Source organism: Amycolatopsis sp. NPDC114478 (assembly GCF_055633805.1).
In genome coordinates, this window is the sequence record NZ_JBVKDO010000028.1 from 1 (window position 1) to 57,671 (window position 57,671).

At 70.9% G+C, this 57,671-nt stretch carries 42 protein-coding genes; 22 read left to right on the forward strand and 20 right to left on the reverse strand.

Going from position 1 to position 57,671, the window contains the following annotated elements; genetic code table 11:
- Positions 1-1,247: 1,247 nt before the first annotated feature.
- On the reverse strand, positions 1,248-1,976 hold the full coding sequence (locus ACZ7OH_RS44825) for a TetR/AcrR family transcriptional regulator (protein WP_470286494.1): 729 nt from the start codon (positions 1,974-1,976) through the stop codon (positions 1,248-1,250).
- 96 nt (positions 1,977-2,072) lie between these two features.
- On the opposite strand from ACZ7OH_RS44825, the gene ACZ7OH_RS44830 reads away from it, so the two are divergent.
- Entirely contained in the window at positions 2,073-2,657 is a 585-nt protein-coding gene (locus ACZ7OH_RS44830) for a flavodoxin family protein (protein WP_470286495.1), read from the forward strand.
- Between the two features lie 71 nt (positions 2,658-2,728).
- Here the strand turns inward: ACZ7OH_RS44830 and ACZ7OH_RS44835 are convergent, their stop codons facing one another.
- The 5 genes from ACZ7OH_RS44835 to ACZ7OH_RS44855 are packed head-to-tail and all read right to left on the reverse strand — an operon-like array spanning position 2,729 to position 7,567.
- Positions 2,729-3,469, reverse strand: coding sequence for an aspartate/glutamate racemase family protein (locus tag ACZ7OH_RS44835; protein ID WP_470286496.1), 741 nt, complete (start codon positions 3,467-3,469; stop codon positions 2,729-2,731).
- A gap of 49 nt (positions 3,470-3,518) precedes the next feature.
- Positions 3,519-4,178, reverse strand: coding sequence for a GntR family transcriptional regulator (locus tag ACZ7OH_RS44840; protein WP_470286497.1), 660 nt, complete (start codon positions 4,176-4,178; stop codon positions 3,519-3,521).
- A 48-nt stretch (positions 4,179-4,226) separates the two neighbouring features.
- Positions 4,227-5,177, reverse strand: coding sequence for an ornithine cyclodeaminase family protein (locus ACZ7OH_RS44845; protein ID WP_470286498.1), 951 nt, complete (start codon positions 5,175-5,177; stop codon positions 4,227-4,229).
- Positions 5,178-5,204: 27 nt separating this feature from the next.
- A complete protein-coding gene (locus tag ACZ7OH_RS44850) occupies positions 5,205-6,113 on the reverse strand; it encodes an ABC transporter substrate-binding protein (RefSeq protein WP_470286499.1) in 909 nt (302 codons plus the stop codon).
- The gene (locus ACZ7OH_RS44855; RefSeq protein ID WP_470286500.1) at positions 6,113-7,567 is read right to left on the reverse strand and encodes an MFS transporter; all 1,455 of its coding nucleotides are present in this window, start codon (positions 7,565-7,567) and stop codon (positions 6,113-6,115) included. Before ACZ7OH_RS44855 ends, ACZ7OH_RS44850 begins: the two co-directional genes overlap by 1 nt.
- Before the next feature lie 281 nt (positions 7,568-7,848).
- Here ACZ7OH_RS44855 and ACZ7OH_RS44860 point away from each other — a divergent pair, with 281 nt between their 5' ends.
- A complete protein-coding gene (locus ACZ7OH_RS44860) occupies positions 7,849-8,763 on the forward strand; it encodes an ABC transporter substrate-binding protein (RefSeq protein ID WP_470286501.1) in 915 nt (304 codons plus the stop codon).
- Positions 8,764-9,298: 535 nt separating this feature from the next.
- Here ACZ7OH_RS44860 and ACZ7OH_RS44865 read toward each other — a convergent pair.
- Both ACZ7OH_RS44865 and ACZ7OH_RS44870 read right to left on the reverse strand, forming a co-directional pair.
- Complete coding sequence (locus ACZ7OH_RS44865) at positions 9,299-10,234, reverse strand: RluA family pseudouridine synthase (protein ID WP_470286502.1); 936 nt, start codon at positions 10,232-10,234, stop codon at positions 9,299-9,301.
- A gap of 16 nt (positions 10,235-10,250) precedes the next feature.
- Positions 10,251-10,628, reverse strand: a complete 378-nt coding sequence (locus ACZ7OH_RS44870) for a DUF5313 domain-containing protein (RefSeq protein ID WP_400875908.1) — start codon at positions 10,626-10,628, stop codon at positions 10,251-10,253.
- A gap of 79 nt (positions 10,629-10,707) precedes the next feature.
- Between ACZ7OH_RS44870 and ACZ7OH_RS44875 the strand changes: the two genes are divergently transcribed.
- The 3 genes from ACZ7OH_RS44875 (at position 10,708) to ACZ7OH_RS44885 (ending at position 14,085) form a co-directional block, all read left to right on the forward strand.
- Positions 10,708-11,145 carry a MarR family winged helix-turn-helix transcriptional regulator gene (locus tag ACZ7OH_RS44875; protein WP_400892828.1) on the forward strand — a complete coding sequence of 146 codons (438 nt, stop codon included), beginning with the start codon at positions 10,708-10,710 and terminating at the stop codon, positions 11,143-11,145.
- Between the two features lie 35 nt (positions 11,146-11,180).
- The gene (locus tag ACZ7OH_RS44880; protein ID WP_470286503.1) at positions 11,181-12,062 is read left to right on the forward strand and encodes a TIGR03854 family LLM class F420-dependent oxidoreductase; all 882 of its coding nucleotides are present in this window, start codon (positions 11,181-11,183) and stop codon (positions 12,060-12,062) included.
- A gap of 64 nt (positions 12,063-12,126) precedes the next feature.
- Positions 12,127-14,085: a HelD family protein gene (locus ACZ7OH_RS44885; RefSeq protein ID WP_470286504.1), complete on the forward strand. Its 1,959-nt coding sequence runs from the start codon at positions 12,127-12,129 to the stop codon at positions 14,083-14,085.
- On the opposite strand, the gene ACZ7OH_RS44890 is transcribed toward ACZ7OH_RS44885, so the two are convergent.
- A complete protein-coding gene (locus tag ACZ7OH_RS44890) occupies positions 14,082-15,596 on the reverse strand; it encodes an MDR family MFS transporter (RefSeq protein ID WP_400892838.1) in 1,515 nt (504 codons plus the stop codon). The genes ACZ7OH_RS44885 and ACZ7OH_RS44890 overlap by 4 nt on opposite strands.
- A 125-nt stretch (positions 15,597-15,721) precedes the next feature.
- Here ACZ7OH_RS44890 and ACZ7OH_RS44895 point away from each other — a divergent pair, with 125 nt between their 5' ends.
- Complete coding sequence (locus tag ACZ7OH_RS44895; RefSeq protein ID WP_470286505.1) at positions 15,722-16,882, forward strand: DUF1015 family protein; 1,161 nt, start codon at positions 15,722-15,724, stop codon at positions 16,880-16,882.
- On the opposite strand, the gene ACZ7OH_RS44900 is transcribed toward ACZ7OH_RS44895, so the two are convergent.
- The gene (locus tag ACZ7OH_RS44900; RefSeq protein WP_470286506.1) at positions 16,879-17,802 is read right to left on the reverse strand and encodes a squalene cyclase; all 924 of its coding nucleotides are present in this window, start codon (positions 17,800-17,802) and stop codon (positions 16,879-16,881) included. The two genes, ACZ7OH_RS44895 and ACZ7OH_RS44900, sit on opposite strands and share 4 nt — an antisense overlap.
- Positions 17,802-18,308, reverse strand: a complete 507-nt coding sequence (locus tag ACZ7OH_RS44905; protein WP_400892846.1) for a DinB family protein — start codon at positions 18,306-18,308, stop codon at positions 17,802-17,804. Before ACZ7OH_RS44905 ends, ACZ7OH_RS44900 begins: the two co-directional genes overlap by 1 nt.
- A gap of 54 nt (positions 18,309-18,362) precedes the next feature.
- Between ACZ7OH_RS44905 and ACZ7OH_RS44910 the strand changes: the two genes are divergently transcribed.
- The 3 genes from ACZ7OH_RS44910 to ACZ7OH_RS44920 are packed head-to-tail and all read left to right on the forward strand — an operon-like array spanning position 18,363 to position 20,891.
- A complete protein-coding gene (locus ACZ7OH_RS44910; protein WP_400892848.1) occupies positions 18,363-19,442 on the forward strand; it encodes an ATP-dependent DNA ligase in 1,080 nt (359 codons plus the stop codon).
- Positions 19,439-20,443 carry a non-homologous end-joining DNA ligase gene (gene ligD, locus ACZ7OH_RS44915; protein ID WP_470286507.1) on the forward strand — a complete coding sequence of 335 codons (1,005 nt, stop codon included), beginning with the start codon at positions 19,439-19,441 and terminating at the stop codon, positions 20,441-20,443. Before ACZ7OH_RS44910 ends, ligD begins: the two co-directional genes overlap by 4 nt.
- A gap of 1 nt (position 20,444) precedes the next feature.
- On the forward strand, positions 20,445-20,891 hold the full coding sequence (locus tag ACZ7OH_RS44920; protein WP_400892853.1) for a GNAT family N-acetyltransferase: 447 nt from the start codon (positions 20,445-20,447) through the stop codon (positions 20,889-20,891).
- Here the strand turns inward: ACZ7OH_RS44920 and ACZ7OH_RS44925 are convergent.
- Positions 20,888-22,048: an MFS transporter gene (locus ACZ7OH_RS44925; protein WP_470286508.1), complete on the reverse strand. Its 1,161-nt coding sequence runs from the start codon at positions 22,046-22,048 to the stop codon at positions 20,888-20,890. The two genes, ACZ7OH_RS44920 and ACZ7OH_RS44925, sit on opposite strands and share 4 nt — an antisense overlap.
- A 91-nt stretch (positions 22,049-22,139) precedes the next feature.
- On the opposite strand from ACZ7OH_RS44925, the gene ACZ7OH_RS44930 reads away from it, so the two are divergent.
- Complete coding sequence (locus tag ACZ7OH_RS44930; protein ID WP_470286509.1) at positions 22,140-22,700, forward strand: TetR/AcrR family transcriptional regulator; 561 nt, start codon at positions 22,140-22,142, stop codon at positions 22,698-22,700.
- On the opposite strand, the gene ACZ7OH_RS44935 is transcribed toward ACZ7OH_RS44930, so the two are convergent.
- Both ACZ7OH_RS44935 and ACZ7OH_RS44940 read right to left on the reverse strand, forming a co-directional pair.
- A complete protein-coding gene (locus tag ACZ7OH_RS44935) occupies positions 22,697-22,978 on the reverse strand; it encodes a hypothetical protein (protein ID WP_470286510.1) in 282 nt (93 codons plus the stop codon). The two genes, ACZ7OH_RS44930 and ACZ7OH_RS44935, sit on opposite strands and share 4 nt — an antisense overlap.
- Before the next feature lie 67 nt (positions 22,979-23,045).
- On the reverse strand, positions 23,046-24,050 hold the full coding sequence (locus ACZ7OH_RS44940) for a CobW family GTP-binding protein (RefSeq protein WP_470286511.1): 1,005 nt from the start codon (positions 24,048-24,050) through the stop codon (positions 23,046-23,048).
- 417 nt (positions 24,051-24,467) lie between these two features.
- Between ACZ7OH_RS44940 and ACZ7OH_RS44945 the strand changes: the two genes are divergently transcribed.
- From ACZ7OH_RS44945 to ACZ7OH_RS44955, 3 genes are all read left to right on the forward strand, one after another.
- The gene (locus tag ACZ7OH_RS44945; RefSeq protein ID WP_470286512.1) at positions 24,468-25,619 is read left to right on the forward strand and encodes a nitric oxide synthase oxygenase; all 1,152 of its coding nucleotides are present in this window, start codon (positions 24,468-24,470) and stop codon (positions 25,617-25,619) included.
- 109 nt (positions 25,620-25,728) lie between these two features.
- Positions 25,729-26,235 (forward strand): flavodoxin domain-containing protein, encoded by a 507-nt coding sequence (locus tag ACZ7OH_RS44950; RefSeq protein WP_470286513.1) that lies wholly within the window; start codon positions 25,729-25,731, stop codon positions 26,233-26,235.
- Between the two features lie 78 nt (positions 26,236-26,313).
- On the forward strand, positions 26,314-27,609 hold the full coding sequence (locus ACZ7OH_RS44955) for an MFS transporter (protein ID WP_470286514.1): 1,296 nt from the start codon (positions 26,314-26,316) through the stop codon (positions 27,607-27,609).
- Positions 27,610-27,691: 82 nt separating this feature from the next.
- On the opposite strand, the gene ACZ7OH_RS44960 is transcribed toward ACZ7OH_RS44955, so the two are convergent.
- Positions 27,692-28,213, reverse strand: coding sequence for an STAS domain-containing protein (locus tag ACZ7OH_RS44960; RefSeq protein ID WP_470286515.1), 522 nt, complete (start codon positions 28,211-28,213; stop codon positions 27,692-27,694).
- 494 nt (positions 28,214-28,707) lie between these two features.
- Between ACZ7OH_RS44960 and ACZ7OH_RS44965 the strand changes: the two genes are divergently transcribed.
- The 6 genes from ACZ7OH_RS44965 to ACZ7OH_RS44990 all read left to right on the forward strand — a co-directional run bounded on the left by ACZ7OH_RS44965 (position 28,708) and on the right by ACZ7OH_RS44990 (position 44,472).
- Complete coding sequence (locus ACZ7OH_RS44965) at positions 28,708-29,214, forward strand: hypothetical protein (RefSeq protein WP_470286516.1); 507 nt, start codon at positions 28,708-28,710, stop codon at positions 29,212-29,214.
- 195 nt (positions 29,215-29,409) lie between these two features.
- Positions 29,410-39,645, forward strand: coding sequence for a LamG-like jellyroll fold domain-containing protein (locus ACZ7OH_RS44970; RefSeq protein WP_470286517.1), 10,236 nt, complete (start codon positions 29,410-29,412; stop codon positions 39,643-39,645).
- On the forward strand, positions 39,642-40,106 hold the full coding sequence (locus tag ACZ7OH_RS44975; protein WP_470286518.1) for an SUKH-3 domain-containing protein: 465 nt from the start codon (positions 39,642-39,644) through the stop codon (positions 40,104-40,106). The genes ACZ7OH_RS44970 and ACZ7OH_RS44975 overlap by 4 nt, the downstream gene beginning before the upstream one ends.
- Before the next feature lie 1,159 nt (positions 40,107-41,265).
- Positions 41,266-41,778: a hypothetical protein gene (locus ACZ7OH_RS44980; RefSeq protein ID WP_470286519.1), complete on the forward strand. Its 513-nt coding sequence runs from the start codon at positions 41,266-41,268 to the stop codon at positions 41,776-41,778.
- Positions 41,779-43,295: 1,517 nt separating this feature from the next.
- Complete coding sequence (locus tag ACZ7OH_RS44985) at positions 43,296-44,027, forward strand: hypothetical protein (protein WP_470286520.1); 732 nt, start codon at positions 43,296-43,298, stop codon at positions 44,025-44,027.
- Positions 44,028-44,085: 58 nt separating this feature from the next.
- Positions 44,086-44,472, forward strand: coding sequence for a hypothetical protein (locus ACZ7OH_RS44990; RefSeq protein ID WP_470286521.1), 387 nt, complete (start codon positions 44,086-44,088; stop codon positions 44,470-44,472).
- A 264-nt stretch (positions 44,473-44,736) separates the two neighbouring features.
- Here ACZ7OH_RS44990 and ACZ7OH_RS44995 read toward each other — a convergent pair whose 3' ends face one another.
- Positions 44,737-46,233 (reverse strand): sialidase family protein, encoded by a 1,497-nt coding sequence (locus tag ACZ7OH_RS44995; RefSeq protein WP_470286522.1) that lies wholly within the window; start codon positions 46,231-46,233, stop codon positions 44,737-44,739.
- Positions 46,234-46,353: 120 nt separating this feature from the next.
- A complete protein-coding gene (locus tag ACZ7OH_RS45000; RefSeq protein WP_470286523.1) occupies positions 46,354-47,322 on the reverse strand; it encodes a YeiH family protein in 969 nt (322 codons plus the stop codon).
- A gap of 70 nt (positions 47,323-47,392) precedes the next feature.
- Between ACZ7OH_RS45000 and ACZ7OH_RS45005 the strand changes: the two genes are divergently transcribed.
- On the forward strand, positions 47,393-48,295 hold the full coding sequence (locus ACZ7OH_RS45005; RefSeq protein ID WP_470286524.1) for a LysR family transcriptional regulator: 903 nt from the start codon (positions 47,393-47,395) through the stop codon (positions 48,293-48,295).
- Positions 48,296-48,505: 210 nt separating this feature from the next.
- Complete coding sequence (locus tag ACZ7OH_RS45010) at positions 48,506-49,306, forward strand: PadR family transcriptional regulator (RefSeq protein WP_470286525.1); 801 nt, start codon at positions 48,506-48,508, stop codon at positions 49,304-49,306.
- Between the two features lie 77 nt (positions 49,307-49,383).
- Here the strand turns inward: ACZ7OH_RS45010 and ACZ7OH_RS45015 are convergent, their stop codons facing one another.
- The 3 genes from ACZ7OH_RS45015 to ACZ7OH_RS45025 form a co-directional block, all read right to left on the reverse strand.
- A complete protein-coding gene (locus ACZ7OH_RS45015; RefSeq protein ID WP_470286526.1) occupies positions 49,384-50,697 on the reverse strand; it encodes a M14 family zinc carboxypeptidase in 1,314 nt (437 codons plus the stop codon).
- A gap of 498 nt (positions 50,698-51,195) precedes the next feature.
- Entirely contained in the window at positions 51,196-56,664 is a 5,469-nt protein-coding gene (locus tag ACZ7OH_RS45020) for an ATP-binding protein (protein ID WP_470286527.1), read from the reverse strand.
- A 297-nt stretch (positions 56,665-56,961) separates the two neighbouring features.
- Complete coding sequence (locus ACZ7OH_RS45025; RefSeq protein ID WP_470286528.1) at positions 56,962-57,201, reverse strand: hypothetical protein; 240 nt, start codon at positions 57,199-57,201, stop codon at positions 56,962-56,964.
- Between the two features lie 113 nt (positions 57,202-57,314).
- Between ACZ7OH_RS45025 and ACZ7OH_RS45030 the strand changes: the two genes are divergently transcribed.
- Positions 57,315-57,632, forward strand: coding sequence for a hypothetical protein (locus ACZ7OH_RS45030; RefSeq protein ID WP_470286529.1), 318 nt, complete (start codon positions 57,315-57,317; stop codon positions 57,630-57,632).
- Positions 57,633-57,671: the final 39 nt, after the last annotated feature.

A 57,671-nucleotide genomic window follows, 5' to 3' on the forward strand; every position in this document is an offset into this window, starting at 1 on the left:
ATCATTTGCCACTGCTCATCAGTCAGCTCGTGCCTACGCACCACAACCCAAGATCAAAGCAGACCACCCGCACCAGCTTTGAGGACAGGCCCTAGCGCGGCCGGCCCGGTTCCACGGCGAAGAAGACCGACCGCCCTTACATCGGCTCGAACTCCGGCGGGGGAGCGGTGGTGCCAGGGTGCCACCCGCCCACACCGGCCCGGTGGACTGCACGCCGATTTCCTCACCGCACAAGTCGACTTCGCCGTCTTCGTCCAGCTTGTCGTGCCCCGGGGCGACGAACGCGTCGGCACCCAGGTCGAGGGCGAGCTCATGGTGGTGGGTGTGACCCGTGCCGTCACGGTCGCGCCTGCTCGCTTCGCCGGCTGCACCGCGATCGGGCCGGCCCCGCTGGCCGCGCCGCGAATCAGCACAGTCTGCTCCGCCGGGAGGCAGCGGATCGGCAGCCGCCCCCGGTGTCCGGCGACCGTCGTGGCCGACGGGAGCCGCCAGCTACGCCTAGACCCGCGCGCACGGCCCGTCCGCCTTCCAGCCGCCCAGACCGGACCCTGTCGTCGTATGCTCGTAGGAGCGGCAGGGAGCCAGGCCGTCACACGTCCGGCCCGGTTCGATCCCAATCGGCCTCAATCGGCCTAAAAATGCAGGTCAACCCCTATCTGGCCACTAGAGGCGCCAGTTCGGGAAACGATGTCCTAAGTTCTGGCACAAGTAGGGCAGAAGGTCCTGACCTGCTGTTTTGTAGTTGTTGATCTGGCCGGTTCGTGGCTGGGCCGTTTCGGGATCTTCAAGCCGTGCCGCCCCGGTGTGGCGCGGTTTGGAGATCCCGTCGGCTGCCTCCCGCGCCCGGCGATGGCTCTATGGGAACAGGTGGGTATAGATCCGGAGTGGGTAACCCGGATCGTGGTGACCGAGGTGCTCGGCCAGTTCCTTGACCGACACTCCGGATGCCAGGGCGATCGAGGCGTAGAAGTGGCGCATGCCATGCATGGGGCGAGCGCGCCCGAGCGCGGACCGCCGATGTGGGGTCTCGAGGCTCAGGACATGTCGATCTTGTGCGACCTGGGGTTCCTGGTTGTCTCACGGTGATGCCACCAAGATCAGTCTCATTTTCTTGGCGTTTCTTCAGCGCTCCGGCGATTTTGCCGCAGCGTGGCGCCGACGGCGTGTTCGAGTCGGCCGACCTGGTCGACGGGGCCGGCCAGGAGTCGCCGTGAGCTGGCCGCGGTTGTCGAGATGGCGTGTTGCTGTTACTGGCGGGATGGGTGGGCCTCGTTGAGGCGGGCGAGCCATTCGCGCAGCAGGCCGGCCTCGGAGACGCTGAAGCCTGCGTCGGTCACGGGGTCGGTGTTGCCGGCGGGAGTGATGATCCCGAGTAGCGACTGTGCGCGCTCGGCGATGGGGGAGTGGTCGGCGCGGGGGCTCGATTGCTCGGTCAGGGCGTCGAGCACGATGTCGCGCAGTGGCCGGATCAGCTGGGCGTGCCGTGCTTGTTCCGGCTGGGTCAGCAGGAGCAGGACCGCGCCCGTCGTGGATGCCTCGATGGCCACCACGGCCGCTTCGACGGGCACGCGGAGCAGGCCCTGCGCGTTGGCGCGTTCGAGCATGCCGCGCAGGATGGCCCGGTTTTCCGTTGCCGCCACGGGCTGGCGGCCCGGCCGCGCGGTTCCGTACATCAGCGTGTAGATGGCGGGGTTGGCCAACCCGAACTCGACGTGCACGTCCCAGCCTCGGCGCAGGTCGGCGACCGGGTCCTCGCTGGCCACGAACGCGCGTTTTTCGGCGAGGTAGCTCTCGAAGCCGAAGCTGGCCACAGCGTCGAGCAGCCCGTCCTTGTCCGTGAACAGCCGGTACAGCGTCGGTGTCTGAACTCCGGCCGCTGCCGCGACGGCTCGGGTGGACAGTCCGGATGGTCCGGCGTCGGCGAGCAGTTTCACGGCCGCGCTCAGGATGCGCTCGCGTTGGTCGTCGGAGGTCATGTGTCGATGATAACGGAAGCTTGTTGACGTTGACAATGACACTGGTACGGCTCTAGCGTTGCCGTTGTCAACAAGTGTGTGTCGAAGGGATCTTCCATGCCATCCGTTCACGTCGCTATCGCTTACTACTCCGGCTACGGGCACACCCTCGAGATCGCCAAGGCCGTCCGCGACGGCATCGAGTCGGTGCCCGAGGCCCGCGCCGACCTGGTCGACGTGGCCGACATGACCGACGCGAAGTGGGCGGTCCTCGATGCCGGCGACGCGATCATCTTCGGAACACCGACCTACATGGGATCGGCATCCGGGGCGTTCCACGCATTCGCCGAAGCGACCTCGAAGCGCTGGATGACCCAGCAATGGCTGGACAAACTCGCGTCCGGGTTCACCAACTCCGGATCGATGAGCGGCGACAAGCTGCACACGCTGCAGTACCTGGCCCTGCTGGCCGCACAACACGGCATGCACTGGGTCAGCCTGGGCCTGCTGCCCGGCTGGAACACCACCACCAGCAGCGAGCACGACGACAACCGGCTCGGGTTCTACCTCGGCGCGGGCGCCCAAACCTGGAACGACCAAGGCCCGGACGCCGTCCACAACGCCGACATCACCACAGCACGCCACCTCGGCGCCCGGGTCGCGACCCAAGCCCTGCGCTACCAGCATCCGGTTGCGTCATAGGTCGTCCAGGCGCCGTCCGAGAGCCCAGCTGCTCACAATTTGCCAGGGGGCGTTCCAGCTCCCGGCCGGCGTCAGGAAGTGGCGAGGACCCGTTCGAGTCCGGTGTCCCAGCCAGGCCGGATCTTGTCCCGAGGCGGTGCGTAGGTCCGGATCTTGCTGGTGCGCTGGACGAGCCGGACCAGGGCTTCGGCCAGCGCGACGCCGGCGGCCACCGGGTCGATCACCGGGACGCCGAGGTGAGCCGACAGCGCCGTGTCCATGCCGGCGAGGCCGGCGCAGCCGAGGACCAGCGTTTCGGCGCCCTGGTCCAGCAGTGCGCGGGCTTGGGTCACCAGGGGGCTGCCCGGGCCGATCTCGAGGGTGCCGACCTTGAGGACCGGGAGGTCGGCGGCCCGCACCCCGACGCAGTTGGCCGCGACTCCGGCGGCGTGCAGGCTGTCCTGGATCTGCACGATCGCGCGGGGGAGGCTGGTCACCACGCCGAACCGCGGTCCGAGCATCAGGGCCACGTGGGCGGCGGCGTCGGTGATGTCCACGACCGGGACGTCGAGCAGCTCCCGGAACGCTTCCCGGCCGGGCTCGCCGAAGCCGGCCAGGACGACCGCGTCGTACGGCTCTTCGTAGCGGCGGACGACGTCGAGCATCGCGACCGACGCGAGCTGCCCGTCGAGGTAGCCCTCGGCCGAGGCGACGCCCCAGGTCGGCGCGATGGTGACGACGTCGGCGGCCGGAGCGGCGGCGCGGGCCGCCGCGTCGATCACCGCGGTGATCGATTCGCTGACGTTGCAGTTGACGACGAGCAGCCTGGTCACGATTTCTCCTCCGCCGGGTTTCGCTTCGCTGAGCCCGGCGCGGCCGGGACTATTCGCCGGGATGATCGAGCTGCGACCGGTAGATCTGCTCGTCCTTGGCGATGTGTTCGTCCATGAGGTAGCCGGCCTGGATCGGCGAGCCGTTGAGGATCGCGGCGGCGATGGCCGCGTGGTCGGTCCAGGCCGAGTCGATCCGCTCCTCCAGATCGAGCTCGAAACCCCACGAAACCCGCTGCAGGACGCGATCGATCGCCAGCTGCAGCTGCTGGTTCCCCGACGCCTGGGCGACCAGCTCGTGGAACTCCATGATCAGCGGCGGCAGCGCGGCGACCTGGTGGGACCGCGCGGCTTCCCGGCCGCGGGCGACCACTGTCGCCAGCTCGTCGGCCGCGTCGCCGCCGCGCTGCTGGGCGGCCAGCCGCGCGGCCATCGTCTCGAGGGCTCGGCGCACCTGCATGAGTTCGAAGCTGTCGCGGAACGATCCGGCGGACACGGTCGCGCCGCGGTACGGGGTGAGCGTGACGAAGCCTTCGGTCTCCAGCCGGCGCAGCGCTTCCCGGACCGGGACCCGCGACACACCGTGTTCCTCGGCCAGCGCTTCTTCGAGCAGCCGCTCGCCGGACTTGTAGCGGCCGGCGATGATCGCCTGCCGCAGCTCGTTGGCGATCACGTCCCGGTGCGGATCGCGGACCTTCCTGCTCCCGGCCATGCGCCGAGCCTACCGTCGCCGCGCGGCCGGGCCCCGGTTCCGGGCCGGTCACCGCGTGGGGTGTTCGGTCGAGGCCAGCAGTGCCGTCACCGCGGCCAGGTCCTGGATCGGCAGGCCGACCGAGGTGAACATCGTGATCTGGCCGGGCGTCCGCTCGAAGGGGCGATCGAGCAGGACCTGCCCGAGCTCGAGCCGGAGGTCGTCGGCGGAGATCGCGCCGTCGGCGATGGCCCGGACGACGGCGCCGGATTCGGCGAGGGCGACGTCGAGCGCGTCGACGACGACGGTGGAGCGCCGCAGGACCTCCGAGTCGATCTCGCGGTGGTCGGGTCTGGGCGGCGACCCCACCACGTTGAAGTGCTGGCCGGGCCGCAGCCAGTCGCCGCGCACGATCGGCTCCCGGCTGGGCGTCAGGGTACACACGATGTCGCTCGCCTCGACGACGTCGCGGACCTCGGGGACGATCGTGCAGGGCAGGCCGACCGACGCGGCTTCGGCGACGAGCCGCTCGGCGTTCTCCGGCGTCCGGTTCCACACGACCACCTCACCCAGATCGCGCACCGCCGCGATGGCCCGCAGGTGGCTGCGGGCCTGCGCGCCCGCGCCGATCAGGCCGAGCACCCGCGCGTCGGGCCGGGCCAGCGCGCGGGTGGCGACTGCGGACGCCGCGGCCGTGCGCAGCTGGGTGACGACCGCGCCCTGCAGGGTCGCGACGCACTCGCCGGTGTCGATCTTCATCACGACGATGGTCGAGCGCTGGCGGCCCTGGTCGTTGTCCGGGTTGTCGATCAGCAGCTTGAAGCAGACGAGGTCGCTGACCGTCGACGCGGCGAGCATCGGGATGATCACCGCCCGGCTGTCGGGGACGGCCAGCGGCAGGCGGGGCGGCTGGACGGCGCGACCCGCGGCGAGCTCGATGTGCAGCTGCTCGACGACTTCGATGAGCTTGCCGAGATCGAGCGACTCCCGGACCGTCGCCGCGTCGAATGTGAACGTCACGGACGTCTCCTTTGACGAAGTGGTTGCTCAGACCGGCTTTTCCGCGGCGTCCAGCGCGCGGGTGTCGACAATGGACTCGAACCGGACGTGTGCCGTGGTCAGGCCGGCGGTGTGCAGGATCGAGGTCCACCGTTCGACGGGCCCGGGGTCGAGCCGCACGCCGGCCCAGGTGCCGTTCCCGGCGATCTGCCCGGCCACGTCGGCCAGCACCGCCGGGTCGGTCTCGGGCCATTCCTTTTCGAACAGCGGGGTGAGGTCGCCCGCGGCGCCGGACCGCAGCAGGCGCATCGCCTCGTCGATCGACCGCACGAACGGCACCAGCCGGGGCAGCAGCTCGTCGATCCGCTCGCGCAGGACGTAGTAGACGCTGTTGGGCATCCGCCCGCCGGACTCCGCGTGCCGGAACACGATGTGGCCGGTGCCGGACCGCACCAGCTCGGCCGCCGTGCCCAGGTCCGTGATGAAGGCGTCGCCGAGGCCGGCGACGAACAGCTCACGGAACATCTGCATCGACAGGTCGTGGACGAACCGGGCGTCGTATGGCTGCAGACCGGCTTCGCGCATCAGTCCGCGGGTGAACTCCCCGGGGGCGCCGCCGCCCTGGCCCGGGGCGAGCACGGTCTTGCCCGGCAACCAGTCCAGCGTGAAGTCCGGGACCGGCTCGCGGGTCACGACGGCCATGGGGAACCGGTCGTTCAGCTGGGCGACCGCGACGAAGTCGCGTCCGTTCCCGGCGTACATCGCCGGGACCCACAGCCCGCCCAGCGCGACGTCGGCTGACTCGTCGGCGAGGTCGTGCATGACGCCGTCCCACGGGTTGCGCGGCCGGTAGGGCACGTTCAGGCCGTTGCGGGAGAAGATGCCGTGTTCGCGGGCGACGTACTCCGGCAGGTAGTTCACGCCGTGCGCGGTCGCGCTGACCGCCAGGGTTTCCATCAGGGGCGCCTTTCCTTGGTGAGGGGAGCGGTTTCCGTGCTCTCGTTGATGTCCTCCAGGGACCGGCCGAGCGTCTCGGGCGCGAAGCGGGCGGAGACGGCCAGGATCGTGTACATGGCGGCGATCATCAGGAACACGCCCGCCACCCCGGCGCGGTCGAAGGCGAACACGGCCGCGAACGGCATGAGCGCACCGGCGACGTTGCCGACCCCGTTCACGGTCGAGCAGCCGAGCGCGCGGACCCGCGTCGGGTACAGCTCGGGTGACCAGAGGGCGAGCGTGGAATTGAGGAACAGCGAGAAGAACTGGAAGATCGAGCCGAAGATCAGGATGCCGGCGGCGCCGTTCGCCAGTTCCGCGAAGGCGACGGCGGACAGGCAGCCGAGGACGCCCGCGATGACGACTGTGGTGCGCCGGGGCAGTTTCGCCGCGACGAGCGCGGCGGCCAATGCGCCGAACATGCTGCCCGCGTACATGATCAGGGTGAAGATCAGGCTGCTGGACACCGAGTAGCCTTTGGACACCAGCAGGGTGGGCAGCAGGACCAGGAGCGTGACCTGCGCGCCGAACGCCATCCACGACGCGACCCCGATCGCGACGGTCCGCTTGAGCAGCGGGCGCTTGAAGATCTCGACCGGCGACACGTGCGGCTGGACCTCCACCGCGGAGCTAGTGTCGAGGAACGGGATGACCTCCGCGTCGGTGGGCCGTTTGCGGATGGTGTCCGACGCGAGGATCGTCAGCGCGCGGTTCGCCTCGTGGATGCGCCCGGAGTCGACCAGGAAACGCGGCGACTCGGGCAGGTACCGGCGGTAGACCACGACGAGCACGGCCGGGATCGCGAGGAAGCCGAGCAGCCACCGCCAGGAGAGCAGGTTGCCGCCGAGCACGTCGTTGAGCGGTCCGAGGACGACCACGAACAGCCCGTAGGCCGCGAAGTTGCCGATTCCGCCGGAGGCGAAGCCCATCGTGCCGACGGCGGTGCCCCGGCGTTTGGTCGCGACGATCTCCGATACGAGCGTGAGCCCGATGGTGAACTCGCCGCCAAGGCCGATGCCGACGATGAACCGGCTGATCAGCAGGACTTCGTAGTTGGGGGCGAAGGCGCTGAGCAGGCCGCCGATGGTGTAGATCAGCAGGTTGAAGCTGAGGGAGAAGCGCCGGCCTTTCCGGTCGGCGAGGTAGCCGCCGACCAGGCGGCCGACGATGCCACCGACCACGGTGAGCGTGTTGATCGTGACGAGCTCGTCGTTCCCGATGCCCAGGGTTTCCTTGAGCATGGGGCCGATGGCCCCGGGGGCGTCCTGCTGCAGGGTGTCGAAGAACATGCCTGCCATCACCAGGCCCATGACCCACAGCTGGGCGCGGGTCAGCGGGATGGCATCGAGAGCATCGGCGACGGAGTGGTACCGGGCGCGTTGCGCGACCGGCTGGCGGGGATCTGGATCTGACACGACCGTCCTCCTCGGATGGGCTGCGGCTCGCGCAGCGATGAGGTGTGTGACGCACCTCATCCCCCCGAAGTGTTTGTATACGAAATGCGAGGGCGGGTCAAGAGGTGCAGGCAGAGCGTAACTCGCGTTGACGGCGGAAAAGTCCCAGATCAGAGCTGTTACATCGTCTTAACGAAGGGGGTCTCAGAGGTGTAGTGACGGCTAAGCCCGGCGTTGCGCGTATACAATATGAACGTCGTGCGGGCGGTGATCGGCTGCCCGAAGCTGGTCGAGGAGGACCGATGGATCGCATGCACGTGTCGGCGACGTCCCACTGGCCCAACTACCTGCCCGAGTACATCGCCCACGAGCACGGCTACTTCGCCGACGAGGGCCTGGACTTCGGACGCAGCGCGCCGCCGGACTGGACGAAAGTGCTCTCCGATCTCCACGACGGCACTTGCGCGGTGGCGCTCGGCGGGATCTGGGTCCCGGCCATGTACTACGGCCGCGGGCAGCACTACGTACCCTTCGCGGCGCTCAACTCGCGCAACCCGAAGGTTCTCGTGATGCGGGAGCCCGTCGAGGGCTTCAGGTGGTCACTGCTGGAGAACAGGATCGTGCTGGCGCCGGGCGCGGGCGGGACCGCCCCCTACGTCCACACGGCCGGTCTCATGCGCAGGTCCGGAGTGGACATGGCGACGGTGCGCTGGGTCCGCGACCTGAGCGGGCCGATGATGCTCGACCTCTTCCTGGGCGGCCACGGCGACGCGCTGGTGACCGACGCGATCAACGGCGCGCTGCTGGAGCGCGCCGGCACCGGGGCGATCGTCGCCCGGCACGACGTCGACGGCGGCCCGATGCCGAACAGCGTCTACTACACGCTGCCGGAAACGCTCGAGAGCAGCGACGTGATCCGGCGGTTTTGCGTTGCGCTGCAACGGGCGTACGACTGGCTCCGCGGAAACTCGGCGGCGGGCGTCGCCGACGTGCTCGCCCGCGAGTGGCCGCACCTCGACACCGGCCACCTGATCGAGATCGTCGACGACCTGCGCGCACGGGGCATCTGGGAGGACATCCGCATCGATCGCGGCGGCTACGAGGAATGGCGGCGGATCATGGTCGAGGACGGCCTCGTCAGTGCCGACGTGCCTTACGACAAGCTGATCGACCCGCGCCCCGCTGACGCGGCGGTCGAGCAGGTCGCCGCCCGGTGAGAACTGACCGGATCCAAGCGCACGCCGCGCTGCCGAGGTGGGTGCGGTGGACCCGGCCTGGGCGGCGTGGGGTCCAGACAGGTCGGCCACCGCGCGATGCCATCGCGGCGGGGTTGACCGAGAGCGCGGGGCGCTGCCCACCGAACACGTCGACTTCGCCGCCTTCGTCCAGCTTGTGGTGCCCCAGGGCGACGAACGCGTCGGCACCCAGGTCGAGGGCGAGCTCCAGTGGTGGGCGTGACCCGTGCCGTCACGGTCGCGCCCGCTCGCTCGCTTCGCCGGCCGACCCCGCTGGCCGCGCCGCGAATCAGCACAGTCTGCTCCGCCGGGAGGTAGCGGATCGGCCAACCCCCGCCGGTGTATGGCGACCCGACGACCGCCGTGGCCGACGGAGCCGCCACCCACGCCTAGACCCGCGCACTCCAGCCGCCCAGACCGGACCCCGTCGTCGTATGCGCGTAGGAGAGGCAGGGAGCCAGGCCGTCTACAGGCCGTCACACGTCCGGCCACAAGTGACACGCGCAGCGTCCCCGGTTCACGCCGGGGGCGCCGCCCACGCGTCGAGGTCTTCCCACGCCGTCAGACGCAGCCCGCTGGTGAACCGGCGGGGCGTCCCGGTGACCGGGTCGTCGAACGCGACGACCCGCGCCAGCAGCTGTAGCGGCTTCGTGAAGTCCCCGAGGGACTTCTCGCGCAGCGTCGGGTAGAAGTCGTCGCCGAGGATTGGGATGCCCAGGCTGCTCAGGTGGACGCGCAGCTGGTGCGTGCGGCCGGTCGAGGGCGTCAGCCGGTAGCGTCCCAGCCCGGCGCGGTGCTCGGCCAGCTCGACGTGCGTCTCGGCGTTCGGCTCGCCCGGCACCTCCTGCGCCGCGAGCACCCCGCGTTCCTTGACGATCCGGCTGCGCACGGTCCGCGGCAGCTCCAAAGCGGCGTCGAACGGCGCGATCGCCTCGTACTCCTTGTGGACCTTCCGGTCGCGGAAGAGCGTCTGGTACTTCCCGCGCAGCTCCGGCGTGATCACGAACATCACCAGCCCCGCGGTGACGCGGTCGAGGCGGTGGGCGGGGGACAGGTGCGGCAGGTCGAGGTCCCGGCGCAGCCGCACGAGCGCCGTCTCGAGGATGTGCTGCCCGCGCGGGATGGTGGCCAGGAAGTGCGGCTTGTCGACGACCAGCAGGTGCTCGTCACGGTGCACGACGCGGATCTCGAACGGCACCGGCACCTCGTCCGGCAGGTCGCGGTGGAACCAGATGAACGAGCCGGGCGCGTACGGGGTGTCGACGCCGAGCGGGCCGTCGGAGCCGTGGATGCGTTCTTCGCGCAGCATCTGCTCGATGCGGTCCGGCGTCACCCGCGGCAGCCGGTCGACGAGGTGCGCCAGCAGCGTCGGCCACTCGCCGTCGGGCAGTCTCAGCCGGGCGGGCTCGAGCCCGTGGCGGGGCGGGATCGGGGGCCGGAGCTTGCGTCTCATCGTCCCCCGACTGTAGCTAACCCTCCGACGGCGTCCGGTAGCGCGCGACGTAGCGGGCGGTCGCCTCGGCGTTCTTCGCTTCGGCGGCCTCGGCGCGGATGCGGCGTCCGGTGTGGTGCGGGAAACCCTGCCGGCCCAGCCGGTGCTCGACGCTCTCCTCCATGTACGCGCAGGAGTAGAAGTACGCCACGAGCGCGGCCATGAGGACCAGCGAGAGCCGCAGCCAGATCGAGCCGGGCAGCAGCAGCCACACGGCGCACAGCGGCACGATGCCGACCGACCGCTGCAGCACGTACCGGGCCCGCCAGTGCTTCGACGTCGCGTCGTGCAGGGCCCAGTCGTTGTAGCGGGCCGGCAGCTTGACCCCGACCGCGTAGCCGAACCAGCGGAGCAAACCAGGTCGTTCCATGAGGACTACTGTACACTAATAGTTAGTGTACTAATTGTCTCGTGGGCCACGTTAGGATCGCGCCATGATCGACCTGGGTGAAGACCCGCTGAAGCTGGACCGGCAAGTGTGCTTCGCGCTGTCGGTGGCTTCGCGCAGCGTGATCGCGATCTACCGGCCGCTGCTGGAGCCGTACGGCCTGACCCATCCGCAGTACCTGGTGATGCTGGCGCTGTGGGAGCGGTCGCCGCGGTCGGTGAAGGACCTCGGGACGACGCTGCGCCACGAGCCGGCGACGCTGTCCCCGCTGCTCAAGCGGCTCGAAGCGCTCGGATACGTCACGCGCACCCGGAGCCGCGAGGACGAGCGCCAGCTGACGGTCGAGCTGACCGCCAAGGGGCGCGCGCTGCGTGCCGAGGCGGAGAAGATCCCGTATAAGGTGGTCGAGACGCTGGGGATGGACGTCGCCGAGCTGGAGGCGCTCCACGGCGTGCTGACCCGGGTCATCGACGCCACCGCCTGAGGAATGCCCCGCCGCCGTGCCGGGTTGAGCAGAGTGTGCTGAAGATCAGGCTGGGCGTCGCGCCGGGGGCGGGGACCGGGCCGGCGGAGTTCGCCGGGCTGGCCGAGCGGCTGGAGGACGCCGGCGTCGACTCGCTGTGGCTGTCCGAGCTGGTGTACTCGCCCGAGGTCGACCCGATGATCGGCATGGCGCACGCGCTCGCGCGGACGTCGAAGCTCAAGGTCGGCACCGGCGTCGCGATTCTGCCCGGACGGCACCCGGTGCTGGTGGCCAAGCAGCTGCTGACGCTGGCCGGCCTGGCGCCGAAGCGGGTGCTGCCGGTGTTCGGGCTGCGCCCGGCGCGCGCGGCGGAGCACGACCTCTTCCCGGTTCCGCCGGGTCGTCGCGCGGCGGTGTTCGACGAGTCCCTGACCTTATTGCGCCGCCTCCTCGAAGAAGACGAGGTTTCGTTCGACGGCGAGTTCTTCCAGGTTTCCGAAGTCCGTCTCGGGCCGCGTCCGGCCAAGCGCCTGGACGTCTGGCTGGGCGGTTCCGCCCCGGCGGCTCTGCGTCGCACGGGCCGCCTGGCGGACGGCTGGCTGGGCAGCTTCCTCACCCCGGCCCAGGCGCGTGACGCCCGGCTGGCGATCCAGGAGGCCGCGGCCGAGGCGGGGCGCGAGGTCGAGGAAGACCACTTCGGGCTGAGCCTGGCGGTGGCGGAGCACGGTCTGTCCGGCGAATTGTCGGCCGCGGCGGCCCGGCGGAACCCGGGCGTGCCGGTGACCGACCTGGTGGCGACGAGCTGGGCCGAGGCTCGAAGGCTGGTCGAGCAGCACATCGAGGCGGGGCTGTCGAAGTTCGTGATCCGGCCTGGACATGGGGATTTCGACGACTTCCTGGAGAAGTTCCAGACCGAGCTGGTGCCGCTCCAGAACTGACGGCTGAGGCTGTCAAGAAGAACAAGACTGCACTTCGCGGGAATTCGCGGGCACCCTCGTCGGCATGCGTGAACTCGCCGTCGAGCAGGACCACCTGAACACCCTCTACGCCCGCCTCGACGCCTTGCGCGAGGAAGCGGCCGCCGCGCTCGCTCGCGGGCACGCGGCGGACGTGTGGCGGGCGGAGCTGGCGCGGCTGACGGCGGTCGAAGACGGGCTCTGCTTCGGGCGGCTCGACCTGACCGGCGGCCGGCGGGTCCACATCGGACGCCTCGCGCTGTTCGAAGACGACGAGGCGCTGCTGGTCGACTGGCGCGCGCCCGCCGCCCGGCCCTTCTACACCGCCACCGCCGCCGAACCCGGCGACGTCGTGCGCCGGCGGCGGATCACCACGCGCGGGCGGACCGTCGTCGCGCTGGACGACGAGCTCCTCGACCTCGACGCACCGGGCGACGGGCTCGTCGGCGAGGCGGCGCTGCTCGCGGCGGTGACGGCCGAGCGGACCGGGCGCATGCGGGACGTCGTCACGACCCTGCGGGCCGAGCAGGACCGGATCGTCCGGGACGGCCCGCGGGGTGTGCTCGTCGTGCAGGGCGGACCGGGCACCGGCAAGACGGCCGTCGCCCTGCACCGCGTCGCCTACCTGCTCTACACCCACGAGCACCTGCGGACCCGCGGCGTGCTCGTCCTCGGCCCCAGCCGCGTGTTCCTCGACTACATCGGCCAGGTGCTGCCCGGGCTCGGCGAGGACCGGGTGGTCACAGCGACCGTGCCGGACCTCGTGCCCGGCGTCGTCGTGAGCGAAGTGGACTCGGCCGGTGAAGCCGTCCGCAAGGGCCGCGCGGACATGGCGGCCGAGCTGGCCGCGCTGGTGCGCGCGACGGTCCGGGTGCCCGACGAGCCGGTCGACGTCGAGTTCGAGCAGCAGGTGCTGCGTCTGGAGCCGGCGGTGGTCCGCCGGGCCGTCCGGAAGGCCCGGGAGGCCGGGCTGCCGCACAACCCGGCGCGGCTGGTGTTCCACCGGGAGGTCGTGGGCACGCTCGCCGGGGAACTGGCCGACCGCATGGAGGCGGTCGTGTTCACCGAGACCGGCGAGGCGCTCGACGGCGGCAGTGCCGACGGCCGGCTGAGCGAAGCCGATTTGCGGGCCCTGGCCGGCGCGGGCGTCGTCCTCGGCCCCGAGGACGACGACGGGCCACGCCTGCTGCTGGACGACGTGGACCGGGAAGCCGTGCGGACGGCGCTGCTCGGTGACGCCGGCGTCCGGGACGTGCTCGACGAGCTGTGGCCGCCGCTGACTCCGGCGGCCGTCGTCGCGGGGCCGTGGAGCGCCGCGGACGTCCCGTTGCTCGACGAAGCCGCCGCCCTGGTCGGCGCGAGCGTGCCGGTGTTCGGGCACGTGGTGGTCGACGAGGCGCAGGAACTGTCCGAAATGGACTGGCGGATGCTGGCGCGCCGCTGCCCGTCCCGCTCGATGACGGTCGTCGGGGACTTGGCGCAGACCGGGACGGCGGCGGGCGCGACGTCGTGGGACCGCGTGCCGCGGCCGCACCGGCTCGCCGAGCTGACCGTCAACTACCGCACCCCGGCCGAGATCATGGCGGTCGCGGCCGAGCTGCTCGCCGCGCACCACCCGGCGGTGCGGCCACCTCGGTCGGTGCGCGAGAGCGGGGAAGTGCCGTGGCGGGTGCGGGCCGCGGACCTGCCCGGCACGCTCGCCGCGCTGGCCGGCGCGCACACCGGGGGCAAGCTGGCGATCATCGCGCCGCGGACGGAGGAGCTGGCGGCCGCGCTGTCCCTGCCGGTGCCGCCGGACCTCACCGACGACGTCGTGCTGCTGACCCCGGCCGAGGCGAAGGGCCTGGAGTTCGACGAGGTCGTGATCGCCGATCCGGTGGCCATCCTCGCGGCCAATCCGGCCGACCTGTACGTCGCGATGACGCGGGCCACCCGCGGACTCGGCGTCGTGCACCCGGGTCCGGTGCCGCCGGAGCTGCGTTCGCTGGCCGTCCGGAGCGCCTAGAACTCCAGCTGTTCGGTCTTCCGCGGCATGAGCAGCAGCGCCACCACGGACACCGAGGCCACCACCAGCAGTCCGACGAACACGTAGTGCGTCGCCTCCGCCAAAGCACCTCGCACGAACGTCGCCACCGGCGAATCCGAATGACTGCCCAGCACCAGGCTCGTCGCGTCCACCGACGGCGGCAGTTTCCCCGCCACCTCCGCAGGCGGCGAGGCGAACCGCGAGGCCAGCGTCGCGTTGGCGATCGCGCCGAAGACCGCCGCTCCGACCGCGCTGCCCAGGGAGCGGCTGAACAGGTTCGTCGCCGTCACCACGCCGCGGCGGTCCCAGCCGACCACCGACTGGACCGCCACCAGCGTCGGGCTCGACGTCATGCCCAGGCCCAGCCCGAGGACGAACGCCGCCAGCGCCGCCGCCCACAGCGACGACGACGCGTCCAGCAGCGCCACCAGGACACCGCCGCCGACGACGAACACCGTGCCGATCAGGGCCGTGTCGCGGAAGCCGATGCGCAGGTAGATCTTGCCGGCCAGGGACGCCGAGATCGGCCAGCCGACCGTCAGCGCGGCCACCGCGAACCCGGCGACCAGCGCGCCCGCGCCGAGGACGCCCTGGGCGTACGTCGGCAGGTAGGACGTCAGCCCCATCAACACCGCGCCGACCACCACGGCCAGCAGGTTGCCGCCCACCAGGATCCGCCGGGTGAACACCCACAGCGGCAGCACCGGCTCGGCGGCGCGCTTCTCCACCAGCACGAACGCCACGAGCAGCACCGCCCCCACGACGAAGATCGCCACGCTCGGCAGCGACCCCCACGCCCACGCGACGCCGCCCTCGAGCAGGCCCAGGATCACCAGCGAGCAGCCGATCGTCAGCAGGGCCGCGCCCGGGTAGTCGACCTTGTGGGCCTTGCGCTCGACCTTCTCGGCGAAGTTGCGGTGCAGCATCAGTGCGGCGATCGCGCCCAGCGGGAGGTTGATGAAGAAGATCCAGCGCCAGTCGAGGTACTCCGCGAACAGGCCGCCCAGCGTCGGGCCGACCACCGACGCGATGCCCCAGACGCTCGCGACGTAGCCCTGCACCCGGGCGCGTTCCTCCACCGTGTAGAGGTCGCCGATGACCGTCATCGACATCGGCTGGATCGCGCCGGCGCCGATGCCCTGCACCGCGCGCGCCGCGATCAGCACCGGCATGCTCCACGCGGCGCCGCACAGCACCGAGCCGACCAGGAACGCCGCGATGCCGAAGAACATCACCGGGCGGCGGCCCAGGACGTCGGCGAACTTGCCGTAGAGCGGGACGGTGACCGCCTGGGTGAGCAGGTAGATCGAGAACAGCCACGGGAACTGCGAAAACCCGCCGAGGTCGCGCACCACCGACGGGACGGCGGTCGCGATGATCGTGCTGTCCAGCGCGACGAGCGCCGTGCTGAGCATGACCGCGATCAGCACCGGGCCGCGCTCCGACCGGAAACCGACCCCCTTCGCGCTGGTGGCGGCGTCGGTCGTCATCGGCGGGCTGCTCCTCGGGAGGGTCATGACCGGGGTCAACTACTTTGCTGACCTAAGCATTCCATCCGGGGGCGGCGGACCCCAGTGAATTTCCGTCACACAGCGCATCCCGGAAGATGGGTGGGATGAGCGACTGGATCCGCCCGATCGGGCAGGGGTGGGTGGTGCGCGACGCGGTACCCGGCCCCGACGTCGACGAGTTCGCCGAACCCGACCGCGTGGTCGCGGCGCTCGCCGCGCCGGGCGCCGCCGACAGCCTGCTGGCCGTGCAGCACCCGGCCCGGACGCCGGCGGCGCTCGCGCGCGGGCTCGGCCTGGCCGACGCCGTCCCGGTCGCGCGGGCCGTCCTCGAACGGCTCCGCAAGCGGTTCTACCGGCCGGTGCGCGACGTCGTCGCGCCCTACCGGATCGAAGGGCCGGACGGCGTGGCGCTCGGCCTGCTCTGCCTGGTCGACCCGGCGGCCGTGACCGACGAGGGCGCCGCGCGGGTCCGGCACACCGAGGACGTCTACGCCGACGTCGTCGCCGAACGCGCCGCGGTGCTGGCCGGGCTCGGCTGCGCGACGAGCGCGGCGATGCTCGTCCCCGCTTCCGGTGGCGACCTGCTGACCGAGCAGGTCGAACGCGCGTGCGCCGGCCTCGGCCTGCCCGATCTGTCCACTTCGGACGCGGCGGGCCGGCGCCACGACCTGTGGGTGGTGCCGCCGGGCCCGCTGCAGAACCGGCTGCTGGCCGCGGTCGCCGCGGCCGACCTGCTGGTGGCCGACGGCAACCACCGGGTCGCGGCGGCCGCGGCGGCCGGCCACGGCGCGCTGCTGGCGCTGGTCACGGCGGGTCCGCAGCTGCGGATCGGCGCGATCCACCGGGTGCTGACGGGCACCGGGCTCGGCCCGGAGGACCTGGTGACGCGCTGGTCCGCGGCCGGGCTCGACGTCCGGTACGACGAGCACGCGGTGCCGGTCCCGGGGGAAGTGGTGGTCCGCGCGGGCGCGGCGGTGCTGCGGATCCCGCTGCCGGTCCCGGACTGGCCGTGGCCGGTGATCGACCACGAGGTCGTCGAGCGGGTCCTGTTCGCCGACGCGCTGGGCGTGGACCCGGACGGGCCGTGCGTCCGGCCGCTGCCCGCGGGACGTCCGGTGCCGGCCGGCGCGGACGCGGTCGTGCTGCTGGCGCCGGTGCGGTACACGGACGTCCTCGCCGTGCACGCGGAGGGACGGCGGATGCCGCGGAAGGCCACCTACTTCACGCCCAAGCCGCGCAGCGGGCTGGTGCTGGCGGAGCTCTAGCGGGCGTCCCACCAGTTCAGGACGCGGGTCGCGAACAGCGTCAGCCACTTCGACGGCTCGCCCGGCGGGACGTCGACGTCGAACCACACGCGGCCGGTGTGGCGCTCGGTCTGCAGCCACGTCCCGTCCGGCTGCCGCGCCGCGCGGATCAGCTCGATCGCCTCCGCCAGGCGCGGGTCGGGGCGGTCCGCGTCGCGGAAGTAGGACGCCGCGTTGAGCACGTCGTAGTGCCAGCGGATCGGGTAGGAGAACTCGCCGAGCCACGGCGCGATCGGCTCGCCCGTCGACAACCGCCGGGTCAGCCGCCGCTCCAGCAGGTACTCCTCCCCGGAACGTCGAGCCTCGCGCACGGCGTCGGTGCCGCCGGTCGCCCGCTCGAACGCCAGCAGGCCCTTCAGCGCGTTCAGTGTCGAGTGGACGGACGAGCGCGTCGAGCCCTCGACCCACTCGCAGTTCCAGCCGCCGTCAGGCAGCCGGTGGTCCACGAACCACGCCGCGATCCCCGCGACGTCCGCGCCGAGCCAGACTCCGTTGGCGAGCGTCCAGGCGTTGATGCAGCAGTCGACCTCGCCGGCCCAGTAGGGGAGGTTTTCGTACTCCCACCGGCTGTTCTCGGCCAGCAGCGCGGCGGTGCCCCGCAACGCCGAAGCGTCCAAGCCCCATTCGCGCAGGGAGTTCAGCGTCCACGTCGTCGCCGTCCACGGCTGGGCCTCGCCGCCGCGGAAGCCCGCCGGGAAGAACGCGCCGCCCGCCCACTGGCCGTCCGCGTCCTGCAGGGCCAGCAGCCGGGCGCCGAAGCCTTCCGTGGCGATCCGGGCCCGCGTGGCTTCCCAGACCTCGGGTGGTTCGCCCGCCAGGTCGCGCTCGACCTGCCAGCGCAGGGCCGGATCGGAGTCGCGCAACCAGGCGAGCAGGTCCATCAGGCTCCCGTCACGCCGTCGATGGCTTCGCGCAGGAAGTCGGCGTGGCCGTTGTGCCGCGCGTACTCGTGGATCATGTGCAGCATCACCAGCCGCAGCGAGACGTCCTCGCCCCAGCGCGCCTGGTGCCCGGTGACGTCCAGGGACTCGGCGGCTTCTTCGATCTTGCGCGATTGTTCCACTTCGGCCTGCCACGCCTCGAAGGCTTCCGCGCGGGTCGACGAGCTCGCGTCGTAGGCGGCCTGGAAGTCCCCTTCGGGGGACCACCGCAACGGGATGTCCTCGGCGTTGATCACCCGCCGGAACCACGTGCGCTCCACTTCGGCCATGTGCCGGACCAGGCCCAGCAGGGACAACGTCGACGGCGGGCTCGACGCCCGGCGGAGGTCCTCGTCGGACAGCCCGTCGCACTTCATGGCGAGGGTGGCGCGGTGGAAGTCGAGGAACGTGCGCAGCATCTCGCGCTCGCCCCCGGTCAGCGGTGGTTCGGGTCGTTCGGTGGTCACGAAGGAGTGTGTATCACGCCCGGAAATGTCGTACCCGTGTTTTAAGCTCGCGCGGTGGACTTGCCCGTGATGCCGCCCGTGCGGCCGATGCTCGCGAAAGCCGTGCACGAGGTGCCTCGTGACCCGGGGTTGCTGTACGAGCCCAAGTGGGACGGCTTCCGCTGCGTCGTGTTCCGCGACGGCGACGAGATCGAGCTCGGCTCCCGCAACGACCGCCCGCTGACCCGCTACTTCCCGGAGCTGGTCGAGCTGCTGGCCGCCGCGCTGCCGCCGCGCTGCGTCGTGGACGGCGAGATCGTGCTGGTCACCCCGGCCGGGCTCGACTTCGAGACGCTGCAGCTGCGGCTGCACCCGGCGGCTTCGCGCGTGCGCAAGCTGGCCGAGGAGACGCCGGCCAGCTTCATCGCCTTCGACCTGCTCGCCCTCGGCGACACCGACCTCACCGAGGCGCCCTTCCGCGAGCGGCGCGAGCAGCTGGAAAGCATCCTCCGCACCGACGCCGAGGGCCTCCAGCGCGTCCACCTGACGCCGCTGAGCGAAGACCCCGCCCAGGCCGAGGACTGGTTCACCCGGTTCGAGGGCGCGGGCTTCGACGGCGTCATGGCCAAGCCCGGCGATCTGCCGTACGAGCAGGACAAACGCGTCATGCTGAAGGTGAAGCACGAGCGCACGGCCGACTGCGTCGTCGCCGGGTTCCGGTGGCACAAGGACGGCGTCGGCGTCGGCTCGCTGCTGCTCGGGCTGTTCGACGACGAGGGCGTGCTGCACCACGTAGGCGTGGCGAGCAGCTTCACGAAGGCGCGGCGCGCGGAGCTGGTCGAGGAGCTGGCGCCGCTGCGCGAGAACGCGCTGGAGAGCCATCCGTGGCGCACCTGGGCGGAGTACGAGCCGGATCCGGGGCGCAAACCGGGGGCGATGAGCCGGTGGGCGCCGCAGAAGGACCTGTCCTGGGAGCCGCTGCGGACCGAGTGGGTGGCGGAGGTCCGCTACGAGCACCTGCAGGGCGGCCGGTTCCGCCACGGCGGGCGGCTGGTCCGGTTCCGGCCCGACCGCACGCCGGAGTCGTGCACGTACGCCCAGCTCGACGAGGCACCGCCCGCCGAGCTCGCCAAGCTGTTCGGGGAGGCGCGATGAGCGAGGCGATGCTGCTCGACGTCGACGGCGTCGAGGTCAAGATCAGCAGCCCGGACAAGGTCTACTTCCCGGAGCAGGGGCAGACGAAGCTCGACCTCGTCGAGTACTACCGGGCGATCTCCGGGCCGCTGCTGGCCCGGCTCGGCGGCCGTCCGCTGTTGCTCGAGCGCTACCCGGACGGCGCGGGCGGCAAGAACTGGTTCCAGAAACGCGTTCCGAAGGGCGCACCGCCGTGGCTGAGCACCACGGTCGTCTCGACGCCGAACGGCACGACGAGCGACGCGCTCGTGGCCAAGGACCTGGCCCACATCCTGTGGGCGGTGAACCTCGGGTGCCTCGGCTTCCACGTCTGGCCGTACCTGGCCGACACGCCCGAGGTGACCGACGAGCTGCGCGTCGACCTCGACCCGTCGCCGGGGATCGGGTTCGACGAGCTGCGCGAGGCCGCGCTGCTGACCCGGGAGTTCCTGGCCGAGCACGGCATCGAAGGGCACCTGAAGACGTCCGGTTCGCGGGGGCTGCACCTGTACGTGATGCTCGAGCCGCGCTGGGACAGCTTCCAGGTGCGGGCCGCGGCCGTCGCGCTCGCGCGGGCCCTGGAGCGGCGGCACCCGGAGAAGATCACCGCGCAGTGGTGGAAAGAAGAACGCGGCTCGCGCGTGTTCGTCGACTTCAACCAGAACGCGCCGCACAAGACCGTGTTCGGCACCTGGTGCGTGCGGCCGCGGGTGGGCGGCCAGGTGTCCACGCCGATCGCGTGGGACGAACTGGACGGCGTCGAGCCGGACGCGTTCACCTTGAGCACGGTGCCGGCACGGGTGGCCGAGCGCGGCGACCCGTGGGCCGGGGCGGGGGAGCGGCCGCAGTCGATCGGGCCGCTGCTGGAAATGTCCGAAGTGGACATGGCGAACGGGCTGATGGACGCGCCGTGGCCGCCGGTGTACCCGAAGATGCCGAACGAGCCGCCGCGGGTGGCGCCGAGCCGGGCGAAGAAGGCGTGAGGTGGCCACGGTCGCGGAATGCCGGGCCGACGACGGGTTCCTGCTGGCGCTGCTGACGGCGATGACGGCCGAACTGGTGGTGGTCTACGACCTGCCTCCGGACGCGCGCCCGCGGCCGCTGGCCCCGGCGAGCCGGTTCCTGCTGGCCCGCGACGGTTCCCGCGCGATCGGCTGCTGCGCGGTGGAGCCGGTTTCGCCGGGCGTGTACGAGCTGAAGCGGATGTTCGTCGCCCCGGACGCGCGCGGCACGGGCGTCTCGACGGCGCTGGTGGCGGAGTCCGAGCGCCTGGCCCGCAGCGACGGCGGCGTGCGGCTGAGGCTGGAGACGGGAGTCCGCCAGCCGGCGGCGATGCGGCTGTACGAGCGGGCGGGGTACCGGCGGGTGCCGAACTTCCCACCGCACGAGGGCGATCCGGAGTCGGTCTGCTTCGAGAAGGAATTGGCCTAGCGGAGCCGCTCCTCCCGCGCCGACGGCGGCGCGAGCCGAGGCGAGAGCTGGCTCCAGGCGACCAGCGCGACCAACCCGGTCAACCCGAACACCGCGGCCTGCCCGATCCCGGAAGCCGCGGCGCCCGCCAACGGCGCCGCCGCGGTCTGACCGGCGCCCAGCCCCGCGAACGACCACGTCACCCCGCGCGCCGGCCGCTCGGGGAACAGCCGCGCGGCCCACAGGATGCACAAGCCCGTCAACGCCATGTACGTCAGGCCGAACAGCGCGCTCGACACCAACGCCCCCGGCAGTCCCGGCCGGGGCAAGGCCAGCAAGCCGATCCCGCACGCCGCCAGCGTCCACGTCGCCACGTTGGCCACGCGCAGGCCCGTGCGCTCGGCCAGTCGGCCGGCCAGGCCGCCGAACAATCCGGCCACACCGATCGCGCACCAGCAGCACGTGACCGCGACCGGACCCAGACCCGCCTCGATGAGCCGCGAACTCGAGAACGTCCAGTACGGCGCGCTCGTCACTCCGATCAGGACCGAGTTGACCACCAGCGCCGCCATCCCGCGGGTCGAGCCGGGCTCCTCCGAAGCGGCCGGTGCCCGGGGCAGCACCCGCCACACGATGAGCGTCACCGCCACGCCGAGGGCGGCGAACGCCGACCAGATCGCGGGCCAGCCGAACGCCAGCAGCGGCGTGAACGCCGACGCCGCGAGCCCCAGCCCGGTCCCGGTGTTGGCCCACGTCTGCGCCCGGTCCCGGACGCGCGGGGCGACCGTCCGGCCGATCAGCTGGGCGACGCCGGGCGACACGAGACCCGCGCCGGCGCCCGCGACGACGATCCCGGCCCCGAACACCACGACACCAGGGGCCGCCGCCATCAGCGCGAGGCCCAGCGTCGCCGACACGGCAGCCAGGACGACCGTGCCGTGCGCCGACCGGCGGGACGTCACCGGTGACACCAGCAGCCCGAGGCCGTACCCGGCGGTGGACAGGCCGCCGAGGACGCCGGCGCCGACCGTCGTGAGCCCGAACGTCTCGCTGAACCGCGGCACGAACAGCCCGTACGCGTAGCGCGCGAAGCCGTAGCAGAGGGCGATCGCGCTCGCCCCGGCCGCGGCGGTCGACCACCACGCGGCCGTCGTCTTCCGTTCCGTCCCGAGGGCCATGCCGTCCACCAAACAGACAGGTCTGTCTGTTGTCAACCGATGGTACGATCAGTGCAGGCTAGAGCCATACCGATCTGTCGGGAGGAACGCTGTGGGCCGCACCCGTCCCGGCGCCGCGCGAGCCAAGGTGCTCGAGGCCGCGTCGACGCTCTTCTACCGCGACGGGATCCACGCCGTGGGCGTCGACACGGTGGCGGCCGAGGCGGGCGTGACGAAAGCGGCGCTCTACGGCAACTTCGGCTCCAAGAGCCGGCTCGTCGTCGCCTACCTGCGGGAGCGCGACCGGCTCTGGCAGGAGGAGATCGACCGGATCACGGCCGGGCACGCCGACCCGCGGGAGCGGGTGCTGGCGGTGTTCGACGCCTACGAAGCCTGGCTGGCCCGCGACGACTACCGCGGCTGCGCCTTCCTCAACGCGACCTCGGAGTTCCCCGACCCCGGCGACCCGGTCCGGGAAGTCGTCCGCCACCACAAAACCGCGCTGCACGGCTTCCTGCGGGCCCAGCTCGAACGCGCCGGACGCGCGGACGCCGGAACACTCGCGGACGAGGTGATGCTGCTGCTCGAGGGCGCCGCGGTCACGGCCGTGGTCGCCCGGACCGCACAGCCGTTCCGCACGGCGAAACGGCTCGCGGAGACGTTGACCGCCTAGATCTCCAGGTCGAGCGACAGCTGGCCGAGGTCATCGCCGGCCGGGGCCACACGAAGGCCCACCGGCGGCGCGGGCAGCGTCGCCACGCACGCCCGGCAGGGCGCCACCTCCGACGTCGTCAGGTCCACCGGCTTCCAGCTGCGGGACTCCCGTTCGCCGCACGCCGACCGCCGGTAGCGCAGGTCGCCGGAGCGGGTCATCAAGTGCGCCAGCGGCACTTCTTCGGGCAGCACGCCGACCAGGGGCCAGCGTGGTGCGCTCACCGCGGTGGTCGTCATGGCCGCCAGTCTCCGTCGCCGCTCCCGCGGCTCCGGCGCATTTGCCGATCTTCGGCGTGGCGCGGCGTCAGGCCTGGTCGGGGAGGTACCGGAGGATGTGCAGCAGCCCGCGCTCGTCGACCACCGTCGGATCCGGCGCGACGCACGCGGTCAGTTCGGCGAGCACGGCGTCGGTGTCGATGCCCGCGCCGATCAGCACGAGCTCCGTGCGCGGGGGTTCGCCCGGCGGCCACGCCGACCGCTCCAGCTGGACGAACCCGCCCACCATGTGCAGCTGGAAGCGTGCGCCGGCGCCGAAGTCGGCCTGGCCCTTCATCCGGTAGAGCCCGGCCGGGCGCCGCTCGAGCCACTCGACGAACGCTTTCGGCGCGAGCGGCGTGCCGGCGGCGAAGGTCACCGTCTCGTACGCGGCGTGCAGGTGCTCGGCGTGGTCGTGCTCGCGCAGGTCGTCGAACGACAGCTGGCCGGCGCGCTCGCCGCGGGGCTCGGGGTCGAAGAACAGCCGCGGGTCGACGCGCCCGTGCGAGGTGACCAGCAGCGGGCGGCCCGGCGCGAGCTCCTCGACCGTCGCGGTGACCTTGGCGAGCGCCTCCGCGGGCACCCGGTCGGCCTTGTTCAGCACCACCAGGTCGGCCAGCCGCACGTGGTCGGCCAGCTCGGGGTGCCGCTCGCGCGCGGACTCGAATTCGGCCGCGTCGACCACCTCCGCGAGCCCGCCGTAGCGGATGTCCGGGTTCTCGCTGGCGATCATCAGCCGGATCAGGTCGCGCGGCTCGGCGATGCCGCTGGCCTCGACGACGATGACGTCGATTCCCGCCTCGGCCGAGGAGAGCCGCCCCAGCATCGCGTCCAGGCCACTCGCGTCGACCGCGCAGCACAGGCACCCGTTGCCGAGCGAGACCATCGTGTCGACCTGGCCGGCGACGGCGAGCGCGTCGACGTTCACCCGGCCGAAGTCGTTGACCACCACGCCGACCCGGGCGCCCTCGCGGTTGGCGAGCAGGTGGTTGAGCAGCGTCGTCTTGCCCGCGCCGAGGAACCCGGCGACGAGAACCACGGGGATCTTGCGCACAAAACGACTCTAGCGCCGCGCGCGGGCGCGCTGATACACGGGGGAGCGGCGCCGGTGAAGGCCATTCGGCGAATACCCTCGAACAGCGGAAACCGGTTCACCGGAAAAGGATCACCTCCGTTTCACCGTCCACTGTGATCGATTGACGGAAAATGCGCTGCGACATGTCCGGATAACGCTTGGTAGCAGCTATTTTCATCGCGTTTTCGCTGGCCGGGACGCAATTGCGGGACGCGGCGGGGCGCGGTTCACGTCCGGTGGATTGCGTCCGGAAGAACGTGGGGTACTCTCCCCGGCCTGGCCGGAGGTGCTGTGGTGGCAGCGACTTCCGGCCTGCCCCGTTGCGGCGACCATCGGAGGAACGGTGAACCTTTCCGTCGGGATGCAGAACACGATTCCGGAGAGTGGGGAAGCGCGATGACGGTTACACCCGAGCGGGTGACGCCCTCGCTGCCGATCTACCAGCGCGTCTCGGAGGAGCAGAGCGTCAATTCCGCGGAGGCGGAGGAATTCCTGGACCGGATGTTCGCCGAAGGCGCCGCCGAAGACGGCGAGCGCTTCGAGACCCGGCTGGCCGAGGTCCGCGCGGAAATCGCCGAAACGGGCACCTACCGGCACACCGCGGCCGAGCTCGCCTACGGCGCGCGCATCGCGTGGCGCAACTCCGCCCGCTGCATCGGCCGGCTGTACTGGAACAGCCTGCGGATCCGCGACCGGCGCCGGGTCACCGACGCCGCCGCGATCGCCGGCGAGTGCGTCGCCCACCTGCGCCAGGCCACCCGCGGCGGCCGGATCCGGCCCACGATCACCGTGTTCGCCCCGGACACGCCCGCCGCGCCCGGGCCGCGCATCCACAACGAGCAGCTGATCCGCTACGCCGGGTACCGCCTCGACGACGGTTCGGTCCTCGGCGACCCGCGCTACGCCGAGTTCACCGAGCGGGTGCGAAGACTCGGGTGGCGGCCGCCCGAGCGCAGAGGCTCCTTCGACGTCCTGCCCCTGCTGATCGAGGCCGGCCCGGGCGAGCCGCGGCTGTTCACGCTCCCCGCGGACGCGGTCCTGGAAGTGCCGCTGACCCACCCCGACCACCGCTGGTTCGCCGGCCTCGGCCTGCGCTGGCACGCGGTGCCCGCGATCAGCAACATGCCGCTGGAGATCGGCGGCGTCACCTACCCCGCCGCGCCGTTCAACGGCTGGTACCTGGGCAGCGAAATCGGCGCGCGGAACCTCGCCGACGAGCAGCGCTACGACCTGCTGCCGGTCGTCGCCGAGCTGATGGGCCTGGACACGGCGTCGGAGCGGACGTTGTGGCGCGACCGGGCGCTGGTCGAGCTGACGCTCGCCGTGCAGCACTCGTTCGACGCCGCCGGCGTGACGATGGCCGACCACCACACCGAATCGCGGCGGTTCCTGTCCCACCTCGACCGCGAAGAGCGGTCCGGCCGGCGGTGCCCGGCCGACTGGAGCTGGATCGTCCCGCCGCTGTCCGGCGGCCAGACGCCGGTCTTCCACCGCTACTACGACCCGCCCGATCCCGGGGAGCGACCCGCGTTCCTCTCACCGGACTGAGTTGCCGCGGCGGCCGGAGAGCCACGGAGAGCAACGTCGGAGCGCCCGTATGGCGGATCGTGCGCGGCCCGCGGCGCAAGACCGCGCGACAGGGCCGACAATGGGACGCATGACCGCAGTCCTCGTCGCCTACGCCGGGCGCCACGGCGGAACCCGGCAGATCGCCGAGGTCATCGCCGCCGAGCTCGGCGAAGCCGGCCTGAGCGTGGACGTGCGCGACGCCGCCGACGTCGCCACGGTCGGCCACTACGCCGCGGTCGTCGTCGGCAGCGCCCTGTACTACCACCGCTGGCGGCCCGAGGCCGTCCGGCTGCTGGAGCGCAACGCCCGGGAGCTGGCTGAGCGCCCGGTGTGGCTGTTCCACAGTGGGCCGTGCGGCCCGGGTGCCGCCACCCACCAGGTCAGCCTGCCGGCGAACGTGGCGCTGCTCGCCGCGCGCATCGACGCGGAGCGCACCGCGACGTTCGGCGGCCGGCTGGACCCGTCGACCGTGCGCGGGCTGATCCCGCGGCTGATGGCGTCGGGGCAGCGCGCGGGCGACTTCCGCGACTGGGACCGGATCAAGGCGTGGGCGCGTGACGTCGGCCGTCGCGTCCGGACGCGCGTGGCGCTGTAGACCCTTGCCCGCGCGGGCCGGTGAGTGCTAGACCAGCCCTGAGGTCTTCCGGTGGGGAACCGACGGGACGGGGCGAACGTGACGGAACGGGAAGCGGCACCGGCAGCAGGCAAGAAAGCGCTTACATCCGATCAGCGCAACGCGTTCCTCGCGGCGCTGCTCGGCTGGAGCATGGACTCGTTCGACTACTTCCTGGTCGTGTTCGTGCTCGCGGACATCGCGAAGGACAAGTCGTTCGGCGCGACGGCGACGCAGCTGGCGTTCATCACGACGGCGACCCTGGTGATGCGGCCGGTCGGCGCCCTCCTGTTCGGCCTGTGGGCCGACCGCGTCGGCCGGCGGATCCCGCTGATCGCCGACGTCCTGCTGTACTCGGTGGCCGGCCTGCTCTGCGCGTTCGCCCCGAACTTCACGGTGCTGCTCATCCTGCGGTTCGTCTACGGCATCGGCATGGGCGGCGAGTGGGGCCTCGGCGCGGCGCTGGCGATGGAGAAGATCCCGGTCGCCCGGCGCGGGTTCTTCTCCGGCCTGCTGCAGGTCGGCTATTCGATCGGCTACCTGCTGGCCGCGCTCGCGTACCTGCTGTTCCACTCCGCGCTCGGCCTCGAGTGGCGCTGGATCTTCGTGCTGAGCATCTTCCCGGCGCTGATCACGCTGCTGATCCGCGCGCGGGTGCGCGAGTCGGAGGTCTGGGAAGCGACGCGGGAGAAGCTGAAGGTGACGCGGACGTCGGTCAAGGACGTCCTGCTGAACGGGAAGGTGATCCGCCGCTTCGGGTACCTGATCCTGCTGATGACGGCGTTCAACTGGATGAGCCACGGCACCCAGGACGTCTACCCGACCTTCCTGAAGGCCCACGACAACGGCGGCGCCGGGCTGAGCGCGTCGACGAGCACGTGGATCGCGGTGCTGTACAACGTCGGCGCGATCATCGGCGGCCTGACGTTCGGCACGCTGTCGGAGCGGCTGGGCCGCCGCCGGACGATCGTGACGGCCGCGGTGCTGGGCCTGCCGGTGATCCCGATCTTCGCGTTCGACCACGGCGCCGGGATGCTGGCGCTCGGCTCGTTCCTGATGCAGATCATGGTGCAGGGCGCGTGGGGCGTGATCCCCGCGCACCTGACGGAGATGTCGCCGGACGCGATCCGCGGCTTCTACCCGGGGGTCACCTACCAGCTGGGCAACCTGCTGGCGGCGCTGAACCTGCCGATCCAGCAGGCGATCGCGGAGTCCCACGGGTACTCCTCGGCTCTCTTGTGGACGGTCGTGCCGGGCCTCGTGGCGGTCGCCGTCCTGACCGCGATCGGCAAGGAGGCCAAGGGAATCCGGTTCGGCGAGTCGGCGGTGACGACGGCCCCGGCCGGGGCTCAGTAGATCCGGGTGGCGACGGTTTTCGCGCAGGTCAGTGGCTCATACCGGATCCTCGGTGGATGGTTCGACGAGCCGCGGAGCGCGGTCACCGAAGCGCCTTCAGCCGTTCCAGGAGCTGGAGCCACTCGATCGCCTCGGCCGTCGTGAGGTGCAGCGCGAGCGTCTCGGCCAGGCCGAGGGCTTCGATCGCCCGGCGGACGACAGGAGCGCAGCCGGCGATCGCGAAGGGGACGCCGGCCTCCCGGGCGTCCGCGGTGGCTTCGAGGAGCGCGGCGACGCCCCGGGCGGAGCAGTGGGTGGCGCCGGAGAGGTTCAAGACCAGGACGGGCGGGGCCAGGCGGAGCTCTTCGGCGAGCCGTGCCCGCAGCCGCAGGCTGCCGTCGAGGTCGATGTCACCGCGCACGGCGAGCACGCAGGCGTCGGCGGTGGTGGTGACGACGATGCCCATTTCGGGCTCGGGGTCCCCGCGCAGGCTGTCGTAGTAGCGAGCCATCAGGGCATCGATGTCGAGGCCGGCGGGGTAGGGGACGGCGTCGATCTGCCGGGCCCAGGCACGCAGAGCCGCCAGCACCTCGCGGTGCCGGGCATCGTCCTCGGGCCAGACCATGTCGGTTACATCGCTGCGGGGTCGCGTTTCGCAACACGGGGGTCACCCACACGGCGCAGTGGCGGTGTTACGTGAGTCTGGCTGGTGAGGGTCTACAAAGGACTGTGGGTGGGCCGGAGCCCGGATCGGGGTGGAGGGGCGGGCCGGGCACTCGGCTGGGAAGCGCTGCGCGTTGGGGAGCGGGCCGCGCCGAGCACCGCCGCGCATCTCGGGCGAGTGGGTTGGAGTCCGGTTTGCGCTGGGCGGCCAGGCGGCCATGCCTCGCATTTCGCGCGGGCGGGTGCAAGGCGGCCTGCGCTGGGCGACCGGCTGGGCACCCGCCCATTCCGGGCGAGCGGGTTGCGCTGGGCGGCGGCGCGGAAACCAGGGCGGCCCCAAGCAGCCCGATCCCAGCCACCAGCCCACAGACCCGAGCCTCCTGCCCTCACAACCAGCGAGCCGGGGCACACTACCGAGGTGCGCCCGGCGACCGGGCGCGGGAATGAGGGGGACCTGTGCGGCGTGGGTGGGTGATCGCGGCGGCCGGGGTCGTCGTCGCGGGTGGGGTGGCCGTGGCGATCTGGTGGCCCTCCGGCCACGATGACGGCCTGCCTCCCGCCCGGGCGCGCGTCTACGCCGACTTCTCCGCCTGCCTGCTCACCGGGGCCCAGGGCCTCGCCGCCCCCGGGGCCGGGCCGGTCTGGGCCGGGCTGCAGGACGCCTCCGGCGACACCGGCGTCAAGGTCTCCTACCTCGCCGCCGCGGGGCCGGCCACCGAGGCGAACTACCTTCCCTACGTGAACTCGCTCGTCCAGCGCCGCTGCGATGTCGTCGTGACGGCGGGGGAGCCCGGCACCACCGTGGCCGCCGCGCAAGCGCCCGCGCACCCCGCGATCCGGTTCGTCACCGTCGGCCCGTCGACCGGTGCCGCGGCGAACGTCTCGCCCGTGCGGGTGAGCGAGCACGTCCGTGACGACGTCGCCGCGGTGGTCCGTCAGGCCGCGCACGCCGCCGGGCACTGAGGATTGATCCACGTTCGTCCGATTTGGCCGGCTTTCCTCCTCGTTACCGGTGTCGTTGATCTCAGAATTCGGTGATTTGCAGTCTTTTCCGCACGGTCGCCGGTGTGGTGAACTTCCTCGCCGTTCGTCGGGGATGGACATCGAGGGGGACCCGTGCGTCGTCGCGCCGCGAGAGTTTGTGCTGCCTCCATACTTTTGGGACTGGGGCTTTCGCTGGGCAGTGGCCAGGCCGACGCGGCGCAACTGGCGCCCGGGCACCTCCCGCTCGCGGAACTCGGTTCGTGGCTGGGTTCGCTGTTTTCTGGTTCCCCGCACTGGGGCGCGACTCCCGTGCAGACCGCGGGCACGGCCGACGGCAAGGGCCACGACGCGAGCACCGCGTCGACCCGCGCGCGCGGCGGGGCGGGGAACGCACCCGGCGCCGCACCCGGTGAGCTGCCGGAGGATCGCGGCCACGGCCGGAAGGTGACCCCGGGGCCGAGCGGCGTGGCGACGCACGGCTTCGACCCCGCGACGAGCCGGCGTGACGCGGCCAAGTCCACGGCCACGATGAACTACTTCGCCAACGCCGACGGCTCGGTCACCCGGGACTACACGCGCGGCCCCGTCAACTTCTCCGACGGCCCGTGGGGCTGGCGGGCGATCGACACCTCCGTGCACGGCGGCCCGGACGGCCGCTGGCACGAAACCGCCAACTCCCTCGGAGTCGACTTTGCCGGCAACGCGGCAGACCCCGCGCTCGCCACCCTGACCGTCGACAATGGACACACGATTTCCTATGGGCTGCAAGGCGCCCGCGCGGTCGCGCCCCGGGTCGACGGCCACGCCGCGACCTACGCCGGCGCGCTCGCGGGCACCGACGTCGCGCTCGAACCCACCACCACCGGCCTGAAGGAATCGCTCGTCCTGCACTCGGCGACGGCACCCACCTCCTGGGTGTTCCCGCTGGCCCTCACCGGCCTCACCCCGCGGATCGAGACCGACGGCTCGGTGAGCCTGCTCGACGGCGCGGGCGCGATCCGCCAGCGCGTTCCCCGCGGCTACGCCTTCGACGCGAAGGTCGACCCGGTCTCCGGCGTCCCCGCCACGACCTACGCGGTCGGCTACGAGCTGACCCAGGTCACCGGGAAGCCGGCGCTGAAGGTGACGCTGGACCCGAAGTGGCTCGCCGACCCGGCCCGCGTGTTCCCGGTGACCGTCGACCCGACCTTCACCGACACGCCGTCCTCGACCTACGCCGAGATTGGCGCGCCCGGTGACCACTCGATGGAGAAGACCGTCAAGATCGGGTCGTACAACTCCGGCCCGGACTCGGCGAACACGTTCCTCCAGTTCCCCAAGGACCTCGACGGCTCCCAGGTCACGGTCAGCTCCGCCACGCTGAAGCTGTACGACACGTGGGCTTCGACCTGCCTCGCCGAACGCCTCGACGTCGCCCCGGTGACGCAGGCGTGGACGCCGGCCGGCGTGACCGCCTACCCGGGGCCGTCCTTCGGCGCCAGCATCGGCAACGCCACCCCGTCGGTGCCGAACGCGTGCGCCAACCGCGGGGCCGACCGGACCGTCGGCGACTGGGTGAACGTCCCGCTGTCGACGGCGACGTTCGCCAACTGGGCCAACGGATCCGCGTCCGACTACGGCCTCGCCGTGTACGCGGCGACCAACGACAGCCTGCACTGGAAGCAGTTCGACTCCTGGCTGATGAACGCCGGCTACCAGCCGGTGCTGTCGCTGACCACGACTGGCAACGTGCCGCCGGTCGTCGACTCCGCCTTCCCGGGCGCCGGCGGGACGACGACCAGCCTTGTCCCGTTCCTGTTCGCCACGGCCCACGACATCGACGGCGGCCCGAGCGCGCTGAAGTACCGTTACCAGGTCGCCGATCAGGCGGGCACGACCATCGCCGACTCCGGCCTGGTCACCGAGGGCACCTGGCGGGTGCCCTCCGGGAAGCTCAAGTACAACCAGACCTACTACTGGGCCGTGCAGGCCTACGACGGCTCGTCCTATTCGGCCGACCCGCCGTGGAACCCGCTCACCGTGCAGGTCGACCAGCCGCTGGTGACGTCGTCGCTGTCGCAGAACACCGGCGTGCACGGTGTCGAGCCGAGTATCGGCAACTACACGACCTCGGCCACCGACGCGGAGGTGCGCGGCGTCGGGCCGGCCTTGTCCGTGGTGCGTGACTACAACTCCCGCGATCCCCGGACGACCGGGGCGTTCGGCGCCGGCTGGTCGAGCGTGTTCGACGCGCGCGCGGCCGAGCAGTACGACTTCGACAACTCCGGCACGGTCGTCAGCGTGCTGGTGACCTACCCGGACGGCTCCGAAGTGGGCTACGGGAAGAACGCCGACGGGACGTTCTCCCCGCCGTCCGGGCGGTTCGCCACGTTCAAGGCGATCACCGGCGGGTACAGCCTCACCGACAAGAACGACACCGTCTACACGTTCACCCAGGCGCTCGGCTCGGGCGTCTACCAGCTGTCGTCGATCACCGACGCCAACGGCCGCGCGGTGAACCTCACCGTGTCGGGCGGCCATCCCGCGACGTTGACGTCCGCGGTGTCCGGCCGGGCCCTGCACCTCGCCTGGACCACGCCGGCCGGCGCCACGAGCCCGCACGTTGCTTCCGTCTCGACCGACGAACTGACGCCGGGCGCGCCGCTGACCTGGACTTACGGCTACACCGGTGACCAGCTCACGAGCGTCTGCCCGCCGGGCACGATGACCGACTGCACCCGCTACGGGTACACGCCCGGTTCGCCGTATCGCACCAGCGTCCTCGACGTCGGGCCGCACTCGTTCTGGCCGCTGGCCGAGGCGAGCGGGACGACCGCCGCGAGCGCGGTGCTGACCAACGAAGGCACCGACACCGCGACCTACCACGACGTCGCGCTCGGCCAGCCGGGCCCGCTCGCCGGGTCCGCCGCGACCGCCGCCGGGTTCAACGGCACCTCGTCGTACCTGCAGCTGCCGCGCGCCGACGCGGCCGCGCCGAACACGATGTCGGTGTCGATGTGGTTCAAGACGGCCGCCACCAACGGCGTCCTGTTCTCCTACAGCACCATGCCGCTGACCGAGGCGACGAGCCCGGCGTCGCAGTACACGCCCGCGCTCTACGTCGGCAACGACGGCAAGCTGGTCGGCGAGTACTGGACGGGGGCCACGGACAAGACGATCACCACGGCCAACCCGGTCAACGACAACGCGTGGCACCACGTCGTCTTCACGCACTCCTCGACCAGCCAGGGCATGTACCTCGACGGCCAGTTCGTCGGCTCGCAGGTCGCCCCGATCGTCCCGATGGGCCCGCAGAACCGCTTCATCGGCGCGGGTTTCCTCGGCAACCAGTGGCCCGACGAGGTCAACCAGGGCAAGCCCGGCACGGCCACGTTCTTCAACGGCCAGATCGCCGACGTCGGCATCTGGGACAAGTCCGTGCCCGGCGTCCAGGAGGTGCCGCTCTACCAGGCGGGCAAGCAGCAGGCGAGCCTGCTCACCTCGATCACCCGCCCGTCCGGGGCGGTGCACACGACCGTGTCCTACGACCCGGTTTCCCAGGCGGTCACCCAGATCGGCGACGAGAACGGCGGCACGTGGAAGTACGCGCCGCTGACCGCCAGCGGCTCGAGCCAGGTCTACCGCGGTGCCGTGCTCGGCTCGCAACCCGAGCTGTACCAGCGCTTCGCCGACGCGCCGGGCACGGCGGTGCCCGCGGGCGAGGTCAACTACCGGCCCTCGGCCTACACGAACGCGACGCTCGGCGTGACCGGCCCGTTCACCGATTCGACCGCCGCGGAGTTCCCCGGCACGGTCGGCGGCGTCACCCTGCCCGACCACCTGGTGAGCGGGTCTAACACCGCTTCGGTCGAGTTGTGGTTCAACACCACGTCGACGGCGGCCGGCATGCTGTTCTCCACCGGGAACTCTCCGCTGGGCGCCGCGAACCCGTCGACCGGCGCGATGCCGGTGCTGTACGTCGGCACGGACGGCAAGCTGCACGGGCACTTCTGGGACAACTCCGTCGCGGGCATGGCCTCGCCGGGCAAGGTCAACGACGGCAAGTGGCACCACGTCGTGCTCAGCGGCGCGAACACCAGCCAGGTGCTCTACCTCGACGGCCTGCAGGTCGGCACGCTGTCCGCGCAGATCTTCAACGTCGACCCGTACGCCTTCGCCGGTGCGGGCGTCTTCAACACCGGCGGCTGGCCCGCCGCCCCGGCCGGGACGACCTGGAACTACTTCGCCGGTTCCCTCGGCGAGGTCGCCTACTACCGGTCGGCCCTGTCCGCCGCCCAGGTCGCCCAGCACTTCCTCGCCGCGGGCAACTCCCAGGGACTGGCGCCGCTCACGACGTCCACCATCACCGATCCGGCCGGCAAGACGTCCGTGCAGCAGTACGAACCGGGCGCCGGGAACCACAAGATCGCCGAGACCGACACCGCCGGGCACCGCACCACCTACGGCTACGACACGTCCGGCTTCCTGCACACCAGCACCGACCCCAACGGCAACGTGGTGACCGTCGGCCACGACGTGCGCGGCAACGTCGTCTCCCAGACCACCTGCCAGAACCAGGCCGCGGAGAAGTGCTCGACGTCGTACTCGACGTACTTCCCGGACGACACCACCCCGCAGCTGACGACGGCCGACGCGCGCAACGACCTGATGCTGACGTCGCGGGACGGCCGGTCGTCGAGCGCGACCGATCCGGCGTACCTGACCTCGTTCGGCTACGACACCGCGGGCAACCGCACCTCGGTGACCACGCCACCGGTCCCGGGATTCCCGAACGGGCGCACGACGACCATCACCTACAGCGACGGCTCCGCGGCGTTCCCCGCGGCCGACACCGGCACCGTGCCCGCCGGGCTGCCGGTGAAGACGACCTCACCCGGCGGCGCGGTCAACCGGATCTCCTACCGGCACAACGGCGACGTCGACAGCACCACCAACGCCGACGGGCTGGTCACCCGGTTCACCTACGACCCGCTCGGCCGCATGCTGACGAAAACCACGGTCTCCGACAGCTACCCGGCGGGCCTGGTCACCTCCTACGGCTACGACGGCAGCGACCAGGTCGTCTCGCAGACCGACCCGGCGGTGACCGACCGGGTGACCGGCGCGGTGCACACCGCCGTCACGACCAGCGTCTACAACGCCGACGGCAGCATCACCTCCCAGACCGTCGCGGACGGCACCGGCGGTGACGCCGCCCGCACCACCAGCTCCACCTACAACGACAAGGACCAGGTCGCGTCGACCACGGACGCGAACGGCAACGTCACCACGTACACCTACGACGTCTACGGCAACAAGAAGAGCGAGACCGACCCGAACGGCACCGAGACCGACTGGACCTACGACGGTGAAGGCCACCTGCTCACCCAGGGCGTCTGGTACACCGGCAACCCTGCGAATCCCCAGCCAGCGACGTTCCTGATCCAGAAGTCCAACGCCTTCGACCCGTCCGGGCGCCTGGCGTCCGAAACCGACTCGATGGGCAACACCACCGCCTACACCTACACCGACAACGGGCTCACCGCGACCGTCACCCGCAAGGATCCCACCGGGCAGCAGTCCTTCGTCGCCGAATCCAACACCTACGACGCGGCCGGCAACCTCATCGGCACGGTCACCGGCAACGGCGCGAACACCTCGACGTCCACAGTGGACGCCGCGGGCCGGGTCGCGCAGACCGTCGACGACCCGGGCGGCGCGGCGCGCTCGACGTCGGTGTCCTACACCCCCGACGACAAGGTCGCCACGAGCACGCAGTCGGACCCGTCTGGGCGCAGCCGCACGGTCAGCACGTCCTACGACCCGATGGGCGTGCTCACGTCCCGGTCGGTCGCCGCGGACGGCACCGGGCACCCGGTCGGCTGGTGGAAGCTGAACCAGACCTCGGGCAGCACGGTCGTCGACTTCTCCGGGACCGGCAACACCGCCGCGGCGTCGGCGGTGACGTGGTCCGGCGGCGCCGCCACGCTCGATGGCACCAGCTCGCAGATCGCGACCAGTGGCCCGGTGCTCAACACCGCGGCCGCCTACACCGTGTCCGCCTGGGTCAAACCGGCCACGCTCGGTTCGGCGTTCCAGACGTACGTGGTCCAGAAGGGTGCCGTGATGAGCGGCCTCTACCTCGAATACGACCCGAGCACCCACAAGTGGTCGTTCTCGAGGTTCGGCACCGACGCGGCGAACGCCACGGTGTACCGCGCGGAGTCTTCGGCCGACGCGCAGGCAGGGGTGTGGACCCACCTCGCCGGGGTGTACGACTCGGGCACCGGCTCGATGACGCTCTACGTCAACGGCGCGGCGGCCGGGAACACCACCGACCCGACGCCGATGGCGGCCGGCGGCCCGCTGGTGATCGGGCACGGCTGGTACACCGGCGCCGACGGCAACTACGCCACCGGCCAGGTCGACAGCGTCCAGGCTTACTCGCGCGCCCTGCCGGCCGCCGACATCGCGACCGTCTACAACGGAGGCCGCAACGGCGGGACCGCCGCCTCCTCCGCGGCGGAGACGACGACGTGGACGGTCGACCAGCGCGGCTTGCCGACGTCGATGACCGACGCCAACGGCAACTTCACCGCCTACGCCTACGACGAGGCCGGCAAGCCCGCGGTCACCACCGCGCCGACGGTGAACACGGAGACGAACGGGGGCCCGGCCACGGCCGTCCACCCCGTCACCACGACGGGCTACAACACCTTCGGCGAGCCGGTCGAAGCCGTCGACCCCGACGGCAACCAGGTCACGACGGTCTACGACGCGGCGGGCCAGCCGGTGTCGGTCACGAACCCGAACTACACCCCGCCGGGGGGCAGCCCGATCACGGCGACCACCGTGCGCACGTACGACAAGATCGGGCAGGTCGTGTCCGAAAAGGACCCGCTCGGCCACGTGACCGGGTTGTCCTACGACCAGCTCGGTGACGTGGTCCAGGTGACCAAGCCGTCCGGCGCCAAGGCGGTGTCCACTTTCGACACGAACGGCGACCGGCTCTCGGTCGTCGACGCGAACGGGGCCCGCACCGAGGCGACCTACGACTTCCTGTCCCGGCAGCTGACCTCGACGGTGTTCGAGCGCTATCCCTCGACGCTGACCGCGACGACGACCAACTCGTACGCGGCGTCGCCGGTCAACCCGGGCGGCGCGAACCTGGCGTCGACCAGGACGCCCACCGGTGCGACGACGTCCTACGGGTACAACGCCCTCGGCGAGACCACCTCGGTCACCGACGCGGCCGGGAACACCACGCGGTACGGCTACAGCTACCTCGGGGAGAAGGCGACGGTCACCGCCGCCGACAACACCTCGACGGCGACGGCCTACGACCAGTCGAGCCGGCCGGTGCAGGTGACCCGCAAGGACGCGGCCGGGGCGGTGCTGCAGCAGACGTCGGCGGTCTACGACGCCGGCGGCCGCCTGACGTCCAGTGTGGACGGACGCGGCACCGCGCGGACGTTCACCTACGACGCGGCGAACCGGCTGGCGAGCGAGATCCAGCCGGTGTCGGCGACCTCGTCGATCACCACGACTTTCGGCTACGACGCGGCGGGCAACCGGACCCGGTTCACCGACGGCCGCGGCAACCCGACGATCACGCGCTACAACTCCTGGAACCTGCCCGACGCGCTGGTCGAGCCGGCGACGGCCGCCTACACCGCCGACGCAGACCGGACCTTCACGTCCGTCTACGACGCGGCGGGGCGCCCGGTCACGCAGACGCAGCCGGGCGGGGTGACCGTGTCGGCGGGCTACGACGACGACGGGAACCTCGTCAGCCAGTCCGGCGGCGGCGCCGACGCGGCGACGGCGACCCGGACGTTCGGCTACGACCCGGGCGGCCGGATGACCTCGGCCGCCACGAGCGAGGCCGGCGTGGCCGGGCACTCCGACCACCAGGCCGCGTCCAGCGAGACCTTCACCTACAACGACCGCGGGTCGCTGCTCACGGCGACCGGCTCGGCGGGGTCGTCGTCGTTCGCCTACACCACCGACGGGCTGATGAGCTCGCGGACCGACGCGGCCGGCACGACGTCGTACGGCTACGACGGCGCCGACCGGCTCTCGACCGTCACCGACGCGGCCACCGGCGGCACGCAGACCCTGAGCTACAACGCGCTCAACCAGGTCAGCGGCATCCAGTACGGCACCGGGAACACGCGGACGTACGGCTACGACGGGCTGCACCGGCTGACGAGCGACGCGCTGAAGACGGCCGGGGGAGCGGCGATCGCGTCCGTCGGCTACGGCTACGACGCGAACGGCAACCTCACGTCGAAGACGACCGCGGGCTTCGCCGGGGCGGCGGCCAACACCTACACCTACGACCTGGCCGACCGGCTCGCGTCGTGGAACAACGGAACGTCCACAGTGGCCTACGGCTACGACGCCGCCGGCAACCGGACCCAGGTCGGCTCGTCGACCTACACCTACGACGAGCGCAACGAGCTGACGTCCGACGGCTCGAACACCTACAGCTACAGCGCGCGCGGGACGTTGCGCGAACGGGCGTCCTCGACCGGCACCCTGGTGTCCTCTTCGGACGCGTTCGGGCAGATGGCCGTCCAGGGCACGCAGGCCTTCGGCTACGACGCGCTGGGCCGGAACCTGACCGACACGACGATCGCGTCCGGCACGGCGACGACGTTCTCCTTCTCGGGCCAGGGCAACACGATCGCCTCGGACGGCTCGTCGACCTACAGCCGGGACCCGGGCGGCGGCCTGGTCGGTGTCGCTTCCGGCGGTACCGGGGCGTTCGCGTTCGTCGACCAGCACACCGACGTCGTCGGGACGTTCACCGCTTCGGGGTCCGCGCTGGCCGGCTCGACGGCGTACGACCCGTTCGGGAACGTACTCGCGTCTTCGAACGTGAAGGGGCAGCTGGGGTACCAGTCGGGCTGGACGGACAGCTCGACCGGGAACGTCAACATGGCGGCCCGCTGGTACAACCCGGCGGTCGGGCAGTTCATGAACCGCGACACGGTGTCGAACAGCCCGGTGCCGAACCCGATGGAGGCGAACAAGTTCGCCTACGTCGACGGCAACCCGATGACGGGCACGGACCCGTCCGGGCACGGCTGGTTCAGTGACGCGTGGTCGTTCGTCAGCGACCACGTGGTGGCGCCGGCGGCGTCGTTCGTCTACCACCAGGTGATCCAGCCCGCGGCGCAGTTCGTGAACACGTATGTGGTGCAGCCGATCGTGCACGTGGCGGTGGCGACCTACCACGTGGTCCGCGACGCCTACCACGCGGCGGCGCGGGTGGTCCGCAACGCGTACCACGCGGTGGTCCGGTACGCGAAGAAGGTTTATCACGCGGCCGTGCACGTGGTGAAAACGGCGTACCACGCGGTGGCGAAGGCGGTGAAGACGGCAGCGCACGCGGTGGTGCACGCGGCTTCGGCCGTGGCGCACGCGGCGGTGTCGGCGGCCAAGACGGTCGGCCACGCGGTGGCGACGGCCGCGGTGGCGGTGGGCCACGCGGCGGCGTCGGCGGCCTCGCACGTGGCGACGTTCGCGAAGGAGCACGCATCGACGATCGCGGGCATCGCGGCGGGCGTGCTGGTCGGCGCGGCGTGCACGGCCATCACCGCCGGGACGGCCGTGGTCGGCTGTGCCGCACTGGGTGGCGCGGTCGGCGGCGCGGTGTCGTACGGGATGGACTGCTCGAAGGCGCACAACTGCTCGGTGGGTGGCGCGGTCGAAGCGGTCGGGCTCGGCGCTCTGGGTGGTGCGCTGGGTGCGGGTCTGGCAGGTCCGCTGGGCGGAAAGCTGGTATCGGAGGCACTGGACGGCGTGTTGCCCCAGGCGGCAACGCAGGGTCTGGTGGGTGGTGTTTCGGGCGCGGTCAGTGGCGGCGTGACGGCGCTGGCCGGCTACGGGCTGAATTGTGGCCGGGACTGTTCGGTGAGCGGAGCGCTGTCGGCGGCCGGCGCGGGCGCCGCGGCGGGCGGCGTCGGCGGAGCGGCGTTCGGTGCGCTCGGTGGGTTGCGGGGTAGCAAGAAGCCGGCAGGCCGGGATCCGGAAGAACTCGGAGCCGAGGCCCAGAGCGAAGTTCGCACCCTCGCCGATTCGAAGCCGAGGCCTCCGAAGACAGGGGATCCGCGGACCGTCGCGGTGCTGAAGCTCCAGGACGGGCGCTCCTACGCCGGTGCGAGTGGGTTCACCGGTCCTCGCAACCCCGTTGTTGAGGCTGCGCTGGCTGCCGTACCCGAAGATACGCGGCCTCCGTTCCACGGGTACTGTGCGGAAATCCAATGCCTTTCGGATGCTCTGAACGCGAACGAAGACCTGACGGGAAGTGTTGTGGCCACAGGGCGAGTGCGAGGCCCGAACTCGCAGCAGCATGGGTCGCCGATCCCGCCGTGTCCGTCGTGCGAGGTCGTGCTGGACAAGTTGGGAGTTGTCTACAAATGATCGACTTGACTCCTGCGGTAAGCAACTCGGTGGTGCATGCCACTCTGCTGGAAAGCGGGTGGACGCCTGAGTACCGGTTCGACCCTTCTGGCTGGGTCGATCGGCTCCGGGCCGAGGGTTTTTCGGTTCATCCCGCTGGCATCCGCGTTCTGGAACTGCTAGGCGGGTTGACCGTGGTTCCACCGAAGTCGATCAAGGCCGTGTTCGGCACAGGTGAGCTGAAGATCGATCCGCTGTGGGCTGCGGAAGGGGAATCCGAGCGAATTGCCGATCGGGAGCGCGTCATCGGTGACCGCCTGTGTCCGATAGGCGAGTGGCTGAGTGAATACATCGTCCTAGTCGGGGCGGAAGGAAAGATCTACGCCGAGACGACCTTTCAGGTCTTGGAGCTGGGAGACGACATCAATCAAGCTCTGGTCCGATTGATCGTCGCTGACTCCGCTCCTATTCCGATCGGGTGAGTTTCGTTGCCGTTGATCTCGGACGGGTGGCCGGAACGCATGCAACGCGGCGGTCCGGTATATGAGAGCGGCTTATCATGCGGCTGTGACGAGGAATTTATTCGCTACCGCAATAAGAAATTCCCGACGCGCGATGAATGCTCGGCGTTTTCTGTGCCCCTGGGGCGCGTGGCAGAACGGCAGGAGCTCGGCTTGCACGGATTGTCCGGGCAGTCGGGCCTGTCGGAGGCCGAGCTCAGGACGGTTTTCGTGGGCTGCGCCGGGGTGCGTCGTTCCTGAAGAAGCTTGCGACTGTACTCGATTTGCATGCCGCAGATCTCTTCGCGATCGCGCAGGTGGCGCTGCCGGCTGAACTGGCTCCATCGAACATGGGGGTGGGACAGCCTTATTCCTCGACTCGTGGAGTGGGCACTGCTCCTGACGTCGGAGCGGAAGTGGCGGTTGCGGCACTATGCCCGGTCCTTCCGCAGCTCGCCCGCCTGCAGGCGGGCGAATGCTCCCGAGTGCACGAACACGACCTACCGGGGCGTGGTGCAGTTTTGATGCGAATGCTTGCCGACCGAGTTCTGAATTGGACGTCTTCGGCGAAGGTCCTTTCCCGGCAGGGGGGCGTGCATCTTGCCGCGTCGTCGATCGGAGCGCTCGAGCACGGCCGGAAGGAGCTGACTTCCGATTTACTGCCGCCTTTGCTTCTGTTTGGATGTCAGGGCGGATATCCTGGCTGTTTTGCTTGCTGTCGAGCGGCCGGACTCGGTGGTTCCACCGGCCTTGCCGGTCGATGTTCCCGAGCTGATTTGGGATGTGCGGCGTCTGGTCGGCGATCAGGTGCGGCGGGTCATCGAGGAGGCGGAACAGTTGATAGCGGAAGCTTGGCCGGAAATCGCATGGATAGTCGTCGAGCCGCACCTACGTGGGCGCAGTCACCATCGACACCGGAGATGGCGATGGTCTCGACGGGAGGAGGACCTGGAGGATACGCCGAGCATTGCGCCGAAGGGAACGTGCTGAAGGTCAACCATGGGGCGGGCGGAAATCTTCGGGCGGCCCGAAGCCGGTCTGCGTCGCGTGCCAGAGCGACTTCCCGGACCGGTCTGCGTTCGCTCCGGGTGTCACCTGAGCACAGGGGGGTGCGTGCGGCGATGGTGGATAGGATGCGGCCGTGAAACTCGTGGAGCTCGAGATCGCCCGGCACGACTGGCCGGGGGAACACTGTGCCTGCGGCCGGTCGGCCGAGCACGTCGCGGAAGACCTGAGGCGACTTGCCGGGGCCGAGGAGTCAAGTGGCCTCGGCACCGGCGTCTTCGAGGGCCACGTCTTCGTCTCGTCGTTCATCCACGAGCCGGCTGTTCCGGTCGTCTCCGTAGCGCTGGCCGCGTTGGCGGACGAGGTTTCGGACTACGCGCGAACCAAGTTCCTCGAACTGCTTCTCTTCCTGCTCGGCGACGACGGCCAGTCGGAGCGGGCTGCGGAGGAGGGTCGGAATCTCGCCGCCGAGTGCGCAGCAGCGGCTGAACCGGGCATCTGGTTGCTGTACTCGGAGGTCTTCTCGGGGCGAAGCGTTGACTCCGCGGCGTATGCGTACGAGGCGCTGTCTCTTCTCGAAAAAAACGAAGATCGGCTCGAACTCGCCAAGGCTGCTGCGGGCGAGCTACTTCCGTGGGACCTGCGATAATCTGCCTGCAGCACGGAAAGTAGCTGCGAAGCGGCCGCGCGGGATACTTGGCCGAAGTGTTTGAACTCGCTCCGGTGGCGTCGGTGGTGGTGGGGCATGCGGCGGCACCGGCGGCTTCGCATGTGGCGACGTTCGTGAAGGACCACGCTTCGATGATCGCGGGCATCGCGGCGGGTGTGCTGGTCGGTGCGGCGCTCACGGGTGGCTCGGCTTTGGTGGGCTGCGCGCTTTCGTGTGGTGCACTGGAGCGGGTCTGGTGGGTCCGCTGGGTGGGAAGCGGGTGTCGGAGGCGTCGGCGACGGAGAGATGCCCGATAGTTGGAGCCTTTATCTCGGGGAAGAATTCGTGCAGGCTCCCGGCCATGCGGAGGAGAGAATTATGAGTTCTCTTAGGAGCACGAGCAAGTCGAGTTCGGTGGAACGTCGAGGAACATCTGTGAGCCGGTTACCACGGTTGCTAAGTCAGCGTCGGGCTGATCGTAGGTGGCCCCCGAGTTTCCGCGACAGCGGACAAGACTCCCCATCGACTGGTCTGGGAGGATCGCCTCGGATGCCGGGTAGTAGACTGGTGGACGAAATAAACGCCCGGCCTCCGAAGGGGGATTTGAACTTGCTCGGCGATGGCATGCAAGCGGGACAGCGTTTGATCCTCGACTGCGCTCCGGCTGATGCCGTGGTTGCCAAAATTGCGTCAGGATACGTTTACCTTCAGTGGCCTTGGGGTCGGATCGACCCCAGTTCCAGGGTTTCATGGAATGGTCAAGTCGCTTTTCCCGTCGACGTGAATCACTTTGAATGGACAAACACGCCGTGGCGACTCGAACCCGACCCGGAAGACTTGTCCGCCGGAGATGTGTGCCTGGTCGGGATCCCGAGCCTGGAGGTTGTGGTGCGAACGGTTCGGCAGTTTGACCCGCCGCGTGACGTGGGGTGGCTCCCTCGGCCGAAGGTGGGCCTGTCCGTGGTTCCGGTCGGGGATTTCCAGGAAGACGAAGAAGCGGGTTTCCTGGTCTACTTGGACGGGCCGGAGCCGATTTCGATTTCTCGCGCGAGCTAGCCGTGCCGACGTCAAGCCGGGGCGACCGGAAGCCCGGTTGCCCCGTCGAACTTAGCTGAAGTGCTCGAACTTGCTGTTGCACGCCTGCCAGTCCACTGCGCCGCGCCAATTGACGCACTTGCCCGCCGCGGTGGCCGATACCGGGCCCGCGAAGCCGGGAGCCCTTCGTTATCTGAAGGTATTGACCCACTTCCGTCTGTAAGATGCGTACTTGAAAGGATGACAGGGGACAACAATGAACTTTGACTGGAAGGGCTCGGCGTCCACGAGGGTCAGCGTTGTCTCCTGGCCGTCCTCGGAGATCCTCGGAGGCGGCCGCGAACACGCGAAGTGGGATATCCGGACGCTTAACGAAGTTCCTTCGCAAGAATTGGCGAAAGGGCTCGGTTTGCTGCCGGTACAGGACTCTCCGGACGCTATGCAGGTCCAGTTCGAGCTTTCGCGGCCGGGGGATCTTGACGATGATCTGCGACTACGACAGTTCGCTGCCGGAGCCGATGCGCGTCGAGGCCGCTTCCGCGCACTGGTGTTTCATCGATGAGCGGGTCGCCAGGCTGTGGCTGATCGGCTCGGTTCCGCGGGTCCGGTACCCGGCGTTCATGCGGCAGAGGCGCGACCTTGTCCGGCCCCTTCATCTTGGTCTTCAGTTGTGTTGGTTGGCCTTGTCCCTGGTGCGCCTTGAGCCGTTGGCGGCTGTGCTGCCGGGGAAAATGAGTGATTCTCAGCGTCTGGCCGGACTGATTTTAACCGAGGGAGCTGAGCGTGATGTTCTGCGGGGCATCGCGAACACTATTTCCGGCATCGAACGCCTTGATGGTGGCGACCATGCTCGAAGGGGAATTTCCGCGTTGCCAGGCAAGGCTGAACTGGCCGCGTTTCTTCTGGAGTTGGGCGAGGTTCTCGTCGGTGCGCTCGAAAGGATGGATATAAATTCCCTCGCGGGTTGTAGCGAGCGGGTGTTCGACGCCCTGTACCTGGTCGACTGTGAGTACAGTCATCAGGTGGAAGGCGGACTCGCCAAGCTGGAGGACCGTTCGTGGTGGCGGGATGCTCACAAGCTCGCGGACGAGGGCGCGGGCGCTCTCGCTGTGGCGGCGACGGAGGCAGTTTCGTGCGCGGAGCGTGTCCGGTCAACCTGTATCGACGTCGATGTCAGAGGCCAGTTTCTGGATCTCGGAAACGGACATCGGTAAGCGTTGGCCGAGTGAACCCGGCGCGCGGTATGCCGGATAGGTCGAGAGGAAGGTTGTCGTGCGGCCGACGATTGTGCTGTTGAGCGATCCGGATACGCGCCGGGAGATCGAGGATCGGTTGCGTGGCCTCGGCACCTACACGGACGGTGATGTGTTCGACCGTCTCGAGGTGGGGGACTGCTGGTTCGGCATCGACTTTTCCGGAGACGTGCTGCACGACTACAACGAGGACGAGAACGCAGAACTCGCCAAGCGCTTGGGACGGGTCGAGCCGATTCTCGTCGAGTACTCGGGTATCGCGTGTGTCCGGTCGTTGCTGCAAGCTGTTCTGGACGGGCTTCCCGGGGTGCTCGACACGAACTTCGGTGAACTCCTCGAATACGGTGAGGTCCTGGCGAGGTTCGCTCGGGACCCGGCTTGGAGCTGGGTGCCGCTTGGCGGATAGGGTGTCGGCTCGTGAAGCTCGAGATCGCGCGGCCGATCGGCTGAGCACATCGAGGAGGACCTGAGGCGGATCGCCCGGGCCTCTGCGCGAGAGTTGCCGCCACGCTGGTCCAACACTCGAAGTACGTCGACGTTGTTCCGGCCGGCGAGATCGAGGCCGTGCCTGATCGCGCTGATTTCCGCGATCAGGCACGCCTTCGAACAGGAACACGACCCACGGTGACGCCAATCCGGGGCGACCAGAAGCCCGGCCGCCCCGTCGAACTCAGCCGCAGTGCTCGAACTCGCTGTTGTACGCCTGACCGTCCACCGCGCCGCCCCATTTGACGCACTTGCCCGCCGCCGTTGCCGATACTGGCCCCGCGAAGTACGAGAACGCCCCCGCGTCCGTCGCTCGCGTCGATCCCTGGACCTCCAAGTACGCCGACGTCTGCGTTGCCGTTCCCGCCGACGCGCTCTTCATCGTGCTGACGCAGTTCTTGCCGTTCGACGCGTTGTACGACAGGTACGCCGTGCCCGCCGTGCCGAGGGGGGCCTGGTCGATCACGTCGTAGCCGCCGCCGCACGCCGGGGCGCCCAGTTGCGTGTCCGACACCGCCGCGTAGCGGATCGTGTCGTTCGCGTGGGACTCCGGGCCCGCCTCGAACAGCACGCCCACCGATGCCTGCGACAGCTGCACCATGTCCGAGTACGCCGCGTCCTGGCCCCACACGAGCAGGCTGCCCGCGGTGCCCGTCCAGTTGGCGCCCTCGTCGAACGACGAGTGGATCCGCAGCTCCTTGCGACGGTCGCAAGTGGACGGTGCCGCGAACACGATCCGGTTGTACTTGCCGCCGGTGTCGGTCGCACTCATCCGCGCCGTGGAGCCCTCGACGGTCGGGGTGACCAGGTCGGTGGCGAAGGAGAACTTGGAGCTGAACGTCGCGCCGCCGTCGGAACTGATCGCGAACGCGCGGTTGTGCGTGCCGTCCGACAGGCACTTGTCGTCTTTGTTGGCGTCGTTGCGCGCGGCGGCGTAGACGCGGCCGTCCTTCAGCTCCGTGACGCTGATCTCCTGCGGGTTCAGCAAGTCCGAAGTGGACGTGTCGGTCGCTCCGCGGTGCCACGTCGCGCCCTGGTCGTCGCTGTAGACCAGCGAACCGGTGTTCTTGCCGCCGATCGTGTAGCTCATCCCGGCGACGATCCGGCCGGCGTGCGCGCCGCGCGTGACCACGATGCCGTGCGACGGGCCCGTGGCCAGCCAGCCCGGCGCGCTCGCGAACCCTAGCTCGGTGGTCAGGGCCCTTGGGGCGCCCCAGGTCGTCCCGTTGTCCTCGCTGATCGAAACGCGCGGGATCCGGCCGCAGGAGGGGTTGGTGTAGCACTGCATGGTGGACAGCAGCACGATGCGGCTGCTGCCCGGGATCACGATCGGCGCCGGGTTGCCCTTGGTGTCGCCGTTGGCCTTGATGACGGTCTGCAGTGCGCTCCACGTCTTGCCGCCGTCGGTGGACCGCTTCATGACGAGGTCGATTTCGCCGAGGTCGGCGCAGGTGGCGGCGCCGCCGTTGCGGCCCTCGGCGAAGGCGAGCAGGTCGCCGTTGGTGCCCTTGACGATGGTCGGGATGCGGTAGCAGTCGTGGCCTTCGGTGTTCTTGGTGAACACCAGCGTGCTGGCGACGTCGGCCGACGCGGTGGCGGCGCCCACGGCCGCCGGGACGGCGACGGCGGCGCACCCCAGCAGCCCGGCCAGGAGGCCCTGGGCGAGTCGGGTGATCTTCACGGTGAAAGCTCCCTACGGATTCGTTCTACGTCCTACGTCTCGGCGGTAGCGTCGACGCGGCCCGTACAAGACCCGTACAACCCGGCGTATAACGAACTATTCATGGCCGCGTGGGAAAAATTACGTGAACGCAGCCAGCGTGCCGAAGCCGGTCGCCAGTACGAGAAGCGTGGACAGGAGACCCAGGAGCAGCGCCCGGCCGCCGCCCCGGAGCAGGGAGCCGAGCCGGACGGCGCAGCCCAGGCCGAACAACGCGCCGGCGAGCAGGAGCGTCGACGCCGTCTTCGCGACGTCGAGCGCGAACGCGGGGACGAGCCCGGTGCTGCGGACCGCGACCATCGCGAGGAACCCGAGGACGAACAGCGGGACCAGGGGCGTGTGCCCGCCGCGGCGGGTGCGTTCGGCCGCGCCGACGAGCGCCACCACCGGCGCCAGCAGGACGACGCGGCTCAGCTTGACCACGATCGCGACCGCGACCGCCGCGGCGCCCGCGGGCCCGGCCGCCGCGACGACCTGCGCGACCTCGTGCACCGAGATCCCGGCCCAGCTGCCGGTCCGGGTCGCGTCCAGGCCGAGGACGTGCGCCAGCAGGGGGAGCACGCCGAGGGCGAGGCTGCCGTAGCAGGTGACGAGCGCGACGGCGGTCGCGACGTCTTCGTCCTCGCGTTCGACGACGCCTTCCATCGCCGCGATCGCCGACGCGCCGCAGATCGAGAACCCGGTGGCGACCAGCAGGGCGAGGCCGCGGGGGACGCGGACCAGCCGGCCGAGGGCGAGCGTGCCGAGGAAGGTGACCGCGACCGTCAGCACGACGGCGGCGAGCGTGCCGGGGCCGAGCGCGAGCACGGCCGGGACGGCGAGCTGCAGCCCGAGCAGGACGACGCCCGCGCGCAACAGGCGTTTCGTGAGCCCGGCCACGGCCTTGCGGTGCTCGTCGGTGAGCACGGGCGTGTTGCCGGCGACGATGCCCAGCACGACGGCGACGGTGAGCGCGCCCGCCACCGGCCAGGCCGTGCTCAGCGCGTAGGCCGCCGCGACGCCGAGTGCGGTGATCGCGAGGCCCGAGGTTTTCGCCGACGTCATTGCCATGCTTCCAGCGTCGCCTGGTTCGCGTACGCGCGGTAGCCGTCAGTCGGACAGGAGGTCATAGACTGGGGCTATGACCGGACCGGACCTGGACTCGCTGCGCCTGCTGGTGCTCGTCGACGACCTCGGCAGCATCGGCCAGGCGGCCGGCGCGCTCGGCATCGCCCAGCCGTCGGCGAGCAAGCGATTGTCCACTTTGGAGAGACAATTGGGACTGTCCCTGGTGGACCGGACGCGGCGCGGCTCCGCATTGACCCCGGACGGGCGGGTGATCGCGGGCTGGGCGCACCGCGTCCTGACCGAAGTGGACGGACTGCGCACGGGCGCGGAGGCGCTGCGGACCCAGCGCGGCGCGAAACTGCGGGTCGCGGCGAGCATGACGCTGGCCGAGCACTTCGTCCCGGCGTGGATCGGCGAGGTCAAGCGGACCGGGCCGGACACCTACGTCGGGCTCGAGGTGGTGAACTCCGAGCACGTCGCCGAGTTGGTCGCGCGGGGCCGCGTGGACCTGGGGTTCGTCGAGTCGCCGGGGCCCTGGCCGGGCCTTGCGACGCGCCGGGTCGCGACGGACCGCCTGGTGGTCGTGGTCCCGGCGGGACATGCGTGGGCGCGGCGCCGCCGTCCGCTCACGGCGGCGGAACTCGCGGCGACGCCCCTGGTGGTGCGCGAGCCGGGCTCCGGGACGCGCGACACGGTCGAGGCGGCGTTGCGCCGGGCGGGCGCGGGTCCGGTGACGCCGTTGCTGGAGCTGGGGTCGGCATCGGCCGTGCGGAACGCGGTGATCGCGGGCGCCGGGCCGGCGGTGATCAGCGAGCTGGACGTGGTGCGCGAGGTCGCGGGGCGGCGGTTGGTGCCGGTGGCGGTGGCGGGAGTGGAGCTGGGCCGGGTGCTGCGGGCGGTGTGGCCGTCGGGGAGGCGGTTGACGGGGCCGGCTGCGGAGTTGCTGACGTTGGCGGTCAAGTCCGGGGCGGCCTGAGGTCGGAGCGGGGCTTGGGTTCGGCTGCGTTGAGTGGGGGTTGTGAGGTCGGCGGGGTGCGGGGTCGGCTGGGTTGAGCGGGGCGCGGGTCGGGCGGCTGGCTGTGCAGGGCTGGGTGGTGGCGTGAGGCCAGCCGAGCCGTAGGTTGCCGTCGATCCAACGGCGATATATCGTCGTAGTGTCGGCGATACGGCAACCAAGGAGACAGGCATGGAGATGAGCGCAGGCGCGGGCCGGATGTTCGGCGGCTTCGGAGGCGGACTCTTCGGCGGCCACGGACCCGCCGAGCACGGCCACCCGGGCCATGGGCCCGGCCACGACCACGGCCCCGGGTTCCCAGGCCACGAGGACTTCGACCCCGGCCCGGACCTGGCCCGCGGCGGCTTCCCACCCCACCCGCCCCACCCACCCCAGCCGCCGGGACCTCCCGGGGCGCCGGGTGGGCCCGGGTTCCCCGGCTTCCCCGGTGGTCCCGGCTCCTTCGGCGGCCCTGGGAACTGGTTCGGCGGGGCGGGTCCGTTCCAGCGGGTCCAGGAGTTCCGCGGCCGCGGCCCGAACCGGCCGGTGCGGCCGGCCGTGCTCGCGCTGCTCGCCGAAGAACCAATGCACGGCTACCAGCTCATCCAGGAGATCCGGCGTCGCACCCACGACCGGTGGCGGCCCAGCCCCGGGTCGGTCTACCCGATCCTGCAGCAGCTGGCGGACGAAGGCCTGGTGCACACGGCCGAGACCGGCGGTCGCCGCGTGGCCGAGCTGACCGATGCCGGGCGGGAGCACGTCGCCGGGCGGGAGGCCGAGTTCGCCGACCTCTGGGCGGAACCCGAGGAGGCGCCCAACGCCGACCGCTTCGCCGTCCTGTGGCACGCGCTGGGCGAGCTGTCCGGCGCGGCCGCCCAGGTCGGCCACAGCGGCACGGACGCGCAGGTCGCCGAGGTGAAGAAGATCCTCGCCGACGCGCGCCGCCGCGTCTACTCGGTGCTCGCCGACGCCGGCCTGGAGGACGAGGACTGAGCGCGTTCGGGCGGATCGTCCGAAGTGGACGATCCGCCCGCGCGCTGAAGAGGAGGACTACGCCTCCTGGCCGTGACTTACTGCTGGTACGGCGCCGCCGCGGCCTTCGCGGCGGTGATCAGCGCACCCTTGTTCTTCGGCCAGAACGTGCTGTCGACGCAGGTGTAGCGCGGCAGGAAGCCGCCGCACGTCCCGCTCGAGCCGCCGACCTCGAACGTCACGCTCGCGACGCCGAGCTCGCCGTAGGTGAAGTCGTCGGTGGTGCCGCTCGTGTCGTAGCCGACGGTCTCCTCGTTGGTGCCGACGAGGTAGCCGTTCGACGCCGAGTACTTCGCGCCCAGCCGCCGGTACTGCGCGTCGTTCGGCGAGGTGGCCTGGGTGAAGCCCCACGGGATGATGATGTCGTTGCCGTAGCTGTGCAGCGTGATCATCGTCCCCTTGGCCGTCGACGGCGCAGGGTCGTTGTTCCCGGTGCCGCGCTGGTCCGGGAAGATCGCGCGGGCCAGCTTCTCCAGCGCCTGCACCTCGGGCTCGGAGCCGGCGCTCACGCCCTGGTAGGTCTCGGCGCACGCGGAGTTCGAGTCGCCGCCCCACTTGAACGTCGAGTTGCGGTTGAGGTCGACGCCGATGTTCGTGCCCGTGCAGCTCCCACGGGAGTTGTCGGCGTTCTTGCGTTGCAGCTTCGGCGAGTTGCCGCCGGACGCGACGATGTCGACGCCGTCGGGGTTGGCGATCGGCACCACCCAGACCTCGGTCGTGTCCAAAATGGACTTCGCGGTGGCGTCGGCGGCGTAACCGTCGGCGAGGTAGTCGATCCAGCGCCAGGCGAGCTCGCCGGTCGACAGCTCGCGCGCGTGGATCTGGGCCATCAGGAAGAACTTCGGCTTCGGCGACGTCGTCGAGAGCGTGCAGTCGCCGGCCTGCTTCTTGGTGAGGCAGAGGGCCTGGATGTCGTGCCCGCCTTGGCCCTTCGTCTTCTTCCACGACTGGCCGATCGTGTACTTGGTGGCCAGATCCGGGTGCGCGGCGGCGACGGCGGTGAGGTGGTTCTCGTGCGCGGTGACCGTGCGGTACCCGCCGTAGAAGGTGTCCGCCGCCAGGGAATTGCGCTGCGCGGGGAGTTCTTTGTAGACGGTGTCGTGGAAGGACGGCGTGAAGCCGCGGGCGCGCAGCTGGTTCGCGACGGCCTGCCCGCCGACGACGAGCACAGCGCCCGCGTCCCCTTCCTCGACGTCGAACCCGGCCGCCTCGAGTGCCTGCGCTTGAGCGGCGTTGGCGGGGACGCGCCAGAACACCGGGGTGTCGGCCGCCTGCGCGGTACCGCCGAGCAGGGAGGCGAGCAGGACCCCGGTCGCCGCGAGGGCGAGCCGGGACAGGGACCTTGACGCCATCGGGGATCTCCTCACGCCGCACGGATGGAGGCTCGGTCGGCACCCGTGGTCACCGGACCGGCACGCACAGTGTGTCGGGTGGGGACAAAACCGCCATACCCCCGAAAGTCGCGAGTCTGTCACGGAACGGGTGATCGGGACGACTCGACAAGCGAACCGGCAGTGAGGAGCGACGGTGAACTGGTCGTCGGTGTCCGCGGTGGCGAGTGCCCTGCATCGCCTTGGCCGCGGTTGTGCTGAACGTCGTTCTCTTCCGGATGGCCCGGCAGGCCGAACGAGACCGGGCCCGGCAGCAACGGATGCCCGTGCTTGTGGCCCTGCGCGAGCGTGACGGCTCCTACACGGACCCGTTCAACGCCCCCTACTCGACGAAGACCGGCGACGGGGGATCCGAGGTGCTCTAGACCCGCGTGCTTCCCAACTGGCACACCCTGCGCATCCCGTACCCGGGCGAACTTCCCCGGGAACGGAGCTGGGGCCGGCCGCCTCCGTGACTCCCTACTTCTTCAGCCCGTGCTCGATCGCCTCGATGATCCGCGGCCGCAGCTCGGCGGCCGAGATGATCGCGTCCACCGAGCCGACCTCCACCGCTCGCTGGATGCTGTGGACCTTGTCGAACTCCGCCGCGATCTCGCTGACCTTCTCCGCGCGGACCGACGACTGGACCTCGGCCAGCTGGGTGCTCAACGCCGCGCGGGAAGGCGCGTCGGCCGCGGCGACGCGGGCCTGCAGCTCGGTCACCCGCGGGTCGTTCGCCGTGCGCTTGGCCACCTCGCCCGCGAACACCACCGCCGCCGCCGGGGCGCCGCCCAGCACCGAGGCGAACGAGCCCTCCAGGGCCAGCACCGTCATGTTCGGGTTGAGCGCCTTGGAGAACACCACGAACGCGCCGCCGTGGTAGCGCGAGATCACGGTGAACACGATCGGGCCCTCGAAGTTGACGATCGCCCGGCCGATCTCCGCGCCGTACTCCAGCTGCAGCTTGCGCAGCGACTCCGGCGAGCCGTCGAAGCCCGACAGGTTCGCCAGCACCACCAGCGGCCGGTTGCCCGACGCCGCGTTGATCGCCCGCGCCGTCTTCTTCGACGACCGCGGGAACAGCGTGCCCGCGGTGTAGGTGTCCGGGCCGTCGGTGGGCGGGAAACCGCGGCGGGGGACCGACCGCGACTCGATGCCGACCAGGCAGACCGGGCGCCCGCCGATGTGCACGTCCTGCACCGCGGACGTCTCCGCGTCGGCCATGCCCGCCCAGCGCTCCAGCACCGGGTGGTCCTGGTCGGACAGCGCGCGCATCACCGTGCGGATGTCGAACGGCTTCTTGCGGTCCGGGTTGTGCTCGGCCGAGAAGATCTCGCCGACCGTCGTGAAGTCGCTGCCGACGATCGCGTGCGGGAACGACGAGACGTCCCGGTCGACCGGGTCGTTCGTGCCCACCTTGCGCGGCCCGGCCTCACCCGGCACCACGTACGTGTGGTCGTAGTGCGCCATCAGCACTTCGCGCGCGGCCGGCAGGGTCGGCGCCCAGTACTGCGCCTGGCCGTTCGGGCCCATCACGCGGTCGTAGCCGCCGATGCCGAAGTTGTCCTCGGCCGACACACCACCCGAGAAGTCGAGCGCCTGCTTGCCGGTCAGCACCATCGCCGAGTCCGGCGTCATCACGAGGACGCCCTTGGTGTGCATGAGCATCGTGGCTTCGGCGTTCCAGTACGGCTGGGCGCCGACGTTGATGCCGTTGACCACGATGTTGATCTCGCCGCCGTCCTGGGTGAACGTGACGATCCGCTTGAGCGCCGCGGCGACCCAGTCCATGTTCTCGGTGCCCGAGGACATCGAGATCCGCGCGCCCGACGACAGCGCGAACCACTCCAGCGGCACCTGCATCCGCTCGGCCAGGTCGAGCGCCGCGATGACGCGCGAGCACTCCGGCTCCGACAGCGCGCCCAGCGACTTCGTCGGGTCGCCGAGCAGCACGACCCGCGTGACGCCCTCGGGGTGCCGCGTGGTCGGCGTCGTGACGACGCCGGCGACGATCGCCGCGCTGTTGTTGCCCTTCGGGCGGTCGACCGGGACGAGGGCACCCGCGGAGTCCAGGTCGTGCTCGGTGAAGGTGCCTTCGGCGCCGGCGAGCAGCTCGGTCAGCTCGTACGGGTAGACGTTGCCGCGCCGCGCCGCGCGCAGCACCTTCAGGCGGTAGTCGTCGAGCGGCTTGACCGGCTCGGTCGACGGCGGCCCGACGTGCAGCCGCGCGCCCTGGCTCGGGTCGAAGGTGATCCGGACGGCCAGCTCGGTCAGCTTGCCCGCGTCGGTGCGCCGGCGGGCCAGGAACTGGACCTCCTCCAGCCCGGCGCCCACCGAGGTCGGCAGGATGCGCTGGACGAGGGTGTTCAGCTCGTCGGTGGTCAGGTTCGTCTGCGGCCAGACGTACATCATGATCCGGTTGGTGTCGAACCGCTTGTTCTGCGGCCGCTGCGCCTGGATGTTGCGGATCGCGTCGAGGCACGCGGTGACGGCGTCCTCGAGCGCGGGCAGCGCGACCAGCCGGCCGTCGGCCTCGCGCAGCGGCGTCAGGTCGCGGACCTGGCCCATCGCGATCAGCCGCTCGTCGGCCGGGTTGCTCTTCGCCACGGCCTTGAAGAGGTAGATCTCCTCGTCCGCCGACGGCAGCCGGGTGAGGTCGAACTCGTGCAGCCGCTGCAGCTGCAGGCGCTGGGCGATCTGCGGGTGCAGACCGCGGATCAGCCGGTCTTCGGCGAACCCGTCGCCGTCGCGGCGGAACGTGAAGTGGTGGTGCATCACCGCGCCGCCGGTGCCGGCCACGGTGACCACGATCCGGCGCACGCTCGCCGGCACCCCGTGCTCGGCCAGCAGCGCGCCGAGCCGCTCGGCGGTCGCGTCGACGTCCGGCTGGTCCTCCCAGCGCAGGTACAGGTCGGCGACGACGCCGTCGGTGGCCACCTCGCCGAGCGCGCGCAGCGCGTCGGGCAGGGCGGTGAAGTCGACGGCCGTGGTGACCAGCGGCAGCGCGCCGTCCGGGGTGTTCAGCTCGGCGGTCAGCCAGCGGCAGCCGCCCGCGTCCCGCACGGCGACGCCGGACAGCCGGCGGTTGCCGTAGTAGCGGCGGGTCAGGACCTCCAGCAGCGGCGCGTGGTCGCGGCCCGGGCGGCCGATCCGCTGCCCGATCAGCCGGACCAGGGGCTGCGAGCCGGTGATCGTGGCCTGGATCCGCTCGGCGCGGTCCGGCGCGTCCGGGTGCTGGTCGAGGTAGCTGAGCTCGGTGCGGACGGCGGCGTAGACCTCGGCGCGGTTGCGGCGCAGCAGCGGCTGGGCGAACCAGCGGAAGACCACGCCGCGGGCCAGGTCGGACACCGCGGGGAAGCGGACCTGCGTGGCCTCGACGACGTGCTCCAGCGTCCGGCCGGCGCGGTCGCTCAGCGCCTCCGCCGGCGGCGGCCCGGTCAGCCACTGCCGCAGCAGCTCCGAGACGACGGCGACGTCGGCCGAAGTCCGTTGCTGCGCCAGGAAGATCCGGAAGACCGCGGCCTCCAGCGCCGGCGTGCGCTCCAGGTCGGTGACGCCGTAGTGGCCGAGGACCTTGGTCAGCTTGGCCTGGAAGCCTTCGGTGACGCCGGCGCGTTCGACGTCGAGGCTCTGCAGGTAGCTGTGGAAGAACTCGCGCGGGCTGTGCACCGCGCCGTCCGGGACGGTGTCCTCGCCGCCCGGGGTGTTGCGGCTCAGCTCGGACAGGTCGGCGAAGACGGTGAGCAGCTCCAGCTCGCCTTCGACCGGACGGCCGCCCAGCTCGGTCCGCGCCGCGACGTACGCGGCCAGGACGCGCTTGCGTTCGCCCGGGTCGACGTCGAAGCCGAGCAGCAGGCTGCGCAGGTCCTGCAGGCCGCGCTCGACGCGGGCTTCGGCGGAGACGCCCGCCGGCTCGGCCGGCAGGTCGATCTCGACGGTCTCGGTCTCCTCGGCGACCTCGTCCTCGGCGCCGTCGGCCAGGGGCTCCAGCCGCATGAGCGGCGCGCCGGTCTCGACCTGGCTGCCGACCGACACCGGGCACTCGCGGACGCGGGCGCGGAACGGCGCGCGCAGCACCGTCTCCATCTTCATGCTCTCCAGCACGAGGATCGGCGCGTTCGCCTCGACCTCGTCGCCGACGGACAGCGGCGTCGCGACGACCAGCGCGGGCGCGGGGGAGCGGACGACGCCGCCTTCGTCGCGGCTGACGCGGTGGGTGACGCCGTCGACCTCGACGAGGTGGATCGGGCCATGGGTGGCCGCGACCAGGCGGAAGCTCTGGCCGTTGACCCGGATCCGGCCGCTGTGGGCGTCGAAGCGGTCGATCTCGACGTCGGCGTGGTGCACCTCCGACGTCCCGGCCGAAACGCCGACGCGGAAGCGCTTCTGGCCGATGCGCGCGACGCCGACGCGGTAGCCGACGCCGCGGAGCTTGAGGTCGAGCGGACGGCCGGTCTCGTGCTGGACCTGCGGGCGCCCGCCGTGCGCGGTGGCCAGCAGGCGCTGGACGGAGACCTCTTCCTCGTCCTCGTAGGCCTCGATGGCGGCCGCGGCGAGCGCGACGGCGGAGTGCCGGTGGGTGACCAGGCGGCCTTCGGCGCGGACGCGATCGATCCAGCCGGTGTCGGCGCTGGCGTCGATGACCTCGAGCTGTGCGAGCAGCTCGAGCACGAAGCTCTTGTTGGTCGCGCCGCCCTCGATGATGACGGTGGTCTCGGCCATCGCGCGGCGCAGGCGGCCGAGCGCCTCGTCGCGGTCGCGGCCGTAGGCGATGATCTTGGCGATCATCGAGTCGAAGTCGGCCGGGATGGTGTCGCCTTCGCTGACGCCGGTGTCGACGCGGATGCCCGGCCCGGCGGGCAGCGCCAGCCGCGCGATGCGGCCGGGGGAGGGCGCGAAGTCGCGGTCGGGGTCTTCGGCGTTCAAGCGCGCTTCGACGGCGTGGCCGAGCTCGGCGGGCTGCTCGCCGGCGAGCTTGCCGCCGCCGGCGACGTGCAACTGCAGCCGGACCAGGTCGGTGCCGGTGGTGATCTCGGTGATCGGGTGCTCGACCTGCAGCCGGGTGTTGACCTCGAGGAAGGCGAACAGCTTCTCGCCGGGGTGGTAGAGGAACTCGACGGTGCACGCGCCGCGGTACCCGACGGCGACCGCGAGCCGCTCGGCCGACGCCTTCAGCTCGGCGGTCTGCTCGGGCGAGAGGACGGGGGAAGCCGACTCCTCGATGATCTTCTGGTTGCGCCGCTGCACCGAGCAGTCGCGCACGCCGAGCGCCCACGCCGTCTCGCCGTCGGAGATCACCTGGACCTCGACGTGGCGAGCGCCGGTGACCAGGCGCTCGAGGAACACGACGCCGGAACCGAAGGCGCGCAGGGCTTCCTGGCTGGTGCGCTCGTAGGCGTCGGCGAGGTCCTCGCCGGAGGCGACCATGCGGATGCCGCGCCCGCCGCCGCCCGCGGTGGCCTTGAGCATCAGCGGGTAGCCGATCTGCTCACCGGCCTTCAGCGCGTCCTCGAGGGTCGCGACCTCGCCGCGGCTCCACGGCGCGACGGGCACGCCGACCTCTTCGGCGATCAGCTTCGCGCCGATCTTGTCGCCGAGCTTGCGCATCGCGTCGGCGCTCGGCCCGACGAAGGTGACGCCGACCTTCTCGCACAGCTCCGCGAAGGCGGGGTCTTCGGCGACGAAGCCCCAGCCGACCCACGCGGCGTCGGCCTTCGTCTCGACGAGGGCCTGCTCGAGCTTGGCCAGGTCGAGGTAGGGGCGGGCCGAAGCGGGCCCCAGGTCGTAGGCCAGATCGGCCTCACGGACGAAGGTGGCGGTGCGGTCGGCGTCGGTGTAGAGGGCGACCGTCTCGATCTTCGTGCCGGTTTCCGCCGACAGATCCCGGACGGCGTGGATGAGCCGCATCGCGGCCTCTCCGCGGTTGACGATGGCGACACGATTGAACACCGGCTGAGCCTCCCAAGTACCCACGCACAGAAGGCGACGCACCTGTCCTGGGGCGTCGCCTGCACCTGTCTACACCCTGCTGGATTACCGCCGGGTAGACCAATGTCCGCCATGGCGCATGCCGAGGCGGCTGCGTTGTGGACACCCCACAAAAAGCGACCCGCGCCACACCGCGGGGGCCGCTTTTCTCGCGAGGACTGCCACAAAGCACGCTGCGCAGCTTACGGCGGCGACGGGTGGGGAAACATCCGGTGACGCGGAAGTACGGGCCCCTGTTCGCGGGCCCGGCGGCAGGGGTCAGGAAGCCAGCAGGACGTCCGGGCCGAGGACCTGGCCCAGCTCCCGCCGTTCGGCTTCCGACAGCGGGACCGCCGCGACGCTGCACCGGCCGTCCGGGCCCGGCGCGGTGGTGATGGCCAGCACCGGCTGCCCGTCGATCTCCCGCAGGGTCACCCGGCCGCCGCAGGAGAGGTCCACGCTGACGCCGGGCCGGTCGCGATGCCGGCCCAGCCACCGGCCGACGAAGTCGAAGGTCATCGCGGTCTCCCCTCGGTCGTGCACTCCCCGTGAAGCACAGGTGTCGGTGGTTAATGCCCCGGATACCTCCCGGTTACACCCGAACGGGGGGAGAAATCGGCCATGATGGCCAGATGAAACTGGGGCAACTGGCCACGACCGCGCGGGAGCTGTTCACCGCCAAGCTGGTCTACGGCGATCCGGTCGAGCGGGACGGGGTCGTCGTGATCCCCGCCGCCGCGGTGTTCGGCGGCGGCGGTGGGGGCGCGGACGACAGCGACGCGCTGCCCGTGCGCGAAGGTGCCGGGTTCGGGGTGTTCGCCCGGCCCGCCGGAGCCTTCGTCGTCCGCGGGGACGCCGTGACCTGGGTGCCGGCCGTCGACCGCACGCGGCTCGGGCTGGCCGCCGCGGTCACCGTCGTCGCGCTCGCCAAGATCCTCTCGCGGCGCTGACCCGACGCCGGAAGTTCACCACTGGTTCGCGCCGCCGTT

Coding starts and splice junctions, on each gene's coding strand:
- ACZ7OH_RS44895 (WP_470286505.1), top strand. CDS start 15,722: ATGAGCGACTGGATCCGCCCGATCGGGCAGGGGTGGGTGGTGCGCGAC.
- ACZ7OH_RS44830 (WP_470286495.1), top strand. CDS start 2,073: ATGCCATCCGTTCACGTCGCTATCGCTTACTACTCCGGCTACGGGCAC.
- ACZ7OH_RS44900 (WP_470286506.1), bottom strand. CDS start 17,802: ATGGACCTGCTCGCCTGGTTGCGCGACTCCGATCCGGCCCTGCGCTGG.
- ACZ7OH_RS45005 (WP_470286524.1), top strand. CDS start 47,393: ATGACCGGACCGGACCTGGACTCGCTGCGCCTGCTGGTGCTCGTCGAC.
- ACZ7OH_RS44985 (WP_470286520.1), top strand. CDS start 43,296: ATGATCTGCGACTACGACAGTTCGCTGCCGGAGCCGATGCGCGTCGAG.
- ACZ7OH_RS44885 (WP_470286504.1), top strand. CDS start 12,127: ATGCGTGAACTCGCCGTCGAGCAGGACCACCTGAACACCCTCTACGCC.
- ACZ7OH_RS45025 (WP_470286528.1), bottom strand. CDS start 57,201: ATGACCTTCGACTTCGTCGGCCGGTGGCTGGGCCGGCATCGCGACCGG.
- ACZ7OH_RS44945 (WP_470286512.1), top strand. CDS start 24,468: ATGACGGTTACACCCGAGCGGGTGACGCCCTCGCTGCCGATCTACCAG.
- ACZ7OH_RS45030 (WP_470286529.1), top strand. CDS start 57,315: ATGAAACTGGGGCAACTGGCCACGACCGCGCGGGAGCTGTTCACCGCC.
- ACZ7OH_RS44825 (WP_470286494.1), bottom strand. CDS start 1,976: ATGACCTCCGACGACCAACGCGAGCGCATCCTGAGCGCGGCCGTGAAA.
- ACZ7OH_RS44860 (WP_470286501.1), top strand. CDS start 7,849: ATGGATCGCATGCACGTGTCGGCGACGTCCCACTGGCCCAACTACCTG.
- ACZ7OH_RS44875 (WP_400892828.1), top strand. CDS start 10,708: ATGATCGACCTGGGTGAAGACCCGCTGAAGCTGGACCGGCAAGTGTGC.
- ACZ7OH_RS44890 (WP_400892838.1), bottom strand. CDS start 15,596: ATGACGACCGACGCCGCCACCAGCGCGAAGGGGGTCGGTTTCCGGTCG.
- ACZ7OH_RS44865 (WP_470286502.1), bottom strand. CDS start 10,234: ATGAGACGCAAGCTCCGGCCCCCGATCCCGCCCCGCCACGGGCTCGAG.
- ACZ7OH_RS44925 (WP_470286508.1), bottom strand. CDS start 22,048: ATGGCCCTCGGGACGGAACGGAAGACGACGGCCGCGTGGTGGTCGACC.
- ACZ7OH_RS45010 (WP_470286525.1), top strand. CDS start 48,506: ATGGAGATGAGCGCAGGCGCGGGCCGGATGTTCGGCGGCTTCGGAGGC.
- ACZ7OH_RS44975 (WP_470286518.1), top strand. CDS start 39,642: ATGATCGACTTGACTCCTGCGGTAAGCAACTCGGTGGTGCATGCCACT.
- ACZ7OH_RS44935 (WP_470286510.1), bottom strand. CDS start 22,978: ATGACGACCACCGCGGTGAGCGCACCACGCTGGCCCCTGGTCGGCGTG.
- ACZ7OH_RS44950 (WP_470286513.1), top strand. CDS start 25,729: ATGACCGCAGTCCTCGTCGCCTACGCCGGGCGCCACGGCGGAACCCGG.
- ACZ7OH_RS45000 (WP_470286523.1), bottom strand. CDS start 47,322: ATGGCAATGACGTCGGCGAAAACCTCGGGCCTCGCGATCACCGCACTC.
- ligD (WP_470286507.1), top strand. CDS start 19,439: ATGAGCGAGGCGATGCTGCTCGACGTCGACGGCGTCGAGGTCAAGATC.
- ACZ7OH_RS44850 (WP_470286499.1), bottom strand. CDS start 6,113: ATGGAAACCCTGGCGGTCAGCGCGACCGCGCACGGCGTGAACTACCTG.
- ACZ7OH_RS44840 (WP_470286497.1), bottom strand. CDS start 4,178: ATGGCCGGGAGCAGGAAGGTCCGCGATCCGCACCGGGACGTGATCGCC.
- ACZ7OH_RS45015 (WP_470286526.1), bottom strand. CDS start 50,697: ATGGCGTCAAGGTCCCTGTCCCGGCTCGCCCTCGCGGCGACCGGGGTC.
- ACZ7OH_RS44960 (WP_470286515.1), bottom strand. CDS start 28,213: ATGGTCTGGCCCGAGGACGATGCCCGGCACCGCGAGGTGCTGGCGGCT.